Origin of the sequence: Streptomyces sp. DSM 41931 (assembly GCF_050271085.1) — a bacterium.
In the GTDB taxonomy this organism is placed as follows: domain Bacteria; phylum Actinomycetota; class Actinomycetes; order Streptomycetales; family Streptomycetaceae; genus Streptomyces; species Streptomyces albogriseolus.
On sequence record NZ_CP189902.1, the window covers coordinates 1944254 to 2000746 of the forward strand.

A 56493-nucleotide genomic window follows, 5' to 3' on the forward strand; every position below is an offset into this window, starting at 1 on the left:
TCCATGCTCGACCACCAACTGCGGTCCCTGGGACTGCGGGTGACGGTCCGCCGCTTCGACGAGCCCTACTCCACGGACGGCTACGACCTCGTGGTGATGGGGCCCGGCCCGGGCGATCCGCGCGACGTCGAGCACCCGAAGATCGCCCACCTGCGTGCCACGGTGCGCACCCTGCTCGACGAGCGGCGTCCGTTCCTCGCCGTCTGCCTCAGCCACCAGACGCTGTGCACGCTGCTCGGTTTCCCGCTGGTGCGCCGGGCGGTGCCCAACCAGGGCGTGCAGCGGGAGATCGACCTGTTCGGGGCCCGGGAACGGGTCGGGTTCTACAACACGTTCGCCGCCCGCGCCGAGGAGGACAAGGCCGAGTGCGAGGGGGTGGGCGTGGTGGAGGTCAGCCGCGATGCCGACACCGGTGAGGTGCACGCGCTGCGCGGCCCGCACTTCGCGTCGATGCAGTTCCACCCCGAGTCGGTGCTCACCCAGGACGGCGTGCGCATCGTCGGCGACCTCCTCAGGGAGGTCCTCCCCCACACGACGGGAAAGGAGCGCGGCACCGTTGAGCAGGTTGCGCTGGCTGACCGCGGGTGAGTCCCACGGCCCGGCACTCGTGGCGACGCTGGAGGGCCTCCCCGCCGGCGTGCCGGTCACCACGGACATGGTCGCGGACCATCTCGCGAGGCGGCGGCTGGGCCACGGTCGCGGTGCCCGGATGACGTTCGAACGCGACGAGGTCACCTTCCTCGGCGGCGTCCGGCACGGCCTCACGCTCGGCTCCCCGGTCGCGGTCATGGTGGGCAACACCGAGTGGCCCAAGTGGGAGCAGGTCATGGCGGCCGACCCGGTCGACCCCGACATCCTCCGGGGACTGGCCCGCAACGCCCCGCTGACCCGCCCGCGTCCCGGCCACGCCGACCTCGCCGGCATGCAGAAGTACGGCTTCGACGAGGCCCGCCCCGTCCTGGAGCGCGCCTCCGCCCGTGAGACGGCCGCCCGGGTGGCACTCGGCGCGGTGGCCCGCTCGTACCTGAGGGAGACCACCGGAGTCGAGATCGTCAGCCATGTCGTGGAGCTGGCCTCGGCCAAGGCGCCCGAGGGCGTGTACCCGACGCCGGCGGACGTGGAGCGGCTGGACGCGGATCCCGTGCGCTGTCTGGACGCGGACGCGTCGAAGGCGATGGTCGCCGAGATCGACCAGGCCCACAAGGACGGCGACACCCTCGGGGGTGTGGTGGAGATCCTGGCCTACGGCGTGCCCGTCGGCCTCGGCTCGCACGTGCACTGGGACCGCAGGCTCGACGCCCGGCTCGCCGGCGCGTTGATGGGCATCCAGGCCGTCAAGGGCGTCGAGGTGGGAGACGGTTTCGCGTTGGCGCGGGTGCCGGGTTCCGAGGCGCACGACGAGATCCTCCCGACCGGGGAGGGCGTCGGACGGGCCTCGGGCCGCTCCGGCGGCACGGAGGGCGGTCTGTCCACCGGTGAACTGCTGCGGGTGCGGGCCGCGATGAAGCCGATCGCGACCGTGCCCCGGGCGCTGCGGACGGTGGACGTCTCCACGGGCGAGGCCGCCCAGGCGCACCACCAGCGCTCGGACGTGTGCGCGGTCCCGGCGGCCGGAATCGTGGCCGAGGCGATGGTGGCGCTGGTGCTGGCGGACGCGGTGGCGGAGAAGTTCGGCGGCGACAGCGTCGCCGAGACCCGCCGCAACGTCGCCTCGTACCTCGACCACCTCGTCGTCCGATGAGCGGGCCGCTGGTCGTGCTGGTCGGCCCGATGGGCGTGGGCAAGTCCACCGTCGGGCGCCTGCTGGCCGAGCGGCTCGGCGTCGCCTACCGGGACACCGACGAGGACATCGTCGCCGAACAGGGCCGGACCATCGCCGAGATCTTCGCCGACGACGGCGAGTGCGCCTTCCGGGCGATCGAGGCGCGGGCGGTGGCCCGGGCCCTGGCCGGGCACGACGGTGTGCTCGCGCTGGGCGGCGGGGCGGTCCTCGATCCGCGGACCCGGGCCCTGCTGTCCGGGCGGCCGGTGGTCTTCCTCGACGCCGACGCCGGCGAGGCGGTGCGGCGGATCGGCCGGGACCCCGGCCGGCCGCTGCTGGCGGGTGATCCGCACCGGCGGTGGCGTGCGCTGGCCGCGGCACGCCGTCCGCTCTACACGGAGGTCGCCCGGGCGGTCGTCGACACCGGCGGGCGCACCCCGGAGGGGGTCGTGGAGGCCGTGCTGGCGGCGCTGGCCCCGCGGGAGGCGAAGGCCTGAAGTCCTCACAGGAGAGCTCCCCGCCCTGAGGGCGGGGAGCTCTCCTGCGGTGGGGGGCCGTCACCCCCGGGCGGCGAGGAAGTCGTGCAGCAGCCGTTCTTCCTCGGCGGTGAGCGGCAGCCCGAACGTGGTGCGCACGGCGTCGACGGTCTCGTGCGGGCGCAGGAGGCGCACGCGCTGCTCGCCGCCGCGGTACTCGGTCATGAACTCGTTGTTCTTGAGCCGGTACCGCTCCTCGTCGTTGGCCCGCTGCACCACGAGCTGCCCGACGAAGGGCGAGCCGGGGCGGGTGGAGCTGACGTAGTGGGCGGCCTGGAAGTCGACGGCGTACTGGGGTTCGGTGCGGAAGGCGTAGATGTCGAACCAGCCTTCGGGCCGCCGGTACTGCAGGAGCCAGTGGCCGTCCTCGGTCGTCAGCCGCCATGACCAGCCGGCGACGGTGCTCTCCGCTTCGGGCCGCAGGGCGATGGGTTCGATGAGCGCGGCGTAGCCGTAGCCGGGGTCGGCCAGCCACACGGCGTCGTCCGCCCGCACCAGCAGGGCCGTGTGGGAGCGGAACCGGCGCTTGCCGCTGCCCTCGCGGATGCGGACCAGGAGCCGCGTGACGGGGAAGCCGAAGCGGTCCAGCGCGGCGGCGAACAGCAGGTTCGTCTCGTAGCAGTATCCGCCGCGGCCCGCCTGGACGATCTTGCGCTGGACGGCGTCGATGTCGAGGGAGACCGTGCGCCCCAGGGCGATGTCGACGTTCTCGAAGCAGACGGAGTCCCGATGGGCGCGGTGCAGGGCGCGGAGCGCCGCGAGGGAGGTCTCGCGCGGCCCCCGGTAGCCGATGCGGGCGAGATAGGCGTCGAGGTCGAGCCGTTCGCTGCCCCACTCCGGGGAGTCGTCGACCACGAGGGGCAGGCCTGAGGTGTCCATGAGCGTCCTTCCGCCGGTGCGAGAGGGGGGTCGGATCGCACGGCGGTGCGGCGCGCGGCCCGTCCGGGTGCCGCGCGCCGCACGCCGCGCCGGTGGGAGTGTCACCACTCCACGCGGACGTCGTACTCCTTCACCCACGCGTCGAACTCGACCAGGCGCTCCATCACGGCCCGCATGCCCCACAGGCCGCCGAGGCCGGCGTAGGACTCGACGGGCTTGTCCAGCAGCTTGCGGATGCCCTCGGCCGGCACGAGGCCGAGCACGGGGGAGCCGTCGAGCAGGGCCTCGACCTTGGCGCGCAGGGCCCGCACGTACTCCACGTCCTGGGTGGACGGGTAGGGGCTCTTCTTGCGCTCCAGCACCGACTCGGGCAGGACGTGGCTCGCGGCGGCGCGCAGCAGGCTCTTCTCACGGCCGTCGAAGGTCTTCATGGCCCACGGCACGTTGAAGACGTACTCCACCAGCCGGTGGTCCGTGAACGGCACCCGCACCTCCAGGCTCGCGGCCATGCTGATGCGGTCCTTGCGGTCCAGCAGGAAGTTCTCCCAGCGGCTGATGTTGAGGTACGACAGCTCCCGCATCCGCGCCTCGTCGGCGGACTCGCCCTCCAGGCGCGGCACTTCGGCGAGCGCCTCGGCGTACCGCTTGGCGACGTACTCGTCGAGGCCGAGCCGGTCCCAGAGGCCGATCTCCTTCATGGTGTCCAGGCCGCCGAGCCGGCGCCAGGCGTCGTACCAGGGGAAGGTGTCGCCCTCCACGGCCTCCTTGTCGAAGAACCAGTTGTAGCCGCCGAAGAGTTCGTCCGCGGTCTCGCCGGACAGGGCGACCGTCACCTGCTCCTTGAGGGCCTTGCACAGGTGGTAGAGGGAGTGCTCCATGTCGCCGGTGGAGATGGGCAGGTCCTGGGCGCGCAGGACCCGCATGCGCACGTCCTCGTCGAGGACGTGGTGGTTCTCCAGCTCGACGATGACGTGCTCGGCGCCGGAGCGGCGGGCGACGTCCACGGCGTACGGCGTGTCCGGGTCCATCCAGATGCCGTTGCCGCGGAAGTTCTCCTCGTTGTTCTTGAAGTCGATGGAGAAGGCCTTGATGCGCTCCTGCTTGCCCTGGTCGCGGAAGACCTTCGCGGCGAGCGCGGTGATGGCGCTGGAGTCGAGGCCGCCGGAGAGCAGGGTGCCCACCTTGACGTCGGCGACGAGCTGGCGTTCGACGATGTCCTCGAGGAGTTCGCGGATCCGCGTGATGGTGGTGTCGAGGTCGTCGGTGTGCGGGCGGGCCTCGAGCTGCCAGTAGGTGCGGGTGGTGTGGCCGCCGCGGTGGAAGCGCACGACGGTGCCGGGCACCACCTCGTGCATGCCCTTGAAGACGGCGTGGCCGGGGGTGTTGATGATGGCGAAGATCTCCGCCAGGCCCTCGCGGTCGACGACCGCCTCCGCGTCGGGGTGCGCCAGGATGGCCTTGGCCTCGGAGCCGAACAGCACGCCGTCGGGCGTCGGGTAGTAGAAGAGGGGCTTGACGCCCATGCGGTCGCGGACGAGGAGGAGTTCCTCGGTGCGCGGGTCCCACAGGGCGAGGGCGTACATGCCGTTGAGGCGTTCGGCGAAGTGCTCGCCCCACTCCAGGTAGGCGTGCAGGACGACCTCCGTGTCGCTGGAGGTGCGGAAGTCGTGGCCGAGACCGACGAGTTCCTCCTTCAGCTCGCGGTAGTTGTACACCTCGCCGGTGTAGACGAGGACGGGGAGCCCGTCGCCCTCACCGGTGACGTGCATGGGCTGGCGGCCGCCCTCCAGGTCGATGATGGAGAGCCGGCGATGCCCGAGGACCGCGTGCGGTGAGATCCACACCCCGCGGTCGTCCGGGCCCCGGCACGCCAGCGTCTCCGTCATGGCCGACGCCGTCCCGCCGTGTACCGACAGATCGTGGTCGTAGGCGACCCAGCCTGCGAGTCCGCACATCGAAGTCCCAGTCCTTTCGTTTCCTTATGTGGTCGGGGCGGGGGATGGAGTGGTGCTCAGGGCCGCGGCACCCAGCCGGCCCGGTCCCAGTAGGTCAGGTGGGGCCGGGCCGACACCGTGCCGACCCGCGCCACCCGCTCGCCGCCGAGGACCATCACGGTGGGCCGGTCCGGGCTGAACACCGGCCAGGCGGGGGCGTGTGCGCTGCTCGGTGTCCCGCCGCGGGCGAAGGCCGCCACCAGGTCGATCAGCGTGTCCGAGATCCGCCGCTCCAGTGGTCCGTCCCCGTAGGCGGGTGCGTTGACCGGCAGCGCGAACGTGCCGAAGAGGAACTTCGCGACGGCCTCGTGCGGGGTGGTGCCGGCGTACGGCGGCCTGAGCGGGTGGGCGAACTCCATCAGGTACTGCGGCGAGGCGGCGGGGTCGCGTTCGCGGGCGTGCCGTTCAGCCAGCCGCACGATCTGGTAACGGAACAGCCCGTCGCCCCACACCTGTGTCCACACCGACACCGGGTCCCGGGGCAGGCCCTCCTCCTCGGACGCCCGCCGGTAGTGGGCGACGCAGTCGTCCACCTGCTCGTCGGTGACCTTGACGGCGCCCTTCTCGAGGACCTCCCGGACGGCGGCGCGCAGTCCGGTGTCGTCGGCCGGGTGCGGGCCGGGGTAGGGGTATCCGGGGCCGGTGGTGAAGAAGGAGCCCTCGGTGCGGCAGTAGATGGGCATCATCGGGATGCGCGGGGTGGGCAGGGCGTGGTCGTAGCCGCGCATCCACCGCCCGTCGACGACCGGGCCGCGGTATTCGCGTGCGCCCTGCACGAACCGCTCGGTGGGGCTGCCCGCGTACACCTCGTCGAAGGCGTCCCGCAGTGCGGCGGCCGGTACGGCGCGCAGGCCCGGCACGGTGGTGCCGAAGCGGCGCGCCAGATGCCGGTAGACCTCGCGGGCCTCGCTGGACGTGGTGGAACTGGCCGGTTCCCACACGTGCTTGACGCTGATCGGGATGATCCGCTTGATGACGCCCCGCAGCTCGGGCAGCAGGGCGAGCTGCCAGGTGCTGGAGCCGCCCGCCGAGGTGCCGCAGACGGTGATGTTGTCCGGGTCGCCGCCGAACGCGGCGGCGTTGTCGCGGACCCAGCGCACCAGCGCGGCCTGGTCCTGCAGGCCCCAGTTGGCGCAGGAGCCCGTACCCGGATCGGTGAGGTCCTCGTGCAGGCCCCAGCCGAACACGCCGAGGCGGTAGTTGAAGTTGACGACGACCATGCGGCCGTGGACGGCGGTGCGGGCGCCGTCGTAGTCGGGCTCGCTGCCCGCGCCGAGCATCCAGCCGCCGCCGTGGATGTAGACGAGGACCGGCAGACGGCCCGCCACGTCCGGGGTCCACACGTTGGCGTAGAGGCTGTCCTCGCTGCTGTCGGGCAGGTAGTCGCCCTGCAGGGAGGGGGCCGCGAAGGCGGTGGCGTCCCGTACGCCCTGCCACGGCTCGGGCGGCCGGGGCGAGGAGAACCGCAGCGGGCCCACCGGCGGGGCCGCGTAGGGCACGCCCCGGAAGACGGTCAGTCCGTCGGCCCGCTCTCCGGCCACTCGTCCCGCCGTCGTCCGGACGACCACTGTGCGACTGGGCATCGGGTGAACCTCATTTCCCGCCTCGGCGTTGTCGGGGGCGGCGCGGCGCGCACCATGGGGCCACAGTGATCGTCGCCCCGGTGCCGGGCCGGCCGCCAACCTCCGGTCACTACTCCGTCAAGTCAGGCCGCGTCCGCCGCGCGGTGCGGGGGCGGCGGGCCGCCGGGGCCCGGTGCGGACAGCAACAGGTCGGGCGGGGCGGTCAGTTCGCGGCCGGTGAGGGCGCGCAGGGTGCGATAGGCGGTGGCGTCGCCGGCGAGCACACCACCGCGCAGGACCCGCCCCTCGGGGTCGAGGACGAGCTTGGCGTAGGTGCCGGCCGTGTCGTCGCGCAGGACGTACTCCAGGGCTCCCTCGGTCTCGGCGTGGGCGTCGCCGAAGCTGGCCACGTCGACGCCGAGGAGTTTGAGCTTGGCGGCCGTGTCGGGGTCGGCGAAGGGGACCGTGGGGCGGTCGAGCAGCCGGTCGGCGACGAGTTCGGCCATCCGGTAGCCGGGGGCGACAAGACCGTAGGTGCGGCCCCGGACGGCCGCGCACTCGCCGACGGCCCAGATGTGCGGGTCCTCGGTGCGGCACAGGTCGTCGACGAGGAAGCCGCCGCGTCCTCCCGTGGCGAGTCCGGCGGGTCCGGCCAGTTCGTCGCGGGGGCGCACGCCCGCGGAGAACACCACCAGCCGGGCGTCGAGCGCGGTGCCGTCGGTGAGGGTGACCCCGCCGACCCGGCCGTCGGCGGCCGGGTGGATCTCACGGACGGCGGTGCCGCAGTGCACCCGCAGTCCGAGACCGGTGACGAGCCGGGTGAGCACACGTGCTCCCCCGTCGTCGAGCTGCACCGGCATCAGACGCGGCGCGAGTTCCACGACGTGGGGGCGGACGCCGAGCAGCCGCAGCGCGTTGGCGGCCTCCAGGCCGAGCAGGCCCCCGCCGACCACGACACCGGGGAGGCCCTCGCGTGCCGCCTCGCGCAGTGCGTCGAGGTCGTCGAAGGTGCGGTAGACGAAGCAGCCGGGCAGGTCGCGCCCCGGGACGGGCGGCACGAACGGCCGGGATCCGGTGGCCAGTACGAGGGCGTCGTAGCGGGTGACGGTGCCGTCGGCGGTGGTGACCGTGCGGGCCCGCCGGTCGATGCCGGTCACCGGGGCGGCCGTGCGCAGCTCCACCAGGGGGTCGGTGAGGAAGGCGCGGTCCGCGAGGGTGAGGTCGGCGGCGCTCCTGCCCTCCAGGTAGGACGACAGGGCGACCCGGTTGTAGGCGGGGCGGGGCTCCTCGGCCAGGACGACGGCACGCCAGGCGCCGTGCCGGTCGTGGGCCCTCAGGTGCTCGACGAGGCGGTGGCCGGTCATGCCGTGTCCGACGACCACCAGGGTGCGCGGGGTGCGGGTCATGGGGCGCTGTTCCCTCCGGTCGCCGAGGCGAGGACCCTGCGCACGTCGTCCGCGCAGCCTCCGCAGCCGGTGGTGGCGCGGGTCGCGGCGGCGATCCCCGTCAGGTCGCGGGCACCGGCGCGCCAGGCGCGCAGCAGGTCGGCCTTGGTGACGTGGTTGCAGTGGCAGAGCACCGCCGCGTCCGGCAGTTCGACGCGGGCGGGGGTGGCGCCGGCCGCGGCGCCCAGCAGCAGAGCGAACCGGTCGGACGGCACCGGCAGGTCGCGCGCGTACAGCTGGGCGAGCGCGGCGGCGGCGCGCGGCAGGCCGATGAGGACCGCGCCCGCGACGCGGTCCCCGTCGAGGGCGAGCGCCGCGTGGCGGCCCCGGGCCGGGTCGGACAGGGTGATGCGCCGGGTGGCGCCCGGCGGGTCGGGCGGGCCGAGGCAGGCCAGGTCGAGGCCGGGCGCCCGCAGCCGCAGCGCGGGCCGGCCGGCGCGGTGGTGCGTGTCGTGACCGGCGAGGATCCGGGCGAGGCTCTCCGCCTGTTCCCAGGCGGTGCCGACGTGTCCGGGCACCTCGCCGCCGGACTCCGCGCAGTCGCCCAGGGCGTGGATCCGCGGATCGGTGGTGCGCAGGTGCCGGTCGACGACGATGCCCGTGCGGACGGCCAGTCCGGCGCGCCGGGCGAGCGCGGTCTCGGGTTCGACGCCGGTGCACAGCGCGAGCGCGTCGGCCCGCAGGACCTCGCCGTCGTCGAGGACCAGCTTGCCGGGCCGGTACTCCACGGCGGCGCGCCCCGTGCGCAGGCGGGCGCCGGCGGAGCGCAGCCGGCTCGCGAGCAGGGCGCCGGCCGTGTCGTCGAGCCGGTCGTGCATCGGGTGCGGCCCGGGGTGCACGAGGGTGACGTCGCGGCCGGCGCGCAGCAGCGCGAGGGTGGTCTCGGTGCCGAGCACACCGCCGCCGAGCACCACCACGGGCCCGTCCGCGAGCCGTTCGGCGTCGTCGGCGGTGCGCAGGGTGGTGACGCCCTCGGTGAGCCGGCCGTCCGCGGTGCGTACGCCGGTCAGCCGCGGGATCCTCGGCCGGGCGCCCGTGGCGAGCACCAGCCGGTCGTAGCGGAAGGTCTCGCCGCTGTCGGTGCGCACCAGGCGGCGGGCGCGGTCGACGGCGGTGGCGGTGACGCCGGACCTGACGCGCACGCCGTCGGGCGGGGCGGGCAGTTCCAGGTCCCCGGCGGTGAGGGTGCCGTCGAGGACGGAGGTGAGCAGCACCCGGTTGTAGGCCGGCCGCGGCTCCGCTCCGAGGACGGTGACCGGGCCGCGGTGTCCGTGCGCCCGCAGCCGCTCGACGAGCCGGTGCGCCGCGGGTCCGTGGCCGACGACGAGGACGTGGTGCGTGGCGGTCATGGCGGGCCTCACGGTGCGTCGGAGCCGGGTTCGATCCGCACGGCGCAGACCTTGAACTCGGGCATCCTGCTGCGGGGGTCGAGGGCGGTGCCGGTGATCAGGTTGGCCCGGCCGGCGCCGGGGTGGTGGAACGGCAGGAACACCGTGTCCGTGCGCATGCTGCCGACCAGCCTGACCCGCGCGACCGTGGTGCCGCGGGCCGAGGTGACGCGGGCCGTGCCGCCCTCGCGCAGACCCGCGCGTGCGGCGGTGTCGGGGTGGATCTCGACGTACGGCTCGGGGACGGCGTCGTTCAGCTCGGGCACGCGGCGGGTCTGCGCGCCGGACTGGTAGTGGGCGAGGACCCGGCCGGTGGTGGCGTACAGGGGGTGGTCGGCGTCGGGCGTCTCGGCCGGGTCGCGGTGGTCGACCTCGGCGAACCGGGCGCGGCCGTCCGGGGTGGCGAAGCCGTCGAGGAAGAGGCGGGGCGTGCCGGGGTGCGGCTGCCCGCCGGGGCGTTCGGGGCAGGGCCAGTACAGGGCCTCCCCCGCGTCCAGCCGCTCGTAGGTGATGCCGGAGTAGTCGGCCGTGCCGCCGCGGGAGGCGCGCCGCAGTTCGTCGAAGACCTGGCGGGGCGACGTCGGGTAGCGGTGGGCCGGTTCGCCGAGCCGGACCGCGAGGCCGTGCAGGACCTCCAGGTCGGTGCGCACGCCCTCCGGCGGGGGCAGCAGCCGGCGGCGGCGCAGCACCCTGCCCTCCAGGTTCGTCAGGCTGCCCTCCTCCTCGGCCCACTGCGCGACCGGGAGGACGACGTCGGCGGTCCGCGCGGTCTCCGAGGGCACGAAGTCGGCCACCACCAGCAGGTCGAGGGCGGCCAGCCGGTCGGCGACATGGGCGGAGTGGGGCGCGGACACCAGGGGGTTGGAGCCGAACACCAGCAGGGCGCGCGGGCCGCCCTCGGTGCCGAGCGCGTCGAGCAGTTCGTAGGCGCTGCGGCCGGGGCCGGGCAGGGCGTCCGGTGTGGTGCCCCAGACCCGGGCGACGTGGGCCCGCGCCTCCGGGTCGGTGATCATGCGGTAGCCGGGGAGCTGGTCGGCCTTCTGCCCGTGCTCGCGGCCGCCCTGGCCGTTGCCCTGTCCGGTCAGGCAGCCGTAGCCGCTGCCGGCGACGCCGGGCAGGCCCAGGGCGAGGGCGAGGTTGATGAAGGCCGCGGCGGTGTCGGCGCCCTTGCTGTGCTGCTCGGCGCCCCGTCCGGTCAGCACGTACGCCCGGCGCGCCTCGCCCAGCAGTTCCACGGCGGCGCGCTGTTCGGCGACGGGGACGCCGGTGACCTGTTCGACGCGCTCGGGCCACCAGGTGACGGCGCGCCGCCAGGCCGCGTCGAAGCCGGTGGTGCGCTCCTGGACGTACTCCTTGTCGCACCAGCCGTCGCTCACGGCGATGTGCAGCAGCCCCAGCGCCAGCGCGAGGTCGGTGCCGGGCACCGGCTGCAGGTGCAGGGCGGCCCGTTCGGCGGTCTTGGTGCGGCGCGGGTCGATGACGATCAGGTCCGCCTTGCGCAGGTGCCGCATCAGCGGGGGCATGGTCTCGGCGGGGTTGGCGCCGGCGAGCAGGATCGTGTCCGCCGCGCCGAGGTCGGCGACGGGGAACGGCAGTCCGCGGTCCAGGCCGAAGGCGGCGTTGCCGGCCGCGGCGGCCGAGGACATGCAGAACCGGCCGTTGTAGTCGATCTGGCTGGTGCCGAGGGCGAGCCGGGCGAACTTGCCCAGCAGGTAGGCCTTCTCGTTGGTGAGGCCGCCCCCGCCGAACACGGCGAGCGCGTCCGGGCCGTGCTCGTCGCGGATGCGCCGCAGCCGTGTGGCGACCGTGTCCAGGGCGGTGTCCCAGCCGGCCGGGGCGAGACGGCCGTCCGGGCCCCGCAGCAGCGGCCGGCGCAGCCGGTCCGGGACGTCGAGCACCGCGGGCGCGGTCCAGCCCTTCTGGCACAGACTGCCGTCGTTGACGGGGAAGTCGGAGGGTTCCACCACGGTTCCCGAGGCGCCGTGGCCGAGGCGGGTGCCGCACTGCAGGGCGCAGTACGGGCAGTGCGTGGCCACGCTCGTGCGCGGCGCGCGGTCAGGCACGGGTGACCTCCGAGGACTCGGCGGCCCCGTGTCCGGCCGGCCGCGCCCGCCGCACGTCGTCCGCCGGGGCGCCGTGCGGGGTGCGCAGGTAGACCAGCAGCGTGACGGCCACGCACACCGCGTAGAAGGCGAGGAAGAACCAGAAGGCCGGCTCGCCCGTGCCGCGGCTGCCGTAGGACGCCCGGAAGGCCAGGTTGACGACGACGCCGCCGAGCGCGCCGACGGCGCCCGCGATGCCGATGACCGCGCCCGTCAGGCGGCGGGCCCGGGCGAAGGCCTCGGTCGCGTCGTGTCCCGCGGTGACGGCGGCCTCCGCCTGCCCGGCGAAGACGACCGGGATCAGCTTGTACGTGGAGCCGTTGCCCAGGCCGCTGAGCACGAACAGCACCGTGAAGACGGCGACGAACAGCGACTGCGACCGCTGGGCCGAGGCCACCAGCAGCCCGAGCGTGCCGGCGCCCATGGCCAGGAAGTTCACCAAGGTGACCCGGGCGCCTCCCCAGCGGTCGGCGAGCCGGCCGCCGAGCGGGCGGGACAGCGAGCCGAGCAGCGGCCCGAGGAAGGTGAGCCCGGCGGCCTCCAGCGGTGTCGCGCCGAACTGGTTCTGCAGCACGAGCCCGAAGGCGAAGCCGTACCCGATGAACGAGCCGAACGTGCCCAGGTACAGCAGCGAGATCCACCAGGTGTGCGGGTTGCCCACCGCCTCGCGCAGCGCGCCCGTCGAGGCCGGGCCGGTGTCGACGTTGTCCATGCCGAGCGCCGCCAGCACGGCGGCCAGGGCGATCAGCGGCAGGTAGGCGGCGATCACATAGGCGGGGTGGGTGTCGCCCGCGGTGGCGATGACCAGCAGGCCGACGAGCTGGACGACGGCGACGCCCAGGTTGCCGCCGCCGGCGTTGAGGCCGAGCGCCCAGCCCTGGTGACGCCGGGGGAAGAAGTGGGCGATGTTGGTGGTCGAGGAGGCGAAGTTGCCGCCGCCGACGCCCGCGGTCGCGGCGATGAGCAGGAACACCCACAGGGGTGTGCCGGGCCGCTGGACGAAGTACAGCGCCGGCAGCGCGGGCACGAACAGCAGGACCGAGCTGAACACGGTCCAGTTGCGCCCGCCGAAGCGGGTCACGGCGTAGCTGTAGGGCAGTCGCAGCAGCGCCCCCACCAGGGTGGGGGTGACCACCAGCAGGAACTTCTCGCTCGGGGCGAAGCCCAGGCCGATGGCCGGGGACATGAACAGCACCAGGACCGACCACATGCTCCAGATCGAGAACCCGATGTGCTCGGAGAGGACGGACAGGACGAGGTTGCGTCGGGCGACGTGCTTGCCGGTGCGCTCCCAGAACTCCTCGTCCTCCGGATCCCAGTGCTCGATCCGGCGTCGGGAGGCGCGCAGTGCCGTCATCGGGGGCAACTCCTCGGCTGGGGACGGCGGCCCGGAGGGTGGCGCCGGGCCGCCGTGCGGGGGGTGGCGTGGGCGCGGGCCCGCAGGGGGGACGGGCCCGCGCCCCGAAGAGGCGGCGGTGCGGGACGCGGGCGCTACGCGTCCGTCCGTTCCGCCTTGAGCAGCCGGGCCAGCTCCAGCCGCTTGATCTTGGTGGTGGCGGTCTGCGGCAGGTCGTCGAGCTTCCACTGCACGGGCTCCGCCATCGCGGGCAGACCGGCCACCGCGGACTTCCAGGCCGCCAGGTCGAGCGGCTTGTCGTCGCGGGTGCACACCACGGGCAGGGGCCTGCCGTCCTCGTCCGGGACGATGATGACCTCGACGAGCTCGGGTATCCGGGCGAAGAGGGTGTCCTCGATCTCCAGGGTGCTGTCGACGCCCTCGATCTCGTCGACCTCCCGGTCGAGCAGGTGCAGGCAGCCCCACTTGGTGCGGTAGCCCAGGTCGCCCATGCGCCACCACTCGCCGTCGGCCTGCTTCTCCCAGCGCTCGTGCTCGCCCAGGTAGGTGACGATCCGTCCGTCGGACCGCACCTCGATGTAGCCGGGGTTGGACTTGGTGGGCCGCTTGCCGTCCCGGCTGACCACCCGGACGCCCGTCATGCCGGGGAACGGGGAGCCCACGCAGCGGCCGTCGGCGTCCGCGCCGCGCTTCTTGGAGTAGGTGCGCCCGGCGATCGGGCCGACCTCGCTCTGCCCGTACATCTGCACGAACTGCGGCGACTCGCGTCGTGACGCCTTGAGCATCAGGTGCACGGTGCGCGGGTGGATGGCGTCGAAGGTGCTGCTGAAGTACTTCACGTTCGCCAGCGGCCGGCGCGGGTCGTCGACCAGCACCTCCCAGCGCAGGAACGTGTTGGGGTGCGCCTCTATCAGGCCCGGCGGGGCCTGGCGGAACACCTCGGCCACGACCTCCGGGTCGTCGTCCCGGAGGATGATCATGGGGTGTCCCTGGAGGATCGTGATGGGCATCGCGGTGAACATCCGCGAGTGCACGAACGACACGTGGATGGCCACCGGTTCGCTGCGGCCCACCAGGGAGGCCACCGTGCCCTGCGGGCGGTAACGGGCCTGGAAGGTGCGCCCGGTGTGCACCGCCAGCTTGGGCGTTCCGGTGGTGCCGGAGGTGTGGGTGACCAGCGTCGGGTGGTCCGGGGGCATGGTCACCGGCGCGACCCGGGCCGAGCCGGCCAGCGAGGCGAACGTGACGGCCTCGGCGTGGCTACCGGAGGCCAGGAGCACCCGCCGGGCCAGCCCGAAGATCTCGGCGGGCAGGTGGTGGTCCAGCTTGTCCTGGTCGGTCACCAGGTAGGGCCGGTCCACGCGGCGCACCAACTCGCACACGGTGGCGCCGTCGAGCTTCGGGGACAGCAGGACCGGGACGGCGCCGATCCTGGCCGTGGAGCAGGCCAGGAGCGTGATGTCGAACCCGTCGGTCTTGTGGACGACCACGCGCTCACCGGGCCGGACGCCGGCCGCCCACAGCCGGGAGGCCAGATCGTCGACGAGGTCGGCGACCTCCGTGAGCGTCATGCGGCGCCCGCGTTCCGGAGCGACGTCGAGATCATGGTCGAGAATCACGGGATTCGCCGGATGCCGGGCCGCGGCCCGGTCGAAGAGCGTGCCCAGCCGAATTCCCTTGTTTCCGATGCGCTGGAGAAACATCTGCCCACCCTCTCCTCCGCCGTGACTGTTCCGCAGCCGTGCGGCGGGCCGTTTGAATTCGGGCTCCCGTACGGATCAACGGGAATTTGTCACCGCTTTTCGATGACGTCCTTGATGCGCTTCAGCGTCGCGTCGAGGTCCTGCTCGAGCTTGGCGGTCCAGTCGGCCACGAAGCGCTTGCGGTCGTCCTCGTCGAGGTCGGCGACGATCTTGTGGATGCCGGCGGTGGCCCGGCCCATGCGGAAGTGGTGGGTGAGCACGCACCCGTCCTCGGCGGGCGCCATGTCGAAGCCCCAGATGCTCTCCTGGTCCTCGCGGGCGTGGGTGAGCATCATCCACTGGAAGGTGCGGCCGGGCTCGGCGGCGGTGATGCGGCACTCGGTGTGCCAGACGCCGCGCACCAGGGGCGCCCAGGCGACGACGTCCTCGCTGCGGAGGTTCTCGCCGCGGAAGACGGCGCCGACGGTGGACGGTTCGCCGGAGACCCACGTGCCGCCCCGGCATTCGGGGCTCCATTCGGCACTGCGCGGCAGATCGCTGACGACGGAGTAGACCTCGAGCGGGGTCGCGGAAATGTGAATGTCGGCCTTGAGCTCGAAGAGCGGCGAGGTGTCGATGATTGACTGAGTCATGTGCAGAATTCTGTCGGGGCTGCCCGGCGCCGGTCAAAGAGCGGCTTTCTCATTTGTCAGGTCCGAATTCCCGCATTTCACCGGCGCCGCGCGCCCCGCCCGGCTCAGGCCCCGTCGGCGACGCTCAGCACGAGTTTTCCGTGCACCTTGCCCTCCTCCAGCCGGCGGTGGGCCTCGGCGGCGTCGCTCAGGTGCAGCCGCTCGATCGCCCGGGGCCTCAGACGGCCGTCGGCGACCAGCCGGTTGACGGCGCTGGCGGCCTCGGCGAGCTCCTCGGCGGTGGCGTGCGAGATGGCGAAGCCGTGGATCGAGCGGTCCCTCAGGTACAGCGGCCCCACCGGCAGCACCGGCCGGGAGCGCAGTCCGGCGAGCAGCACGATCCGCCCCCGCCCGGCGAGCAGGTCCACCGCGGTCTCCAGGTCGTTGGTGCCGGCGGCGTCGAGGTAGAGGTCGGCGCCCGCCGGGGCGGCGGCGCGGATGCGCCCGGGCACGTCGGGGTCCCGGTAGTCGACGACGTGGTCGGCGCCGAGTCCGCGGCAGTACCCGGCGTCCCGCGCGGAGGCGACGGCCACGACCCGGGCGCCCGCCGCGGCGGCCATCACCACCAGGGCGCTCCCGACGTTCCCGCCCGCGCCGACCACGACGACGGTCTCGCCGGAGCGGAGCCGCCCGTGGGTGAACAGGCCGAGATAGGCGGTCGCGGCCGGATGGGCCAGCGCGACGGTCTCGAACGGGTCGGCGCCCTCCGGCAGGCGGTAGAGCCGGTCGACGGGCACCACCACCCGCTCGGCGGCGGCCCCCTGACGGCCGTCGTGGCCGAGGCTGTTGCACCACACCCGGTCGCCGGGCCGGAACCGGTGGACTCCGGTGCCGACCGCGGCGACGGTGCCGGTGAGGTCCCGGCCTATGACGAAGGGGAAGGTGAGCGGGGTGCGCCAGGCGCCCGAGCGCACGAAGGTGTCGACGTGGTTGACCGAGACGGCCGTGACGTCCACCAGGACGTCGGTCGGCCCCGGTTCCGGCGTGGGCTGATCACCGTAACGGATGACGTCCGGAGATCCGAGCTGTTCAATGTAGGCAGCACGCATCATGGTCACGGATTCTGGCAAAGAGGACCCGGCCTCGTCCGCGAGCGGCCCGGACGCCGTCGCGGATCTGTCAGATCGGAACCATCTCTGTCAGATCCGCCCCTTCAGACCAGGTTGAGACGGGCCAGTTCCCGCCGGGAGCCGACGCCCAGCTTGGGATAGGCCTTGTACAGATGGTGCTCGACGGTCCTGCGGCTGAGGAACAGCTGCGCGGCGATCTCCCGGCTGCTGTTGCCGTCCGCCGCCAGCCGGACCACCTGGAGCTCCTGCGGGGTCAGCCGGTCGAGGACGTTCTCCGCGGTGGCCTTGGCGCTCGTCGTCGCGTCACCCGCCGCCCGCAGCTCCGCACGCGCGCGTTCCGCCCAGGGCACGGCGCGCAGCCCTTCGAAGTCCTCCAGGGCGGACCGGAGCGTGTCACGGGCCTCGCTGCGGCGCCGGGCCCTGCGCAGCCACTCCCCGTACAGCAGCGCGGTACGGGCCCGCTCGAAGGGCCGCCGGCCCTGTCCGTGCAGCCGGACCGCCTCCCGGTAGTCCTCCTCGCGCCCGTCGACCAGCGCCCGGCACCGGTGGGCCACCGCCAGCGCCCACGGCTGCCGGCCGGCCCGCGCCCAGGCCTCGAAGGCGCGCATCGGCCGCTCGGCCCGCCCGGACTGCCCGAGCCGTACCGCGGCCTCCACCTGATCGGCGACGGTGGCCATGGCCATCGCCATGTGGCGCTGCGGCCCCGGACCGGCGGCGGTCTCCAGCCGGCCGAGGGCCGCCTCGTAGTCGCCGCGCGCCAGTTCCAGCAGGCTCAGGGCGCTCTCGCCGGCCACCCGGCCGACGTCGGGGACGTCCCGCACGAGGTCGCGGCAGCGCCGCTCGTCGCCCTCGATCGCCGCGATCCGGGCGGGAACGCCGCCCAGCCAGGCGACGCGCTCGCGCAGCCCGGTGTCGCGGGCGATCTCCACGGCCTCGGCCACCGACGCCTCGGCGTCCCGGTGGGCCCCGGCCAGCACCTGGCGTTCCGCCAGCAGGTGCAGGGCCTGGGGCAGGGCCCCGATGAGGCCCTGCGCGCGGCAGCGGGCCACCTCGGCCGCGGCCAGTTCCATGGCCGCGGCGTCGTCGCCGAGCAGGATCGCGCTGTGCAGGGCGCGCGTGCGCGCCGCGTCCGAGCCGTCCTGGCCGGCGGCGACGGCGCGCTCCAGCAGGGGCAGTCCGCGGGCGTAGTCGTCGTCGACGAGGTGGGCCATGCCCTCCACCATCGGGTCGGCCTCCCCGAGGGACGCCAGCCGCTCGGCGGCCTCCCGCACGGAGTCCGCGTCGCCGGCGAACCAGCCGTACGTGGCGCCGGTGCGGAGGATGGCGGGGCCGAGGCCGGGGCCGGCCGCGTGGGTCCGCAGCAGCAGGCGGGCGGCCTCCCGCCGCTCCCCCGACTCGAACATCACGGCGGCCCGTACGGGGGCGAGCCGGGCCAGGTCCTCCGGTTCGGGACTGGACCGCTCGGCCTGCTCGGCCAGGTCCCGGGCCTGGCCGGCGTGCCCGGCGTTCAGCGCGCAGGTCGCGGCGTCGGTGAGCCGGCGGACCTGGGCGCGGCGGTCGGGGGTGAGCCGGGCGGCCTGCTGGTGCAGGAGCGAGGCGGCGGCGTAGGCGCTGCGGTCGGCGGCCCGCTCGGCGGCGGCGACCAGTTCGGAGGCGACCTCGTCGTCCGGTGAGGTCGTGGCCAGCGGCAGATGGCGGGCCCGGCAGTCGGGGTCGTCCGCGGCGTCGGCCAGCGCCTGGTGGACGGCGATCCGCCGGGCCAGTACGGCTCCCTGGTAGGCGGCGGTCCCGATCAGCGGGTGGCGGAACACGACGGTGCTCTCGGTCACCTGGATCAGCCCCGCCCGCTCCGCGTCCTCCAGGTCCTCCAGACCCACGCCGAGCGTGCGGGCCGCCTTCATCTGCAGCGGCAGGTCGCCCCGCCCCTCGGCCGCGGCGAACAGCAGCGCCAGCCGCGTCTTCTCGGGGAGCGCGGCGATCTGGGTACGGTACGACGACAGCACCCGGTCGGCGACGGTCACGGGCGTGAAGCTGCCGGGGTCGTCACGGCGGGCGGCGCCGAACTCGATGAGCGCCAGCGGGTTCCCGGCGGACTCGGCGATGACCTGGTCCCGCAGGGCGGGCGGCAGTCCCAGGTCGGCGAGGAGACTCACCGCGTCGCCGGTGTCCAGCCGGGAGGGGCGCAGTTCGGTGAGCCCGGGGGCGGCGAACCCCTCGTCCCGGGTGGCGAACACCATGGCCACCTGCTCGGCGGCGAGCCGGCGGGCGGCGAAGAGGAGCGCGTCGGACGTGGCCTGATCCAGCCACTGGGCGTCGTCCACCAGGCACAGCAGCGGCCCCTGCTCGGCCAGGTCCGCCAGGAGCGTGAGCACGGCGAGACCGGTCAGGAACCTGTCCCGCGTCGGGGGGCGCGTCGCCCCGAGGACCGCCCGCAGGGCGTCCGCCTGGGGTTCGGGTAACCCGTCCAGCCGGTCCTGCACCGGCCACAGCAGCTGCACCAGCCCGCCGAAGGCCAGGTCAGCCTCAGGCTCGACCCCGGTGACCCGCAGGACCCGCATGCCCGACGCCGACGCCGACTGCGCCGTCCGGTCGAGCAGGGCCGTCTTCCCGATGCCCGCCTCACCGCGCAGGACCAGGGCACCGCTGCGTCCCTCGCGGGCCCCGGCGGTCAGTTCGTCGAGCGCCGCGAGCTCGGTGGACCTGCCGTACAGCACGTAGGTGCCCCCACTCCCGTGATGCGGCCCACCGGTAGGCGAGCCGTGCCGAGATACGTATCCGGTTTCAGAAATATTACTGATTCGGCCTGACCTCCCCCCTTCCTACGGTGTGGAACAAGCCGGTTCCCCGATGGAGGAGATCGTGAGTCACTTCTTCGAACCGCTGCCCCTGGGCAAGCTGACGCTGCCCAACCGGCTCGTCATGGCGCCGATGACGCGCAGCCGGGCCAAGGGCGGCGTACAGACCCCGCTGGCGGCCGAGTACTACGGACAGCGCGCCGGAGCGGGCCTCATCATCACCGAGGGCACGCAGCCCTGTGTGATCGGGCAGGGTTACATCGACACACCGGGCGTGCACACGCCCGAGCAGGTGGAGGCATGGCGTCGGGTGACCGACGCGGTGCACGAGCGGCAGGGCCGGATCTTCGTGCAGATCATGCACTCCGGCCGGATCGGGCACCCCAGCCTCTACCCCGACGGCGCACTGCCGCTGGCCCCCTCGGCGGTGGCCTCGGGCGGCCGGATGTACACGCCGGAGGGCATGCTGGACCACCCCACGCCCAAGGCCATGGACCTGGAGGACATCGCCCGGGCGGTGGAGGACCACATCGCGGCCGCCAAGTACGCGATGGAGGCCGGGTTCGACGGTGTGGAGCTGCACGGAGCCAACGGCTACCTGATCCACCAGTTCCTCGCCGACAACACCAACCTGCGCACCGACGCCTACGGCGGCAGCGTCGACAACCGCATCCGCTTCGCCGTCGAGGTCGCCCAGGCGGTCAGCGACGCGATCGGCCCGGAGCGGGTCGGCATCCGCCTCTCCCCCGCCAACACCACCAACGGCATCGAGGAGAGCGACTCCGCCGCGCTGTACGAGGCCCTGATCCGCGCCCTGGCGCCGCTCAGCCTCGCCTACGTCCACCTGATGGAGTTCGGCGGCCGTGACATCACGAAGCTGATCCGGCGCGAGTGGCCGGGCGTCCTGATCCTCAACCCGCACGCCACGGGCGAGGAGGCCGCGGTGACGCCCGAGGCCGCCGAGGCGGTCCTGGCGGAGGGCCTGTGCGACGCGGTGAGCATCGGCTCGCTGTGGCTCGCCAACCCCGACCTGCCCGCGCGGATCAAGGCCGGCGGCCCCTACAACACGCCCGACCCGGAGACCTTCTACGGAGGCGACCACCGGGGCTACACCGACTACCCGACGCTGGACGGCTGATCCCCCGGGCAGGCGGCAGCGGGGCTCCCGGTCGGCGCCCGGCCCGGCCCGCCCCGCCCCGCTCGCCTCCTGCCCCGATCCCCGACTCCCTGGCCCGGCCGGCGCCTTCTCCCCCGAAGGGCTGCACGCCGGACCGGGCCAGGGTGGTCCAGCGACGACCGACCGCTCAGGGAGCACCGATGAGCAACTCACTCGCCGAGTCCGGCGCCCAGGGTCCCGCCGCGCCGGGCAGGAAACCTCACGCAAGCGACACCCGCGGCCCGTTCCACGGACCCGCGGCCCTCTGGCTGGCCCTGATGGCCGGCCCCCTGTCCTTCGGTATCGCGGGCCCGGCCCTGGTCCTGGACGACGCCGCGCGGGACCTCGACGTCTCCACCGGCGCCGCCACCTGGACGGTGACCGCGTTCGGCTGGGGCATAGCCGTCGGGACGCCGCTGCTGGCCGGGCTGCTCGACCGCCGGGGAGCCCGGACCGCCCTCACCACGTGCGGTCTGCTCGTCCTGCTGGGGGCGGGCCTGGTGGCCGGCGTCCCCGTCCTGCCGGTGCTCGTCCTGGGCACCGCCCTGATGGGCCTCGGCACGGCCGGCCTCACGGCGACGGCCATGAGCCTGGCCGGCTCGCCCCGCGCCATGGGACTGGTCACCGCCTCGCTCGCCGTGGTGGGTTCGACGGCCCCGCTGGCCGGTTCCCTCGTCAACGACCTGCTGTCCTGGCAGGCCACCCTCGCGCTGCCCGTGCTGAGCGCCGTGGCCGTGCCGTTCGCCGTGGCCCGGTGCGCGCACGGCGCCCCGGTCACCCGGGAGCCGTTCGACCCGCTGGGCGCGGTGCTGCTGACCGCGCTGGTCACCGCGCTGGTGTTCGTACCCCACCAGCCCCTGGCCGCCGGGGTCTGCTCCGTCCTCGCCGCGGGGCTGCTCGCGGCCCAGGTGCGCGCACGGCCGCGGGGTTTCGTCCCCGCCGTCCTGCTCCGCAACCCGGGCTTCCTGGTCGCGGCCGGTCTCGCGCTGTGCCTGGCGGTGGTCAACTTCGGCATGATGTACGCGATTCCGGAGCGGCTGGAGGACCACACGTCGTGGTCCACCAGTGAGATCGGCGTCGCCATGGTGTGGCCGCTGCTGCTGGGCGGCGCCCTGTCCTGGTTCGTCGTGGCGGTCTCGGCGGCACGGGCGGGACGCCGGGTCGTGATCACCGCGCTGGTGGGTCTGGCCCTCGCGGGAGCGGTGCTGGCGGCCGTCGGCACCTCCCCCGCGGTCCTGCTGGCCGCTCAGGCCCTGACGTCGATCGCGGCCGCCTCGGGCCAGGGCGCGTTCGCGGTGCACGCCACCTCGGCCGTCCCCGACGCCGAACGCCCCCCGGCCATCGGCCTGTTCAACCTCGCGTATCTCCTCGGTGCCGCCTTCGGCCCCGCCATCGTCTCGCTCCTGTCGCTCTGACCTTCGACGGCCTCGATCCGGGCGTGCCGTCACACCCCTCGGGTGTGACGGCACGCACCCGTTTTCCGGAGTCTCACCGCATACGGCAACTGGCATACTCTCGAAGGGAATTCGCGGGGGTCAGCGGACCGTAGGCCCCCAGGCAACCTCACGGGGGAGAGGCTGTGGCTCTCGGTGCGCGGGCGCGGCTCGCGGAATGCACGCGGGTGGTGTCCTGTTGCACCCGGGGAGCTGTGGCCCGTGCGACTCGGCCTCGTGCACCGTCACTGCCAGCGCTGGGGAATCGAGACACCGGAGGACCTCGTGTCGGGGACGAAGGACGAAGCGGTGGCGGCTGTGCTGGCCCTGCTGGACCTCCTGGCCGGTGAAGGGTCGGCGAACCGGTTCGAAGCCGTGGTCGAGGAGGCGCGAAGACAGGGCGTGACCGGCGCCGACCTGCACACGGTGGAGCGCATCAAACGGCTGGCGCTGAACATCCAGGCCCGGCTCGAGCGCCGGCAGCAGCGGAGCGCCGCCCTCGCCACGCTCGTCGACACCGCCTCCGATCTGGCGAGCCCGCACACGGTCGAGGACACCCTCAAGATCATCACCCGCCGGGCGCGGCTGCTGCTCGGCGTCGACGTCTCGTGGGTCACCCTGCCCGCCGCCGAGGACGACGGGGCGTTACGGCTGCACTCGCTCGACGGTCACGTCACGATGCTCAACACGCAGCTCCGATTACCGGAGGGAGCCGGTCTCGCGGCCGCGGTACTGGCACACCGCGCGCCGCTGTGGACCTCCGACTACCTGACGGACGACAGTTTCCGGCACGCCGCCGAGCTCGATCAGTGGATCGACGCCGAGGGACTGCACGCCGTGCTCGCCGTGCCGTTGAGCCGCGGCACCGCCTTCGCCGGCTCGCTGCACGTGGCGGACCGCAGCGTGCGCCACTTCTCCGCGGACGAGATCGCGCTGACGAACATGCTCGCCGAGATCGGCGGTGTGGCGCTGTCACGGGCCGTGTACCTGGACGAGACGCTCGCGGAGATGTCGGCGCTGCGGGACCGGCTGTCGCGCGCCGAGGCGGACCTGGCCGACGCACGCGGGCTCACCGAGGCCCAAGGGGCGTTGCTCGCCCTGGTGCTCGACGGCTGTGCCCCGCAGCTGCTGGTGGAGGAGTGCCACGTCAGACTGGGGGCGCCGGTGCTGCTGTGCGGCCCGCAGGGTACGACGATCGCCGTGTCCGGTGATCTGTCCGGGCGCGGCGAGGAGTTCGCCCGCGCCGAGAAGGCCGCCGGTGTCCTGCTGGATCCCGCCCCCGTCCTCCTCCAGGACGGCATCTGGTCCGTGCCGGTCCTCGCCGGCAGTCACCACCTGGGCGCCTTGTACGTCCAGGCCGGTCCGGCCCTGACCGCCGGCGCCGCGGCACTGCTGCGGTACGCGGCGCGCGTCGTCGCGGTGCTGCTGTCCCTCCAGGAAGGCCAGGGCCCGGTGGACGGGCACGTCCGGGACGAACTGCTCGAAGACCTGCTGATCAGTGTGGTCCGCCCCCGGGAACTGCTGGAGCGGCGCGCCCGCCGGCTGGGCATCGGGCTCGACCAGCCGCACGTCGTCGTGATCGCCCGCGTCGAAGAGGGCGCGCGGGCACACGCGGTGAGCCGGGCATCGGCCTGCGCACGCCGTCTGAACGGGCTCCGGGCGACACACGAGAGCGACATCGTGCTGCTGCTGCCGGGCACCGACCCGGGCGCGGCCGCCCGGACGGTGCACGACGAGCTGTCGTCCCTGCCCGGCGGTCCGCCCACGGTCAGCGCTTCCGGACCCGTGTCGGACCCCGGAGCGGTCCTCCACGGGTACCGGGAAGCGGCACGCTGCCTGGACGCGATGACCGCCCTGGGCGCCGCGGGAACCTCCGCCTCGACCCACCAGCTGGGGTTCCTGGGGCTTCTGCTGTCGGATCACGTGGACGCCGACCGGTTCATCCAGAGCACCATAGGAGCCGTGCTCGACTACGACGAGCAGCGGCTGACGGAGCTGATCCGCACGCTGGACGCCTACTTCGACACCGGCGGCAGTCCCACGTACGCGGCCGAGCAACTCCACGTGCACCCCAACACCGTGGCCCGCCGGCTGGAGCGCATCGGTGAGCTGATCGGCCCGGACTGGCAGAAGCCGGAACGCGCCCTGGAGGTCCAGCTCGCGCTCCGCATGTCACGGATACGGCGTGTGCTGCGGGAACGCGACGAGTCGGCCGGGGATCAGGACGCATAACCCAGTTCGGCGTCGTCGGCGTCGCCCAGGGCCGCCAGGACGTGCGCGGCGGACGCGAGGGTGACGTGGCGGTGCCAGCCGCGGTAGGAGCGTCCGGCGAAGTCGCGGATCCCCACCTGGTCGGCTCCGTGGGCGAGGTCCTGGTCGACCCGGGAGAGCATTCCCCGCAACCGCATCAGGAACGCGGGCGGAACCGACGTCAGGTCGGTCAGCCACACCTCCCGCGGCCGGCGCCGGTCGTTGTTCCCCAGCCCCAGCAGCAGCAGGTCACCGTCCCCGCGGCCGGCCCGCCGGCCCGCGGCGGCGGGCAGCGCCACCCGTACCGCGGTGACGAGCCCGGAACACCTGACCGCCCCGTCGCCCGGCCACACCACCGGCCGTTGCAGGCCCCGGCTGGCGCTCATGATCTGGTGCACGGGCCTGGGGGTGGTGTCGAAGCCCTTCAGCGCGGGGTCCCGCACCGACAGCCGCAGGGAGTCGTCCACCCTGAGCATCATCTGCGTCCCCCGGTCGAGGAGTTGCGACACCGTCGAGGTGATGTCACCGCCGCGGGCGTCCATCACCAGAGGGCGGGACGGCAGTCGCCAGGCCGCCGTCTCCAGATAGGCCCGCAGCGAGCACTCACCGAGGGTCTCCGCCGACGCGTCGTCCGGTATGGACGCGCGGCGCCGACGGTCCTCGGCCAGCCAGGCCGGGGAGAGCTGGAGCCGCCAGTTGACCGGCACGCTCGCCTCCTCACCGACCGCCCATACGCCCACGGCCTGCTGGGCGTTGAGCATCTGCCCGTGCTCCGGGAAGAAGCGCCGCTCCACTCCGACGGAGTGCCGTCCCGCCTTGGGGATGACCATGGGCCGCACCACCCACGCCTGTGGCGGGACCACACTCACCGTGTACCAGGCCAGGGCCCGGCGCACCGGACCCCATTCCCAGCTCGAATCGCTGATGAAGTGGTGCAGGCTCTGCTCCGTCGCCTGTCCCCCGACAAGCGCGGCGATGTTGCGTATCGACTTGCGTCCCCTCACCTCCAGCAAACCACGTATGTAGTCCATGCCCTTGCGACGTTGATCGCTGCGGGGCAGGGAGGCGAACAGCCGTGAACACATCTCCGGCAGCGATACGTTGCACGGAGGTGCGTACGACAGCTCGTGCCTGGTCGGACTCTGCGCTTGGTCAGGGCTCAGTGCGACCACACTCATGGAACGGACTCTCCATCGGGAGTAGACGAAGACGGTCCGAAGGGCTGCCCGTCCACTGTGCGGCAGGCGGGGTTCCCGTCCCAGGTACACCGAGCACAGGACTTGTGACGGACGGCGGTGGCCGGGCCACCACCGCCTCCCTCTCCTCCGCGCGTCCCTGTCCCGGACGCACGGTCCGGACGGTGTCCGGACCACCGTCCCGGCCGGCCGGCATCTCCGCGGAGCCCGGCACCGGGCGACCTGACGAAGTAGCACCGGCATCGGGCGCCGGGCGCCGCACGCGCGTCACCATGGGATTTCCACGACGCGGCACACCTCGGGGACCCCGGTGTGGTCCCGCTACCAAGGAGGACACCATGAGCGCTGCCCCTGAACCCCGGCCCGTCACCGTCTGGTCGGATCTGGGGTGCCCCTGGGCCACCCTCGCCCTGCACACGCTGCGCACCGCGGCCCGGGAACGGGAGCAGGATCTCCTGATCGACCACCGGGCCTTCCCGCTGGAGTTGTTCAACCACCAGCCCACGCCCAAGTTCATCGTGGAGCCCGAGATCGTGGTGATCTCCGGGCACCGCCCCGACCTCGGCTGGCGTCCGTGGGCCGGGCGGGAGTACGACTACCCCTCGACGATGCTGCCCGCGATGGAAGCCGTCCAGGCCGCGAAGGACCCGTCCGTGGGCGGCCTGCGCGGCAGCGACGAACTGGACGCCGGACTGCGGCACGCGTTCTACGTCGAGAGCCGGTGCGTCAGCATTCCCTCCGAGATCCTCGACGTCGCCGCCGGGTGTGAGCACGTCGACGAAGAGGCCCTGGCCCGCGCTCTCGAACGCGGCGCCGGCCGCGCGGAGATCTACGCGCAGTTCCGCGTCGCCCAGGGGCCCGGCATCCAGGGCAGCCCTCACCTGTTCGCGCCCGGCGGGTACGCGGTCCACAACCCCGGTGCGCACGTCCGGTGGACGGGCGATCCCGGCAAGGGGGGCATGCCCCGCCTCGACCGCTACGACCCGTCGTGGGCGGAGGAACTGCTCGACCTGCTGGCCGAGGGGAGGCAGCCGGCCGATGCCTGAACGGGACCTCCGCGTCTCGACCGCCACGTACGACCGCTTGGCGGCGGCGGCCGCGGCGGAGGGCGTGACGGTGCGGGCCTACCTCGAGAGGCTGACGGAGTGGATCGCGCCCGGACGGCCCGGGCACCATGTGTCCGCAGCGAGGCCCGAAGCCGACCTGCGGCTGCTGTCGCTGGGCGTCGACGCACCGGGTGCGGACGGACGTCCCGATGCCCCGTCTACAGCGGCACACCGTTGGCGCGCAGCACCTCGCGCACGTCCAGAATGAGGGCGAAGACCTCGTGGTTGCGGTCCTCGCCCTGTTCGTCCCACGCCCGTTGCTCGGCCTCGACGGCCATGCGGTCCTCGGCGAACACCCGCTCGGTGAAGCGTCTGATGAGCGGCCAGGCGAGGTGCAGCGCGCCCGGGATCCCGGGCTTCTCGATCATGAGGAGGCCGTACGCGCGACACCGCCGCTGCTCGGCGTCCTCGGGCACGTACGCGGTCCACAGGCGGAAGGCCGGGCGTTCAGCGTTCTCCGGGAGCAGGTCGAGCGTCTGGTACGGGTAGTCCGTGCGGATGGTCATCAGGTCGGCGGAGTCGCCGCCCCCGAGGCCCTCGCCCGCCAGCAGGCCGGCACCGCGGTTCCGCTTGCCTCCGGCGTGGGTGAACAGGTACCTGGCCTCCACCGACCGCTCGCCGGTGCGGTACTCCAGCAGCTCGGGGTGGAGCCTGCCGACGACACCCCGGTGGAGGAACTGGTGGTTCATGTCGAGCAGGTTCTCGTGCATGAACGAGTAGTGGCAGCGCACCGTCCGGGAGAAGGTCATGGTCCGGTACGCGGGCGAGCCGAACGCCGGCAGCTCCGGCAGGGGGGTGACCGCCGCCTTCTGCGGATCGCCCGGGAAGACGAACACCAGGCCGTACGCCTCCCGGACGGGGTAGCCCCGCACGCCGCGCGGCGGCCGGGCGTCGCCTGGGGCGAGGTACGGGATCTGTGAGATCCGGCCGTCGCCGCGGTAGGCCCAGGCGTGATAGCAGCAGCGGAGCGTCTCGCCCTCCACGACCCCCATGCTCAACGGCACCTGCCGGTGGGCGCACCGGTCCTCCAGCGCGTGGACGGCACCGCTGCGCCCGCGGTAGAGCGCGATCCGCTCACCGGCGAACGCGGCGCCGATCACCTGGCCCCTGCGCACCTTCCTGGACCGCGTGACCGGATACCAGAAGTCGGGATGCACTCCCACACGCCTCAGGTCCACCACGCCGGAACCGCGATCGCCGCGCCGCACGGGCCGGCCGTTCCCGGACACGTCGAAGTCGGTCTCGGCCATATCTCTCCCTCGGAGGTGGGACAGCACGCTCCATGCTGGCGGCCACCCGCCGCCACGCCCACTCATCGGGTCCGAACGGGTGGCGCCCTCGGCGTGCGGATCCTCGGCCGACCACTGGCCCCGCCGCGGTGCGCCCCGGCACCACGGGCCGCTCCTGCGTCCGTCGTCAGCGCGGAGACCCCCTCCGGCCTGGGCCGGAAGGGGTGCGACAGGACGAGCCGGGCTGTACGCCGGGTTCTGTTCCCCGGTTCCCTCGCGGGAGCCGGGGCGACGGCCATCCATCTAGGACCGGTGTTGCCACCGGCCTCGTGCGGTCCACCCGCGGACTCGGGCGGGCAGCCCTCGAACGTCCGCGCAGAAGCACCGGGGTGCTTCCTTTTGACCTTGCTCCGGGTGGGGTTTACCTAGCCGCCTGAGTCACCTCAGGCGCTGGTGGTCTCTTACACCACCGTTTCACCCTTACCCGGCGCCGGAGCGCCGGGCGGTCTGCTTTCTGTGGCACTGTCCCGCGGGTCACCCCGGGTGGCCGTTAGCCACCACCCTGCCCTGTGGAGCCCGGACGTTCCTCGGGAAGCCCCCTCACGGGGACTCCACGCGGCCGTCCGCCCGGCTCGTCTGCCGTGTCGACCATGGTACCCGCCGCCCGGCCGGCTTCCGCTCCCGCGCGTTGGCCAGCACCGATCCGGTGAGGATCAGGACGAAGGCGGCCACCACCGTCGCGGTCAGGGCCTCGTCCAGGAAGAGCGCGCCGGCCGCCACCGCGATCGCCGGATTGACGTACGTGATCACCGAGGCGCGGATCGGGCCCGCCTCCTTGATCAGCTCCAGGAAGGCGACGAACGCCACCGCCGTGCAGACGACGCCGAGGGCGGCCAGCGCGGCCAGGGTCTCCGGGGCGGGGAGGGCCGCCGGGCGGCTCGCGATCGCGGCGGGGGCGTAGACCAGGGCGGCCAGGGCCAGGCAGGGCGTGATCAGGTGCAGCGTGGGGACGTCCTTGAGGTGGCGGTCGGCGATCAGCGGCGCCGTCGCGTAGCCGACGACCGTGACCAGGACCTCCGCGAGGGAGAGGGCGTCGCCGCCGGTCAGGTGGGGAATGGTGAGGACTCCTACGCCGCCGAGCCCGAGGGCCAGGCCCGCGGTCCGGCGGGGGCCCAGGGACTCCGCCCGGCCGAAGGCGCGGGACAGCAGGACGCCGACGATCGGGACGCCCGCGATCAGCAGGCCGGCCGTGGAGCTGGAGAGGTGGCGTTCGGCGTCGGTCAGGGTGTACCAGGGGCCGACGATCTCGATGACCGCGAACGCCAGCATCGGCTTCCAGTGCGCCCGCAGGGTGCGGACGAGGCCCGCCTGGCGCAGGGCGAAGGGGAGCAGGAGGAGCGCCCCGACGGCGCAGCGGGCGAAGACCACGCCCGACGGGGACACCTCGTCCACCGCCACTTTGATCATCAGATAGGGGATGCCCCAGACCACTCCCATCAGGGAGAACAGGAACCAGCCGCGTGCAGTCATGCGGGGAGTGTCCGCCGGTTCAGCGCCCGGCGTCTTGAACGCTGTTGCGGTACGCCGCCGGGGTCACCCCGAGGACGCGGCGGAACCACCGGGTGAGGTGCGCCTGGTCGGCGAAGCCGACGAGGGCGGCCGCCTCCGCGGGCCGCACCCCCGCGTCCAGCAGGGCGCGGGCCCGGGTCACCCGGTACTGGGCGAGCCACGCGTACGGCGGCACGCCCATCGCCGTACGGAACGCGCGGAGCAGCTGGTAGCGGGAGAGGCCGAGGTCGGCGGCGAGGTCTCCCAGGGAGGGCGGGGCGAGGAGCTCGTCGGCGAGGCGGTCGCGGACGGTGAGCGCGACGGACCGGGCGCCGGGGACGGCGCCGTCCTCGGCACGGGACGTGGAGTGGCGGCGGGCCAGCGCGGCGAGCAGCCAGGGCAGGCGTGACTCGGCCTCCAGCGGGTCCGGGTGGGCGCTGAGGTCGGTGTGCGCACGGCGCAGGGCGGCGGCCAGCTCCGGGTCGTGCAGGACGGGCACCGGGAAGTACGGCAGGGCGGTGCCGAGGGTGCCGTCGCCGAGCAGGGCGGGGGCGGCGTAGAGCGCGCGGTACGCGTAGCCCTCGGGGGCGGCGGGGCCGCCGGTGTGCATCTCGCCGGGCTCCAGGACGACGATCGAGCCGGGCCCGGACACGATGCGCCCGCCGCGGTAGGCGATCGTCTCGAGCCCGCCGACGGTGACCCCGACCGTGTACTCGTCGTGCACGTGCGGCGCGTACTCGTGCCGGTCGAACCGCGCGGTCAGCAGATCCAGCGCGGGCCCGCCCCGCCCCAGCCGCGCCCTGGTCCACCTGGCCTGTTCCCGCACGTTCCCCACGATGTCGCACCCCCGCCCCTCAGGGGATCAGAGGAAGTCGGCGGTGTCCAGGTCGAATTCGAAGGGTTCGGGGAGGGTGAGGGGCTTGCCCAGGGGCCGGGTGCGGTGCTCCCGGTACTCGTCGCCCTCCGGGTCGCCGTCGTCGCCCTGTACGCCGCCTCCGCCGTACGGCCGCACGTCGTCGGGCCCGACAGGCTGCGGGTCCGCCGGGCCGTCCGCGTCGACCTGCGGATACCGCGGGAGCTGATCACGTCCGTGCGGCGTGAGCTGCGGATGACGCACGAACCGGCGGACGGGGAGCTGAACCTCGCCGTCGGCTCGCGGACGACCGTGACGGTGGAGCTCGCGGAGCCGGTCGCGCACCGGTCGTTCCTCGGCCGCACCCGGGACGTGCGCGTGGTCCGCTTCCACGCCGACGACGCCGACGGCCTGGTCCGGGCGCTCGCCGCCGCCCCGCAGGGGTCCGCGGGCCACGCCGTACCCTGACAGGCGAGCTCGACCGAAGGAGTACCTGTGCTTGTCCTGCTGCCGCCGTCCGAAGGCAAGGCCGCTTCCGGCCGCGGTGCCCCGCTGCGGACGGAGTCCCTGTCGCTGCCGGGACTGACCGCCGCGCGGGAGGAGGTCCTCACCGAGCTGGTCGACCTCTGCTCCGGCGACGAGGACAAGGCGCGCGAGGTGCTCGGGCTGAGCGAGGGCCTGCGGGGCGAGGTCGCGAAGAACCGCGAGCTGCGCACCGCCGGAGCCCGCCCGGCCGGGGAGATCTACACCGGCGTGCTGTACGACGCGCTCGGCCTGGCCTCGCTCGACGCGGCGGCGAAGCGGCGGGCCGCGAGATCGCTGCTGGTGTTCTCCGGGCTGTGGGGCGCGGTCCGGGTGACCGACCGCATCCCCTCCTACCGCTGCTCGATGGGCGTCAGGCTGCCCGGCCTGGGCGCGCTGGGCGCGTACTGGCGGGCGCCGATGGCTCAGGTGCTGCCGGAAGCGGCGGGGTCGGGGCTGGTCCTCGACCTGCGCTCGGCGGCGTACGCGGCGGCGTGGAAGCCGAAGGGCGAGGTGGCCGGGCGGACGGCGACGGTCCGTGTGCTGCACGCGCCGACGCGGAAGGTGGTCAGCCACTTCAACAAGGCGACCAAGGGCCGGATGGTACGGAGTCTGCTGACGGCGGGGGCCGTGCCGAAGGATCCGGCGGAGCTGGTGGAGGCGCTGCGGGACCTCGGGTACGTGGTGGAGGCCGCCGCGCCGGCCCGTGCGGGGACGGCGTGGGCGCTGGACGTGCTGGTGGACGAGGTGCACTGAGCACCTCCGTTGCATGATGCGCAACGGCCTTTGCGCAGGGTGCGTGCCGACGGCAGGATGAGCGCCATGAACGCTCCCCTGCCGTCGTCCCGCGCGCCCGGCGCCTCCTTCTCGGTGCTCGGGCTCGCCCCCGTGGTCCCCGTGGTCGTGGTCGAGGACGCCGCCGACGCCGTGCCGCTGGCGCGGGCGCTGGTGGCGGGCGGGCTGCCCGCGATCGAGGTGACCCTGCGGACCCCGGCCGCGCCGGACGCGATCCGGGCGATCGCCGCCGAGGTGCCGGGGGCCGTGGTCGGCGCCGGGACGGTGCTCACACCGGACCAGGTGACGGACGCGGTGGCGGCGGGGGCGCGGTTCTTGGTCAGCCCGGGGTGCACGGACACGCTGCTGGCGGCGATGCGGGCGGCGGACGTGCCGTTCCTGCCGGGGGTGTCCACGGCGTCGGAGGCGATGGCGCTGCTGGAGCGCGGGGTGCGGGAGATGAAGTTCTTCCCGGCGCGGGCGGCCGGCGGCACGGCGTATCTGAAGTCCCTGGCGGGTCCGCTGCCGCAGGTCCGCTTCTGCCCCACCGGGGGGATCGGGCCGGACACCGCCCCGGAGTACCTGGCGCTGCCCAACGTGGGCTGCGTCGGCGGAAGCTGGATGCTGCCGGAGGACGCGGTGGCCGCCCGCGACTGGGACCGGGTGGAACGGCTCGCGCGGGAGGCGGCGGCGCTGCGGTGACCCGGCGGGCGGGGCCCGCGGGGCGCTACCGCAGGTGGGACGTGTCGTTGAACAGCCGGACGCTGGCGTTGCCGTCGGCGTAGTACGCCACGGCGGACAGCGAGGCGGCGGACAGCTCCATGCGGAACAGCGCCTCGGGCGGGGCGCCCAGGGCGAGCCGGATCAGGGTCTTGACCGGGGTCACGTGCGTGACCAGCAGGACCGTGCGGCCCCGGTACTCCGCGAGGAGCTTGTCGCGGGCCTCCCCGACCCGGGCGGCGGTGGCCGCGAAACTCTCGCCGCCGCCGGTGGGCCGGGCGTCCGGGGACGCCAGCCAGGCGTCCAGGTCCTCGGGGTACCGCTCGCGCACCTCGCCGAAGGTGAGGCCTTCCCACGCGCCGAAGTCGGTCTCCCGCAGCCCGTCCTCGACGGCCACGTCGAGCCCGAGCCGGGCGGCGACGATGCGCGCGGTCTCCCGCGTACGGGCGAGGGGCGAGGCGACGACCGCCTGCACGGTGCCGCGCCGGGCGAGCGCGGCGGCGACCTTCTCGGCCTGCTCGCGCCCGATGTCCGAGAGGGAGGGATCGCTGCCCCCGCTGCCGGAGAACCGCTTCTGCGGGGTGAGCGGCGTCTCGCCGTGCCGCAGCAGCACGAAGGTGGCCGGCGTCCCCATGTCGGCGGGCGCCCACCCGGAGGAGGGGGTGGCCACGGCTTGCGCGGCCCGACGGTCGGCGTCGGCGGGGGCTCCCCCTGCCCGCCTGCTCGGCCCTCCGGCCGCGGGGCCCTCGCCCGATGCGCCCGCGGCTCGGACCCCCGTGGCGCGGGGCTCCGCCGCCCGGCGGCCAGGAGCCCGGTCCGTCGGTGCCGGACCGCCCGCTCCGCCGCGGCTTCCTTCGGCGGCGCGCCCGCCCGGAACGTCCGCGGCTTCCGGGTCGTCGGCCCTGGCGCCGGATTCCGTGTCCGGCCCTGCGCCGGAGGCGTCCTCCACGCTGCGGCCCCGGGCCGTCCCCGCCAGGTCCGCGCCACCGGTCACGGCGGCACCCCCGGCCGCGGGGCGCCGTTCCGGCCCCGGCTCACCGGGCGCGGCAGCGCCGCCCGCCGACGCCAGGGCCGCCCGCACCCGTGCCGCCCCCGCCGTCGCGTCGCCGGGCGGCCCCTCAGGGGCCGGTACGGCCGGGGTGGCCGGTGGGGTGTCCAGGTCGGCGCGGCTTGCCTCCGCCGACCACTGCTCGCCCCGCCTGCCGGCGTCCATCGCCTCGTTGGCGAGACGGTCCGCGTGGGCGTTGCGTTCGCGGGGGATCCACTCGTAGGTGACCCGGTCCTGCGGGAAGACCGTCGCGGCCTCCGCCGCGAGCGGCTTCATCGCCGGGTGCTTGATCTTCCAGCGGCCCGACATCTGCTCGATGACGAGCTTGGAGTCCATCCGGACGTGCACCCGGGCCTGCGGGTCCAGCTCCCGGGCGGCGCGCAGACCGGCCAGCAGGCCCCGGTACTCGGCGACGTTGTTGGTGGCGACGCCGATGTACTCGGCCGCCTCCGCCAGGGTCTCCCCCGTCGCCGCGTCGCTCACCACGGCCCCGTAACCGGCCGGTCCGGGGTTGCCCCGTGACCCGCCGTCCGCCTCGACGACGAACTCCCGCATCGGACTCGATCCCCTACCGGTGGTTCCCTACAGTCCCGACTCCGTCGTGCGGACCAGGATGCGGCGGCAGTTCTCGCAGCGCACCACGGTGTCCGGGGCGGCGGCGCGGATCTCGTTCAGCTCGGTGATGGCGAGCTCCTGACGGCACCCCTGGCAGGTGCGGGCGTACAGCTTGGCCGCGCCGATGCCGCCCTGCTGCCCGCGCAGCTTGTCGTACAGGCTGAGCAGCGCGGCCGGCACGGAGGCGGCGACGACCTCGCGCTCCTTCGTCACGGAGGCGGTCTCGCCGTCGATCTGCTCCAGCGCCGCGTCCCGGCGGGCGGTCGCGTCGTCGATCCGGCCCTGGACGGAGCCGACCCGCTCGGTGAGTTCGGCGACCCGCTCCTGGGCGGACTCGCGGCGCTCCATGACCTCGAGGACGACGTCCTCCAGGTCGCCCTGGCGCTTGGCGAGGGAGGCGATCTCGCGCTGGAGGTTCTCGAGGTCCTTGGGCGAGGAGACGGCGCCGGAGTCGAGGCGCTTCTGGTCGCGGGCGGCGCGCTGGCGCACCTGGTCGACGTCCTGCTCGGCCTTGGTCTGCTCGCGCGCGCAGTCGCTCTCCTCGGTCTGCGCGGCGACGAGCAGGTCGCGCAGCTGGGTGAGGTCCCGGTTCAGGGAGTCGATCTCGGCGTGCTCCGGGAGCGACTTCCGCTTGTGCGCGAGCTGCTGGAGGCGGACGTCGAGGTCCTGGACGTCGAGAAGTCGGATCTGGTCGGCGGGCTCGGCGTTCAGTTGGGGGCTCCAGATGAATCGGAATCGAGCGGGGCGCGCGCGGCGCTCCCCGGAAGGGTGGCGGTGGGTGACGGGTGGGCGCTGGACGACGCCATGTGGGCGGTCCAGGGGTCGGTGACCGTGCGCGAGACGTGGACCCGCAGGTCCCAGCCGTGACGGTCGGAGATCTCGTCGAGCTGGGCGGCGGCCAGCTCGCACCAGGGCCACTCGGTGGCCCAGTGCGCCGCGTCGAGCAGCGCGACAGGTCCGGGGGCGCGCACCGCGGTGAACTCCGACGCCGGGTGGTGGCGCAGGTCCGCGGTGAGGAAGGCGTCCACGCCGGCCGCCCTGACGTGGTCGAAGAGGCTGTCGCCGGAGCCGCCGCTGACGGCCACCGTCCGTACCGGTGCGTCCGGGTCGCCGGCGACGCGGATGCCCTGCGCGGTGGCGGGCAGCCGCTCGGCGGCGCGGGCGGCCAACTCGCGCACGGTGAGCGGGGCGTCGAGCTCGCACACACGGCCCAGTCCCCGCCGCCCCTCGGGGTCGGACGGGTCGGGCACCAGGGGCCGTACGACCCTGAGGCCGAGCGCGCCGGCGAGGGCGTCGGAGACTCCCGGGTCGGCGGTGTCGGCGTTGGTGTGGGCGACGTGCAGCGCGATGTCGTTCTTGATGAGCGTGTGCACCACGCGGCCCTTGAAGGTGGAGGCCGCGACGGTGGTCGTGCCGCGCAGATAGAGCGGGTGGTGGGTGACCAGCAGGCCGGCGCCGAGCTTCACCGCCTCGTCGACGGTCTCCTGGACCGGGTCGACGGCGAAGAGGACGCGCGTGACCTCCTGGTCCGGCTCGCCCACGACGGTGCCGACCGCGTCCCAGGACTCGGCCCGCTCGGCGGGCCACAGGTCGTCCAGCGCGGCGATGACTTCTGACAGACGGGGCACGCGGCCAAGGCTACCTGCCCCTTTCGCGCGGCAGTACCGGATCCGGTTCCCGCCGCGGTCCCCGCCGGGTCGCGCGGCGGACCCGTGGAGCACACTCCCGGCGCTTCCTCAGCAGAATCGTTCCTGGAGCACCCTTACGTGTGAAGCGCGCCCCTCCGCTCCGCCGCCTCCGTCCGCGAAAACTACCGTTCGTCACCGGAGGTGACCGAAAGATGACGGTCTGCGCCATCGAACCTGCGGCGGCACACGAGAACGGGGCGGGACGGGCGGGCTGCACCATCACGGCGGACGGCTGCTACGCCGCCCGCCTGGCCCTCGCCGGCGACTCCCTGTTCCCGGAGCGCTGGATCCTGGACGGCCCCGAGCCGTACGCGGTGCCGCTCCCCGGCAACCAGCCCGAGGAGCCCGGCACCGAGGTACAGCCACTCGCCGACGGCCGGGTCCTCATCCACCGGCCGGCGGACGGGCGGCACGCCTTCTCCCTGCTGTACCCGACCGGCCCCGGCACCGGCGAGCTGCCGCTCGGCACGGTCGACCGCCACGAGGGGACCCGGCTGCGGCTGCTCCCCCCGGCCCCGGACGGCCGCCGGGCGTACGCCCTCGCCGCCGGCCGGCACAGCGCGGCGGTGTGGCTCGTGGCGGGCGGCGCGTCCGGGCCCGAGCGGGTCGCGGAGATCCCCGGCGGCTGCTCGGGCGGGGCGTGGCTGGACCGCGAGGGCCGGATGCTCGCCCTGGACCGGGAGACGGGCGGACGCACCAAGTCGGTCGTGGTCGACCTCGGACGCGGCGGCGAGGTGTCCCCGCTGCTGCAGATCGCCCCCGGCAGCGACGACCGGGTGCTGCTCGCCGACCCGGACAGCGGTCTGCTGCTGATCCGCTCGGACGCTCCCTCCCCCGGGGAGGCACGGCTGGGCTGGGGCGTGCTGGGCAGCACCCTGCCCGTGCGGTTCCCGGCGTGCCTGCGGCTGCCGGACCGCACGGTCACGCCGTTCGCCGTGCAGCCGGGGCAGATGCTGACCCCGGAGGGCTGCGCGGTGGCGCTGCGCGTCGAGAGGGCGGACGGGGCCGGCTGGATCGGGCTGTGGCGTCCCGCCGAGCGGCGCGTCCACCATGTCCCGGCCCCGGCGGGCTGGCTGACCGGCACGGGGCTGTGGTCGGCGGACGGGGTGCTGCGGCTTCCGTACTCCACCGGCGCGGTGCCGTGCGGGGTGGCCACGCTGACGATGCCGCGTGAGGACCGGCGGGCGGAGGAGGACTCCCGGGACGCCGCGGCGGGCGCGGAGCCGCCGTCTCCGCACGAGGAACGGTTCAGCGGTCAACTACCGACCGGTGCAACGGAGATGACCGTCCATCACCTCAACTCCCTGGCCGACGCACCGCGTCCGGTGCCGCTTCAGCAAGCACCCCTCGGACGGCTTGTAACGAACTAGTGGCGGTTGGCGTGGCCGCCTGGATCCGGGGTGCGGTGGGCCGGTTAGACTCACCCGGCTGTAGGAAAGATCATGTTTACGGGGTGAAATCCTTCCGATGAGCGACGTCATCACACACGAGCCGCGGCCCGTCGAGCACCAGCAGGTCGCCGCGGGTCACGGCAAGCACCGGGGGCCGGTCTCCACGCAGGAGCCGGAGACGTCCCCGCGCGGCCGGCACCGCAAGCCGGCCCAGGAGAACGACCGCGGGGAGCCGGCCGCCTGACCCAGGTCAGCCGGCCTCACCCTCCGCGGGTGGAACGGAAAGCACGGCCCCGATCGTCGTCCGACGGTCGGGGCCGTGGCCGTCCCCCCGTGCTCACCTCACCCCGTGCTCACCCCTGGGTGAACTCCACCGTCGCGCCCGTCAGTACGGGCGCGTCCCCGCGTTCCACCGCCCCCACGGCCACCCGTACGGCGCCGTCCCCGCGCCACATCCGGATCCGCAGCGTCTCGCCCGGGTACGTCACCCCGGCGAACCGGGCGGTCCAGGAGCGGACGCGGGTGACGTCACCGTCGAGAAGCGTGTCGACGACCGCCTTGAGGGTCATGCCGTAGGTGCACAGCCCGTGCAGCACCGGGCGGTCGAAACCGGCGCGGCGCGCGAACTCGGGGTCGGCGTGCAGGGGGTTGAGGTCGCCGGTGAGGCGGTAGAGCAGCGCCTGGTCCTCCCGTACGGGGCGCTCGACGGTGCGGTCGGGGGCTCCCGGCTCCTCCGGTGCGCCCGCCGACGGCCCGCGGTCGCCGCCCCAGCCGCCCTCGCCGCGTACGTACACCTGCGCCTCGGCCGTCCACAGCGGGCCGTCCGCGTCGGCGGCGTCGCTGCGCAGGACCATCACCGCCGCCTTGCCCTTGTCGTGCACGGCGGTGATCCGGTCGGTGCGGGTGGCGGCGGCCCGCACGGGCAGGGGGCGGTGCACGCGGAGCGACTGGCCGCCGTGCAGCACGCGGGCGAGGTCCACGTCGACGCCGGGCATGGACAGGGCCGCGATCACCCCGGGCGGGCCGCCGCCCGCGACGGTGGCGAAGCTCGGCAGGACGTGCAGCCGGGACTCGAGGGTGTAGCGCAGTTCGCGGGGGTCGGTGGCGGGGACGCCCGCGCCGATGCCGAGGTGGTAGAGCTGGACGTCCTCGGGGGTCCAGGAGATCTCGGTCGTGCGGGGCGCGGCGGCGAGCGCGCGTTCGGTGTCGACGGGCATGTCGCTCCTGATCGCCGGGGGTGGTCCGGACCTGTATAGCCCGGAGTCAGGCGGCACGTCAGCCGGGGGGGACCCAGGACATCCGTACCGGTGCGGACCGTACGGACGGCTCTGTCGGGGGCGCCGGGCCGGGCCTACCGTCGACAGGGACCGCACCCGGCCGGGTGCGGCGGACCGGACGTACGACGACTGGACGTACGACGACGACGGGGGCGGAGACATGTCGAAGACCACCTGCGGGACGTCCACGGAGGCCCGCGGTCCGCGCGGGCCGGGGCTCGGCCACCCGCGGCTGCTGCCCTGGCTGCTGCTCGCGATGGGCGCGTTCTCCAACCTCTTCCAGGGCACCACGCCCGACCCGTGGGTCGGCGCGGCGGGGCTGCTGGCCTTCAACTCCGTCTACGTCTACCTGGCGTTCACCACGCACCCGTGCGGCGCCCGGGACGCGGCGGCGCGGCGGGTGGCGCTCGGTCTGCTGGCCGCGGTGACCTGCGCGCTCGCCGTCGCCTACGGCGGCGACTGGCTGCTGTACTTCCCGCTGCTGGGGCTGGCGACGGGCGTGGTGCTGCGCGGGCGGCCGCTTCTGGCCGTCGGCGGGGCGGTGACGGCGGTCGCGGGCGGGGTCTCCTGGTACCACGACGGCTGGGGCGGCCTCGACATCCTCTACGCGACCGCCGTCTCCGCGCTGGTGACGGCCACGATCGTGCGGCTGGCGGACACGGTGCAGGAGTTGCGGGAGGCGCGGCGGGAGCTGGCCCGGCGGGCCGTCGAGGAGGAGCGGCTGCGCTTCTCGCGCGACCTGCACGATCTGCTGGGACACACCATGTCGGTGATCGTGGTCAAGTCGGAGGCGGCAAGGCGGCTGGTGCCGCACGACCCCGAGGCCGCGCTGGCGCAGGTCACGGACATCGAGGCGGTCGGCCGGCAGGCGCTCACCGAGATCCGCGAGGCGGTGACGGGCTACCGGGAGGGCAGCCTGGACACCGAACTGGACCGGGCTCGCTCGGCCCTCGCGGCGGCCGGCGTCGTCCCCGTGGTGCGCCGCTCGGGCCCGGCCCCGGGAGCGCGTACCGAGGTGCTGCTGGGCTGGGTGGTCCGCGAGGCGGTCACCAACGTCGTACGGCACAGCGGGGCGCGGCGCTGCGCGATCGCGATCGAGACGGACGGGGAACGGGCCCGGCTGACCGTCACCGACGACGGCGACGGCGCCCGTGCGGACGCGGACGCGGCGGGCCCGGACGGCACGGGCCTGCGCGGGCTGGCCGAGCGGCTCGCGGCGGCGCACGGGACGCTGCGGACGGGTGAGGGCGCCGACGGGGGGTTCGAGGTGGTCGCGGAGCTGCCGGTGCACGCGGCGGCCCGGGAGCCGTCGTCGGCGGCGGCGGTCTGACCGGTCGTGACCCGGTCACCGCACGGGCGCGCAGGGCCTTCGGGGCCCTACGCTGCCGACGTGAACCAGATGCCGCGTGAGCACCGGCCCGGCCCGTCCGTCCGGGTGCTGCTCGCGGAGGACCAGGGCATGATGCGCGGCGCGCTCGCGCTGCTGCTCGGGATGGAACCCGACATCGAGGTGGTGGCGCAGGTCGGCGCCGGGGACGCGATCGTGGACGCGGTCCTCACCCACCGTCCCGACGTCGCCCTCCTCGACATCGAACTGCCCGGCATGAGCGGGCTGGACGCCGCGGCCGTACTGCGCGAGCGGGCGCCGGGTTGCCGGGTGCTGATCCTGACGACGTTCGGCCGGCCCGGTTATCTGCGGCGGGCCATGGACGCGGGAGCGGCGGGTTTCCTCGTGAAGGACGGCCCGGTGGAGGAACTGGCCTCGGCGGTCCGCCGGGTGCTGGCCGGGGAGACGGTGGTCGACCCCGGCCTTGCCGCGGCGGCGCTCAGCGCCGGCCCCAGCCCGCTCACCGCCCGCGAACGCGACGTGCTGCGGGAGTCGGCGGGCGGTTCGACCGTCGCCGACATCGCCGCCCGCCTCCACCTCTCCGAGTCGACGGTCCGCAACCACCTGTCCTCGGCCATCGGCAAGACGGACACCCGCAACCGCACGGAGGCACTGCACGAGGCGCGCCACCGGGGGTGGTTGTGACCTGGGGCGTGGCGCGCGACCCGCAGGCGACGGCCCGCCGGTTCAGCCCGTCCGTCCCGCCCGTGTGCGCGGCAGCCACGCCCACATCAGTACCGTGCCGAACGCCAGGACCGCGGTGCCGGTGGTGAAGACGAGGGCGTAGCCCTCGGTGAGGGCCTCAGGGGTGTCGGCGCCGTTCGTGCGGGCCGCCGCGAGCGTCGCCATCACCGCGAGGCCGAGGGAACCGCCCATCGTGCGGGAGGTGTTGACCAGGCCGGAGACCAGCCCCGCCTCCTCGGGGGCCGCTCCCGACGTGGCGAGGGAGGCCAGCGGGGTGCCGGCGAGGCCCGCGCCGAGCATCATCAGGACGCCCGGGATCATGATGGCGGTGAGGTAGTCGCCGTCCGCCGTCATCGTGGACTGCCAGGCGAAGCCGGCCAGCGCGACGAGCGTGCCGAGCACGGCCACCGCGCGCGGTCCCGTCGCCCGCATCAGGCGCGGGGCGGCCTTGGAGCCGACGATCACCGCGAGCGAGCTCGGCACCAGGGCGAGTCCGGCCTCCAGCGGGGTGTAGCCGAGCACGTTCTGCGCGTAGAGGGTCATGAAGAACCACATGCAGAACATCGCGGAACCGCTCAGGAACATCGCCACGTTCGCCGAGGCCACCGACCGCAGCCGCAGCAGTCCGAGCGGCATCAGCGGGGCCTTGGCCCGCGCCTCGACGAGGAGGAAGAGGGCGACGAGGGCGAGCCCGGCGCACAGCGGCACCACGGTGGCCGCCGCCGTCCAGCCCGCGGCCTCGGTCTGCGAGATGCCGTAGGCCAGGGTGGCGAGGCCGGCCGTCACCAAAACCGCGCCCGGCAGGTCGAGCCGCCGCCCGTCCCCCGCCCGGCTCTCGGTCAGCCACCGGGCGGCGCCGGCCAGCACCACCGCTCCGACGGGGACGTTGATCAGCAGGACCCACCGCCACGACAGGGCGTCGACCAGCACCCCGCCGACGAACCCGCCCGCCGCGCCGCCGCCCGCCCCGACGGCCGTCCAGGTCGCGATGGCCCGGGCACGGGCCGCGCCCTCCGGCACCGCCGAGGTGACGAGGGTGAGCGTGGAGGGCGCGAGGACGGCCGCCCCGAGCCCCTGCACGGCCCGTGCCACCAGCAGCTGCCATCCCTCCTGGGCGAGCCCGCCGGCCAGCGAGGCCAGGGTGAACAGCCCGAGCCCGACGAGGAACATGCGCTTGCGTCCGTAGAGGTCGCCTGCGCGTCCGCCGAGCAGCATGAAGCCCGCGAACGCGATGGAGTACGCGTTGACCACCCACTGCAGGCCCCGCTCGTCCAGCGCGAGACCGCCGCGCAGGGACGGCAGCGCGACGTTCACCACGGAGATGTCGAGGACGACGAGGAACTGGCCGGCACAGGCGAGCGCCACCACCAGCCACACGGGGGGAGCGGTACGGGCGGGGGCGCGGGTGGTGTCGGGGGTTTCGAGCATGTGCGTCATGTTCTCAACCGGCTCGCGGCCCCCGCATCGGCATTTCGTCCTGGTCCCCGGGTACCGAGGACCGCGGCGTCACTTGCCCTGGGTCGGGAGGGATCCTGCCGGGCAGACGCTCGAGGGCCGGGTGTTCTCCAGCCGGCCCCGCATCCAGGTGCCGAGGTCCCGCAGGCCGGCGAGCATCACGCCCACGTGGTCCACGCCGGGGTACGTCTTCGAGTCGACGACGTTCTCCTTGGCGCACAGTTCGCCGACCAGTTTCCTGGTGCCCTCCGGGGGCACGACCTTGTCGTCCTCGCCCTGCAGGAGGAGCACCGGGCCGGCCGACGTCCGCTGCGCCGGGTTCAGGGAGTCCAGCCACTCCCTGAGCGCCGGACTGTTCTTGTACCAGTCCGGCTTGAGGGTCCCGGCCGTCTCCTCGGGCGCGAAGAGGGAGAGGTACGCGTCGATCTGGTCCATGCAGAGGTTGTGCACGGCGGGCCGTGCCATCTCCTTGGCGACCTCGGGCGACAGCAGGGCGTCGTAGGGGAACGTCTCGGGGTCGAAGACGTGCGCGCCGGCGCCGATGTAGGCGAGCAGTCCGCGCAGTCCTTCGAGGGATCCGCCGTTCATCTGCTTGTCCATCGCGTCCCTCAGCGCGGTGGACAGGTGGGAGGAGGGAGCGAAGGCGGCGGTGCCGAGGAAGCGCATGCCCTTCGCCTCGGCCGCCTGTTCGCCGGCGCCCAGGGCGGCGTGACCGCCCTGGGAGAGGCCCACGGCGAACCACTTCTCGCTCACCGCCCTGCCCCCGGCGTTGCGCGCCGCAAGGGCGGCGTGGGCGACGGACAGGCCCTCCGCGCGCAGGTGGAGGAAGCCGTGGACCTGGCCCTCGGGGCCGAGGCCGGGGTAGTCGGCGGCGACGACCGCGAAGCCCTCCTGCAGCCACTTCACCAGCAGGGGGGTCATTCCGCCGAGGCTCTCGGTCCGCGAGGGCGCGCACATGGGCCCGAGGCCGGTCGTCCCGTGCGCCCAGGAGATCAGCGGCCAGCCGTCCTCGTTCCGGGGCGCCTTCTTGGGCAGCAGCAGGAAGCCCGTCGCCGCGACGGGTTCGCCGTGCTGGTCCGCGGTGCGGTACATGATGCGCTCCGCCCGGGAGACGGCGGATCCCAGCAGGGACGACGCCGGTGCCGGGATCGGTTGCGACCTGAGGATCTCGCCCGGCGCCGCCTTGGCGACGAGGGCCTGGTCGGGGTAGTCGTAGAAGGCGTCGTGTCCGGTCCCGGACCGCGCGGCGGCCTGCGGCCCCCGCTCGGCGCCGGCCTCGGACGGGCCGCTGACACCGCAGCCCGCGGCGGCCGCGGACAGGGCCAGCACACCGAGCACGGCTATCGCTCTCCTGCGCATCGGCAGGTACCTCACTCTCCGTCGGTTTCGGCCTGTGGGCGGGAGAGGGCATGCGTCCGCCGCAGGCGCGAGGGGAAGGCGTCCGCGGTGGGAACGCGTCCGCGAGGGGGACGCGACCTGGGACGGCTCGACCGTAGGTCCGGGGGCGGTCGCGCTGCCCGCCGGGGCGCTCATCCGGGTGACCGGCACCGGCCGGTCCGGCTCCCCGCTCCCGGGGCGGGCGGCGCGTGCCCTGCCGGCGTCAAGGAAAGGTCAAGACATCGTTAGAGTGCCGAAGCAACGGAATAGTTGCCTCGGTGTACGGGGTTCGAGTGGCACGTACCTGAGAGCACGGCCGGCCCCGGAGGCACCCTTCATGACGCAGACGACGCCCGACCGTCCCTCCGGAAGAGCGGGCGGGCCCGTGGTCCCGGTGCTCGCCTTCGCGGGCATCGTCGTCGCGGTGATGCAGACCCTGCTGGTCCCCGTCGTCAAGGACCTGCCGCGGCTGCTGGACAGCGCCCCCGCCGACGCCACCTGGGTGCTGACCTCGACCCTGCTGTCGGGCGCCGTGGCCACCCCGATCATGGGCCGCCTCGGCGACCTCTTCGGCAAGCGGCGGATGCTGGTCGTCAGCCTCGCGGTGATGGTGGTGGGCGCGCTGGTCAGCGCGTTCACCAGCGACCTGCTGCTGATGATCGCCGGCCGCACGCTCCAGGGCGTCGCGATGGGCGCCATCCCGCTCGGGATCGGACTGATGCGGGACATGCTGCCGCGCGAGCGGCTGGGCTCCGCGATGGCGCTGATGAGCTCTTCCATAGGCGTCGGCGGAGGTCTCGCCCTGCCCGCCGCCGCGCTGGTCGCCCAGCACTCCGACTGGCACGTCCTCTACCTGGGCGCGGCCGGCCTCGGTGTGCTCGCGATCGCTCTCACGCTGGTCCTCGTACCGGAATCCCCGGTGCGCGCCCGGGGCGCCTTCGACCTGCCGGGCGCGCTGGGCCTGTCCGCGGGGCTCGTGCTGCTCCTGCTCCCCGTCTCCAAGGGCAGCGACTGGGGCTGGACCTCGGGCACCACGCTGGGCCTGGCCGGCGCGGCGGCCGTGGTCCTGCTCCTGTGGGGCGTGATGGAACTGCGGGTGGCCGCGCCCCTGGTGGACCTGCGCACCACCGCCCGCCGCGAGGTGCTGCTCACCAACCTCGCCTCAATCATGATCGGCGTCTCCTTCTTCGTCGTCTCGCTGGTCCTCCCCCAGCTGCTCCAGCTGCCCGCCGAAACCGGCCACGGCCTCGGCCAGTCGATGGTGGTCGCCGGACTGTGCGTGGCCCCGCTCGGCCTGACGATGATGTTCACCGCCCCCCTCTACGCGCGTCTGTCCGCCCGGTACGGCCCGAGGACCACCCTCATCCTGGGCCTGCTGGTCATCGGGGCCGGGTACGGCGGCGGCCTCGGTCTGATGGACGCCGCCTGGCAGACCGTGGTGACGTCGGTGGTCCTCGGCGCGGGCATCGGCCTCGCCTACTCCTCCCTGCCCGCGCTGATCGTCGGCGCGGTCCCGGCCTCGGAGACCGGCGCGGCGAACGGCCTCAACACACTGATGCGGTCCATCGGCACGTCGGTGTCGAGCGCCGTCGTCGGCATGGTGCTGGCGAACACGGCGGACACCGCGGGCGGGGTGGCGGTCCCGACCATGCACGGCTTCCGCCTCTCCTTCCTGATCGCCGCGGCGGCGGTGGCCGTGGGCCTGGTGCTGGCCCTGGCCCTGCCCGCCCGCCGCCCCCCGGAGCGGCTCCGGCTGCGGGCGAGCAGCGAGGAGGAGGCGAACCTGGAGCGGGCGCGGCAGACGCTGCAAGGCTTCGGGGGCCGGGTCCTGGACGCGTCCGGTGCGCCGGTCGCCCGCGCCCGGGTCACCCTCCTCGACCGGCACGGGCGCCGCGCGGGCGCCACGGTCTCCGCGGCCGACGGCACCTACGCCCTCGCGGTCCCGGCGCCGGGGCCGTACGTCCTCGCCGCCCGCGCCCCCGGCCACGGTCCCCTCGCCTCCGCGGCGACCCACACGGGCGACGGCGACCGCGTCGACGTGGATCTGGCCCTGCCCCCGGAGACGGTCACGGCGTGACGGCGGGGTGTCTCCCGTGACGTACCACGGGCGGCACACGGTTACCTGCCGGTACCCCCCTTCACCGCCCCCGCCGGGGCTACGGCAGCATGGCCCCGTGGAACGATCTGTGACCTCCGGAGAGGCGGCCCCCATGGTGAAGGCGCCGGAGCCTGGGATTCTGGGCGCGTTCGAGGCGGCGAAGGGGTTCATGCCGCTGGACGAGGGGCTCGCCCTGTACGCCGCGGCGGCCGAGGCCGGGCGGCTCGGGCTGCCGCTGCTGGAGATCGGCACGTACTGCGGCCGCTCCACGATCCTGCTCGCCGACGCGGCCCGCGCGGCCGGCGTCACCGCGCTCACCGTGGACCACCACCGGGGCAGCGAGGAGCAGCAGCCGGGCTGGGAGTACCACGACCCGGAGACGGTCGACCCGGAGCTGGGCGTGATGGACACCCTGCCCACCTTCCGGCGGACGCTGCGCCGGGCCGGTCTTGAGGAGCACGTGGTGGCGCTCGTGGGCCGCTCGCCGCAGATCGCCGCCCTGTGGGGGCGCCCCCTGGGCCTGGTGTTCATCGACGGCGGCCACACCGACGAGCACGCGAGCGCCGACTACGAGGGCTGGGCCCCGCACGTCGCCGAGGGCGGGCTGCTCGTCATCCACGACGTCTTCCCCGACCCGGTGGACGAGTTCACCGGGCAGGCCCCGTACCGCGTGCACCAGCGGGCGCTGGCGTCCGGGGAGTTCACGGAGGTCTCCGCCACGGGTTCGCTGCGCGTCCTGCGCCGTACGGGTACGGCCGCCGCGCACCGTTAGGGTGGCTGCGTGTCGTACACAGGTCCCGACTTCGATCCGCCCCCGGAGCGGCGTTCCCGCCGTGGTCCGCTGACCGTGGCCCTCGCCGCGCTCGTCTGCGGCGGGCTGCTCGGCTGGGGCGTGTACGCGGCCACGGGCGGCACGGACGACAAGGGCGCGGGCGCCAAGGCCGAGGGCTCCCCCTCGGCCGCGCCCCGTACGCCGTCGCCCGCCGCCTCGTCCCCCGCCGGCAGCGCCTCGCCGTCCGCGGAGGACGGGACGTCCCCCGCCGCACGGACGCCCTCCGCGTCCGCGCCCGCCGCGGCCGGCCCGCTCAAGGGCAAGGTGGTCGTCATCGACCCGGGGCACAACCCGACGAACGCCGAGCACACCGCGGAGATCAACCGGCAGGTGGACGTCGGCACCCACCGCAAGGAGTGCGACACCACCGGCACGTCGACCGACGACGGTTACGCGGAGGCCGAGTTCACCCTGGACGTCGCCCACCGGATGCGTGCCCTCCTGCAACGGCAGGGCGCGACGGTGAAGCTGACGCAGGACCGGGACCGCCCGTTCGGGCCGTGCGTGGACGAGCGGGCCCGGATCGGCAACGCGGCGAAGGCCGACGCGGTCGTCTCGATCCACGCCGACGGCTCCGGCGCCGGCAACCGCGGCTTCCATGTGATCCTGCCCGGCCCGGTGAACGCCGGCGAGGCGGACACCCGCGCCATCGTGGGGCCTTCGCGCGCACTGGGGGAGCGCATCGCGGGCAACTTCGTGCGCGTGACCGGCACCGCGCCGTCCAACTACATCGGCGGCGGCACCGGACTCGTCACGCGGAAGGACCTGGGCGGTCTCAATCTGTCAACGGTTCCGAAGGTGTTCATCGAGTGCGGGAACATGCGCGATAGCAAGGACGCGGCGCTGCTGACCAGCGGCGCCTGGCGGCAGAAAGCGGCGCAAGGGATTTCCGAGGGAATCGTGAGTTTCCTGCGCGGGTAGGGATCAGCGCGCTGATCCGGGCGGACAGCCCGATCCGGCGGACGATAGTGTCGTCCGTACGATCAGGGGCCACCCCCGCGCTTCGCACCGGACCCTACGGGGCGACCTGGTGACAGCGACGCCTCTTCCGACGACGAGACGACCTACGAAGGACCTGAAGTGAATATCCGCTCCCTCACTCGAGGCGACGGCGTGGTGATCGGAGCAGCCGTACTGCTGTTCATCGCGTCGTTCCTCGATCTGTACTCGATCGAAGGCGCCTCGGACAGCGTGGACATCCCCAGCCTGTGGGCGAGCGGTCCGGTGCTGCTGAGCGTGGTGCTGGCGGGCCTCATCGCCGCGGCCCTGATCGTCGTCGCCCGGGGTCTGCCGCAGGCGCCCAAGGTCGCCGGTCTGGAACTGGCGCCGTTCGGTGTCGCCTTCGCGGTGTTCGCCGCCTGGAGCGCGCTGGGCAACGTCTTCGACCCCGCGGGCGGCGCCGACAACTTCGACGGCGCCGGCGACGGCCCCGACGCGGGCATCGGCCTGATCCTCGCGCTCGTCGCCACCCTGGTGATGGCGGCCGCCGCCGTGGCCACGCCGCTGGTGCCGGCGCTCAAGGGCGCGCTGCTCCCGGCCGCCCGCCCCGCCGCCCCGCAGCAGCCGTACGGCGCGCAGCCGCCCGGCGGTTACGGCTACCCGGGCGCCCAGCCGGCCTCCTTCGGCGGCGGCCAGCCGGGCCAGCCGTACGGCGGCGGTCAGCCGCAGCAGGGCCAGCCGGTCGCGCCGCCCGCCGCGGACTTCTCGCCGTTCTGGTTCGCCGTTCCGGTGCCGCGTCCGCTGTTCCCCGAGGACGGCTCGCCCACCCCGATCGCCGAACTCGCCCCGGGCACCTGGTACCTGGCGGTGGAGCAGCGCGGTCAGGCGCTGGTCGCACAGACGCAGGACGGCCGCCGCGGCGTCCTCCAGGACACGTCGGGCATCCAGCGCGGCTGATTCACCGTCCCGTCCTCGTCACGGCCCCTCGCCCTCACGGGCGGGGGGCCGCTGTCGTGTCAGCGGACGCGGAGGACGCCGTGCGCGCCCCGTTCCGCGTCGGTCATGACATGGGTGACGAAGGAGTAGTTGCCCGCCTCGGGCAGGGCCAGCTCGACGAAGCCGCCCGCCGCGGGGGCCAGATCGAGGACCTGCGCGCCGCCGCGCTCCGGGCCGCCGGGGCGCAGATCGTACGCGCCCTCACGGAACACCGTGTCGAACTGCCCGCCCACGACGTGGAAGGCGCTCGGCATGTTCGGCCCGGCCGCCAGCACCCAGATCCGAACGCGCTCGCCGGCCTTCGCCGTCAGCGGGTCGTGGTCGTACTGGTTGGCGTACCCGTTGAAGGCGGCCATGTCGGGTTCCTTGGCGTTCACCTTGGCGGGGTCGGCGGTGCCGTTCTGTTCGCCGAGGTAGTACTCCGACTGGACCAGCAGGTACTCGCGGTCGACGCGCGGCAGGCCGGGCGGGTCGATGACGACGGCGCCGAACATGCCGTTGGCGATGTGCAGGGACATCGGCATGGTGGAGCAGTGGTACATCCACACCCCGCTGCGGGTGGCCGTGAAGCGGTACGTCAGCGACTCGCCGGGCTGGATGGTGCGCATCGGCCTGTCCGGCGCCAGCGCCCCGGCGTGGAAGTCGACGGAGTGGCCGATGGTCCCGTCGTTGACGAGGGTGATCTCGAAGGTGTCCCCGACGCGGCCGCGCAGCACGGGCCCCGGGGCCGTTCCGTCGAAGGTCCACAGCGTCTGCCGCACCCCGGGGGCGACGTCGGCCTCCGCCTCCTTCACGGTGAGGGTCCGCCTGTGCGTCCGGGGACCTGATCCTCCGGCGGCGGGCGGCAGTCGGGCGTCACGGGCGGTGAAGCCGTCGGCCGGTACGGCCATCGGGTCGAAGGCGTCCGCGGCGGATTCGCCCGTGCCCTCGGCCGCCGTCCCGCCGTGGTCGTGAGCGGTTCCCCCGCCGGTGACGCGCACCCCGAACACCATGCCCATCTGCCGGTGTCCCACCACCGAGCACCATCCGTCGAGGTTCCGGCCGACGACGCCCGCGTCCAGCGTGGCCCGCTCCCCCGGGGCGATCCGGTCGGTGCGGGCGCCGGTCTCCAGCACCAGGTCGTGGGTGTCGGTACCGGTGTTGTGCAGCTCGATCACCAGGCGGTCGCCCGCGGGCACGTCGACGGCGGCCGGGGCGAAGCGCATGTTCCGTACCGTCACCTCGACCGTGGTGGTGCGGCCGGTCGGCGTCACCTCCCCGCCGTCCGCGCTCGTCGCCGTGGACCGTTCCAGGACCGGCAGCGACCGCACGTCCGCCGCGCCGCCGCCCGCGACGGCCAGCATCACCACGGCGAGGCCGAGGGCCACGCCCCCGAGCACCCGGTGCGCGGGAGCGGAAGCGGGCGCCCGCGCAGGTACCGGCTCGGCCCCCGCGTTCCGCCGGTTCCGCAGGCTCCGTACGACGGTGAGCAGCAGCAGGACGAGGAAGTACAGCAGCATCGCCAGCAGCAGCACCGAGCAGACCACCCGGACCACGGACGGCACCGGGAGGACGCAGAGCAGCAGCGCGGCGTTGGTGATGGTCAGGCGGGCGGGCCAGGCCCGTTCGAGTCCGGCGGTGGCCGCGCGCACGGCCAGGGGGCCGCCGCCCAGGACCACCGGCACGAGGAAGCTCAGGGCGCCGAGCAGCACCTGGGCGATCCAGCCGGCGGCGAGCGGCGCGGTGAGCAGCGCCGTGCGCTCCCCCACCGTGACCCAGGACGTGGTGGAGAGGAGGATGCCGGCCAGGAGCAGCAGGGACCCGGCGAGCCAGAGGCTGCCCGCGGCCACCGACCAGGCGGCGAAGGAACGGGGAGCCTTGGTCCGCGCCTCGCGCACCCAGGGGACACCGGCGATCACCAGCCCGGCGGCGTGGACGACAACACCGGGAGCGGCCAGCGGTGGGGGTGCGAGCAGCGCGGCGGCGACGGCCGCGCCGAGGCCGGCGAGCAGCACGGGCAGGGCCCGGCGGCCGGCCCGTTCCGCGCCGTCCGCCACGCGGGTGCGCAGCATCGTCGGCCACAGGGTGATCAGGGTTCCGGCCACGGTGAGGCCGACCCAGCCGAGCAGGTTGATCATCTCGTGGGCGAGCAGCAGCCGTTCCGGCAGGTCACCGCCGAGGTCGCCGCGGGCCATGAGGACGCCCAGCGCGGCGCCCGCGGGCAGCAGGGCGGCGGCGGCGATGTAGTAGCGCACGGTCATGGAGAACCGTCCGGGCAGCGCCCGGCGCAGGAGCCGCACCAGCCACACAGCGTGGGCGGTGACGGCGGCCGCGACCAGACCTCCGCCGACGAGCACGGCGGGCCATCGGTCGAGGAACATGCCCCCGATCACGGCGACGGCCCCCGCGTTCAGACAGGCGAGACGCAGGGCCGCGGGCGTGCCCCGGTTGGCCTCCGGCAGCCGCAGCACGGACGCGGCGAAGTGCCCCGACCAGATGACGACGGCGTTGGTGACCGCCCCGAGCAGCAGGGTGTGGACGAGCAGCCAGGAGGCGTGCGGCAGGAAGTGATGGGCGCTGCCGGCCACCGCGAACAGGGCGAGCCAGGCCACCACGATCGCGTTGACGCCGAGGTGCCACAGGGCACGCGGGGAGCGGCCGGGGGGCTTCGGGGCGGGTCCCTTCGCCGTGGGGGAGGACAGGTGCGCGGTCACCGGTCGTTCCTCGGGTCGGCGGGCACGGGGACGGGGCCGGCGTCGGGACCGGGCGGCGTCGTGGTGGAGACGGCGGCCGCACGCCGGGTCGCGGTCACCGACGAGGTCGCCGCCGTCAGCACGAAGAGCAGTACCGCGGCGATGTTGAGCGCCCCGCCGAGCTGCCACGCCCCTCGTATCTCCCGCAGGTCACCGACGACCACGCGCAGGATCAGGGAGCCGTGCAGCAGCCAGGCCGCCACCGCGAGCCCGGGGTGGTACGGGAGCGGGCGGCGCAGGACGGCGGGCAGGATCACCGGGGCGTGCGCCATGATCATCGACATCACGAAGCCGAGGAACACGGCGTGCACGACGGCGTCGTAAACGGCTCCCCTCGGCGACCGGGCCGCCCAGCAGCCACAGGGCGCCGGCCAGGCCCAGCCACGCGTATCCGGCGAGCAGGCACGCGGCGGAGAAACGGGGCAGTCCCGTGGAGCGCAGCAGCCGGCGGGCGACGTCGTGCACGACGAGCCACGCGACCAGCGCGAGCAGGGCGGCGCCGAGGAGCAGCGTGCCCGCGGCCGGCCACAACAGGGTGGTGACGACGCCGGTGACGACGGCGCCGACGCACGCCAGGAAGGCCGGCTCCGCGCGCGGCGCGAGGAGGGCCACCCGGGCGAGTTCCAGCCGCTCGCCCGCGATGGTCAGGACGAGGAAGGCGACCAGCCAGGGCAGCAGGCGCGGGACGTCGAGGCCGCCCAGCCACAGGAGTGCCGCGCCGAGCGCCGACACGGCGCCCGCTCCCTGGGCGATCAGGGCGGGGCCGGGCTGCCGCTGCCAGAACCGCGTGTACAGCACGGTCAGGACGGTGGCCCCGGCGACGAGCAGCAGCCGCGGGACGGCCAGGTCCACGGGGGTGAGCAGCAGCAGGCCCCCGCCGCCGAGCGCGGCGGGGGCGAGGTGGGGCCAGCGGCCGCCCAGGGCGACCGCGCGTTCCAGTGCGACCAGCGTGCCGGCGAAACCGAGGACCAGCAGCACCCCGTGGACCTGCGGCAGACGGTCGCCGGTGACCGGGGCCGGCAGCCCGAGCAGGACGAGGGCGGCGTCCAGACCGGCGAGCAGGCAGACACCGGCGGCCAGCAGCAGAGGCGCCCGGCGGGCGCCCGCGCGGCGGGCGGCCGGGCCGGCGGGGGTCATGAGGCCTCCCCCGGCTCGCCGCCGCCCGGACGCGGGCGCCCGCCCGCCACCGTGCCGGTGTCCAGGTGGAGGCGGCAGGCGCCTGGTTCGGCGAAGGGGAGGAGTTCGATCTCCTGGGGGTTCTCGCTCAGGGCGGCGAGGGCGGCGCGGGCCAGCCCTTCGTGGACGCCGCAGACGACGCCGGGATGCTCGCGGGCCGTCTCGACGAACGGGCAGCGCGGCAGCCGGACGCGGCGCGCCTCCGCGTCCGCCTCCGGTGCGAAGCCGATCTCGCCGAGGAGGTCCAGCAGCCGCCCGCGCGCCTGACGCGGGTCCGCCGACGGCTCCTGCCCGGCGGTCAGGACGCGTCCCCAGTCCTCCCCCGCGGCCAGCGCGTCCGCGCGCGGATCGGCGCTGGTGCGGGCGATGCGCGCGGCCAGTACGGCGGCGAGTCCGGCGTACTCCCGGGCCGGGGACTCCTGCGGCGGGCGGGCCCGGTAGCGCCACGCGGGCCTGCCGCGTCCGGCGGGGGCGGACCGCTCGCGGGCCGCCAGACCGTCCTCCACCAGGGCGTCCAGGTGCTCGCGGACGGTGTTGACGTGCAGCGCGCACACCTGGGCGAGGGCGGTGGCGGTGACGGGACCGGACTGGCCGCGCAGGTACTGCAGGACGGCGGCGCGCTGCCGGGACAGCGGGACGCGCCGTGCTCCGCTGCCGGGAAACGGTCCGTTATTTTCCACGGTCATGTCCGTACTATATTGCAGGTACCGGCCCGGTCCGATCGGACGGGTCGTCGACGGCTGGAAGGAACGGCCCCCTGATGAGCACTCTCACCCTCGCATCGGACCCCGAGGACGCGGCGGCCGTCGAAGCCGTCGAGGCCCATCACGCGCAGCTGGCGGGTGAGCTCGCCGGACGGGTGGCGATGCTGGTCGCCGCGGCGGACCGCGACCCGGCCGAGGCCGAGGAGGTCCGCACCGGACTGGTCGCCTTCTGCGACCGGGATCTGCTCCCGCACGCGGTCGCCGAGGAGAGCACGCTGTACGCCGCCGCCCGCGACCTGCCCGAGGCCCGTCTCCTCATCGACGGCATGCTCGCCGAGCACCGCAGGCTGGCCGCCCTGGTCGACGCGTTGCGCGGGACCGGATCCGCGGTGCGCGCGGCGGCCGACGGCCGGGCCCTCCAGGTGCTGTTCGAGGAGCACCTGGACAAGGAGAACGACCTCGTCCTGCCGCTCCTGGCCGGAGCCCCGGACATCTCACTGGCCGACCTGCTGGGCGGCATGCACGAACTGCTCGGCGGCGGCGAGGAGGCCGGGGGCGAGGGCGAGCCGTCGGGCGGCGGCTGCGGCGGGTCGTGCGGCTGCGGTGGCTCGGACGACGCCGACGTGCCCGAACTCGACGTACGGGAGGTGCCGCACGCGCTGCGTCACGCGACGGTCTTCGGCGCGCTGGGCGCCGTGCCGGCCGGGCGGGCCATGCTGCTCGTGGCGCCGCACGACCCGCTGCCGCTGCTGCGGCAGATCGAGGAGCGGCACCCCGGTGTCTTCTCGGTGGAGTACCAGCAGCGCGGCCCGGAGGCCTGGCGGCTGCTGCTCACCCACCGGTGAGCCGGGCCACCGCCGAACTTCCGTACGGGTCCCGGGCGTTCCTGGTTTCAAGCGGGCGTTCGGGGCCAGACGGACACCATGTCCCCTCGATATCGCTCTGGTTCCACCTCCGCGGGGACGGTCATCGCGGTGATCGCGGACGTGATGGCCGTCATCCTCGGACTGTGGATTCTGATGTACCTGTTGGACGCCAACCGGGCCAACGACCTGGTGCGGTTCGTCCATGACGCGGCCAACTGGCTGGCGGCCTGGTCGCGTGACCTGTTCACCTTCGACGAGGAGTGGGCGCGGGTCGTCTTCGGCTACGGACTCGCCGCCGTGGTCTACCTGTTCATCGGCCACGCCATCGCCGGCCGCCTCCGCCGCCACTGACCCGGGCGGTCCCGGGCCGGGCGGGTCAGGCGTCCGGGCAGCAGTCCGGGTCCATGCCCTTCGGCAGCTGCTCCCCGCCGAAGACCGCGCAGGTCGGCTCGTGACCGCCGAGGGCGGCGACGGCCAGCAGCAGCGACCCCGCGGTCCAGGTGGTCAGCTCGCGGGGCCATATGGCGTCGTCGTCGAAGACGTAGCCCGTCCAGTAGAGGCCGCTCTCCGCATCGCGCAGGTGCTGGATCGACTGGAGCACCTCCAGCGCGCGGTCGGACTCGCCCGTCGCCCACAGGGCCAGGGCGAGTTCGGCCGACTCGCCGCCCGTCACCCACGGGTTGGGCACCACGCAGCGCACCCCGAGGCCGGGGACCACGAACCGCTCCCAGCCCTCGTCGATGCGCTCCCTCGCCTCGGCGCCGGTCAGCGCGCCGCCGAGCACCGGGTAGTACCAGTCCATCGAGTAGCGGTCCTTGTCCAGGAACCGCTCGGGGTGGCGCCGGATGGCGTGCCGCAGCGCGCCCACGGCCAGCTCCCAGTCCGGCTGGGGCTCCTCGCGCTGCTCGGCGATCGCGAGAGCGCAGCGCAAGGCGTGGTGCACGGAGGAGGAGCCAGTGAGCAGCGCGTCCGTGGCGGGCGTGCCGTCGTCGTCGCGCCGCCAGCCGATCTGCCCCCCGGGCTGCTGGAGCCTCAGCACGAACTCCACGGCCGCGCACACGGCGGGCCACATGCGGTCCAGGAAGGTGTCGTCGCCGGTGGCGAGGTAGTGGTGCCACACGCCGACCGCGATGTAGGCGACGAAGTTGGTCTCCCGGCCCCGGTCGGTGACGTCGTCCGGGTCCCCGTCGGCGTAGGCCGCGTACCAGGAGCCGTCGTCGAGCTGGTGCCGGGCCAGCCACAGGTAGGCCCGCTCGGCCGCCTCGTGCTCGCCCGCCGTGTCCAGCGCCATCGCGGCCTCGACGTGGTCCCACGGGTCGAGGTGGTGACCCCGGAACCACGGGATGGCGCCGTCCTCCCGCTGCACGGCGAGGATGCCGGCGACGGTCTGCGCCGCCTGCCCGGGCGTCAGCACGCCCGTGAGGACGAGGTGTTCGAAGCTGGGGGTGCGGGGGTCGCCGGCCGGCCGGGAGGTCGTCACGTGGCGTCCGCCTCGGCGCGCGGCAGGTGCGGCTTGGTCGCGTAGGCCACGAAGCTCTTGCCGATCACCGGGTTCAGCGCCCGCTCGGCGACCCGGGTGGCCAGCGGCTTCTTCATGATGTCCCAGACCAGCAGCTTGTGGTACGCGCGCACCGGCAGCGCCTTGTCGTTGTCGACGCCGAACGCGCACTTCAGCCACCAGTACGGCGAGTGCAGGGCGTGGGCGTGGTGGGTGCCGTAAGGGCGCAGGCCCGCCTCGCGGATCTTGGCGAGGAGTTCGTCCGCCTTGTAGATGCGGATGTGGCCGCCCTCGACCTCGTGGTAGGCGTCGGACAGGGTCCAGCAGACCTTCTCCGGGCCGTAGCGCGGGACGGTGATCGCGATGCGGCCGCCCGGCTTGAGCACGCGCACCATCTCGGCGAGCACGCCCTTGTCGTCGGGGATGTGCTCCATCACCTCGGAGATGATGACGACGTCGAAGGACTCGTCGGGGAAGGGCAGGGCGAGGGCGTCGCCCTCCATGGCGGTGGCGGTGGCCCCGGCGGGCGCCTCGCCGGCCTCCTTCATCGCCGCGAACCACTTGGCGACCTCGCGGATCTCCTCGCCGTTCTGGTCCAGCGCGACGACCCGCGCGCCGCGCCGGTAGCACTCGAAGGCGTGCCGTCCGGCGCCGCAGCCGAGGTCCAGCACGCGGTCGCCCGGGGCGAGCGGGAACCGGGAGAAGTCGACGGTCAGCACGTGGCCCTGCTTTCACGGTCGGAGGTGTCGGCCGCGGTCACGGGTACGCCGCCCGTGTCCGCGAGAGCGTCGGGGATGAGGCCGGGGCCCGCGGGCGCCGGGGCCTGCGGGGCCGGGGTCGTCACGCGCGGGGCCGTGCCCCGGCCGGCGCGGGCGGTCTCGATGGCCTCGCGGTAGCGGGCGACGGTGCCCTCGGCGGCGCGCGCCCAGGTGAAGTTGGCCAGCACCCGGTCGCGTCCGGCGGCGCCGAGGCGGGCGCGCAGACCGTCGTCGCCGAGCAGCCGGGTGAGGGCGGCGGCCAGGGCGCCCGCGTCGCCGGGCGGGACGGCCAGGCAGGTCTCCCCGTCGCGTCCCGCGACCTCGGGGATGGCGCCGCCGGTGGTGGCGACGAGCGGGGTGCCGGTGGCCATGGCCTCGGCGGCCGGGAGGGAGAAGCCCTCGTAGAGCGACGGCACGCAGGCGACCTGCGCGGAGCGCACCAGGTCGACGAGTTCGGCGTCGGAGATGCCCTTGACGAAGTCGACGGCGCCTTCGAGGCCGTAGCGCTCGATCGCCTGGGCCACGGGCCCTTCGGCGGGGCGCTTGCCGACCACGACGAGGTGGGCGCCGGGCTGTTCGGCACGCACCTTGGCGAGCGCCTCGACGAGGAAGACGAGGCCCTTCAGCGGCACGTCGGCGCTGGAGGTGGTGACGATCCGGCCCGGGACGACCGCGACGGACGGGTCCGGGGAGAACAGGTCGGTGTCGGCGCCGATGTGGACGACGTGGACGCGGTCGGGCCGTACGCCGAGGTCCTCGACGATCTCGGCGCGGGAGCTGCCGGAGACGGTGAGCACGGACGGCAGCCGGCGCGCGACGCGCTTCTGCATGCGGGTGAAGGCGTACCAGCGGCGCACCGACAGACGGCGCTTCCAGTCGGCGGCGGCGTCCAGTTCGAGACGGCGGTCGACGGTGATGGGG

Annotated in this window: 46 protein-coding genes, 1 other RNA gene and 2 pseudogenes (2 of these 49 only partly in view); 20 read left to right on the forward strand and 29 right to left on the reverse strand. The window is 74.3% G+C overall.

The window, feature by feature from the left end; all coding sequences use genetic code 11:
* The 3 genes in view from ACP7TJ_RS09150 to ACP7TJ_RS09160 are tightly spaced (each overlapping or abutting the next) and all read left to right on the forward strand, a layout consistent with a single transcriptional unit that may run on beyond the window.
* A protein-coding gene (locus tag ACP7TJ_RS09150; protein WP_427762741.1) for an anthranilate synthase family protein crosses the window boundary here: on the forward strand, positions 1-588 show its 3' end. The gene continues 1356 nt to the left of window position 1, outside the view; only the last 588 of its 1944 coding nucleotides appear in the window; the start codon falls outside the window, past its left edge; it ends in the stop codon at positions 586-588.
* Entirely contained in the window at positions 557-1741 is a 1185-nt protein-coding gene (gene aroC, locus ACP7TJ_RS09155; protein ID WP_189910223.1) for a chorismate synthase, read from the forward strand. The genes ACP7TJ_RS09150 and aroC overlap by 32 nt, the downstream gene beginning before the upstream one ends.
* Positions 1738-2259: a shikimate kinase gene (locus tag ACP7TJ_RS09160; protein WP_093767834.1), complete on the forward strand. Its 522-nt coding sequence runs from the start codon at positions 1738-1740 to the stop codon at positions 2257-2259. Before aroC ends, ACP7TJ_RS09160 begins: the two co-directional genes overlap by 4 nt.
* A 60-nt stretch (positions 2260-2319) precedes the next feature.
* Here the strand turns inward: ACP7TJ_RS09160 and ACP7TJ_RS09165 are convergent, their stop codons facing one another.
* The 11 genes from ACP7TJ_RS09165 to ACP7TJ_RS09215 all read right to left on the reverse strand — a co-directional run bounded on the left by ACP7TJ_RS09165 (position 2320) and on the right by ACP7TJ_RS09215 (position 19183).
* Positions 2320-3177, reverse strand: a complete 858-nt coding sequence (locus ACP7TJ_RS09165) for an arylamine N-acetyltransferase family protein (RefSeq protein ID WP_093767833.1) — start codon at positions 3175-3177, stop codon at positions 2320-2322.
* Positions 3178-3278: 101 nt separating this feature from the next.
* Positions 3279-5132: an asparagine synthase (glutamine-hydrolyzing) gene (gene asnB, locus ACP7TJ_RS09170; RefSeq protein ID WP_093767832.1), complete on the reverse strand. Its 1854-nt coding sequence runs from the start codon at positions 5130-5132 to the stop codon at positions 3279-3281.
* Positions 5133-5188: 56 nt separating this feature from the next.
* A complete protein-coding gene (locus tag ACP7TJ_RS09175) occupies positions 5189-6754 on the reverse strand; it encodes a carboxylesterase/lipase family protein (RefSeq protein WP_189910221.1) in 1566 nt (521 codons plus the stop codon).
* 122 nt (positions 6755-6876) lie between these two features.
* Positions 6877-8139 (reverse strand): FAD-dependent oxidoreductase, encoded by a 1263-nt coding sequence (locus ACP7TJ_RS09180; RefSeq protein WP_404715078.1) that lies wholly within the window; start codon positions 8137-8139, stop codon positions 6877-6879.
* Complete coding sequence (locus ACP7TJ_RS09185; RefSeq protein WP_427762745.1) at positions 8136-9527, reverse strand: FAD-dependent oxidoreductase; 1392 nt, start codon at positions 9525-9527, stop codon at positions 8136-8138. Before ACP7TJ_RS09185 ends, ACP7TJ_RS09180 begins: the two co-directional genes overlap by 4 nt.
* An 8-nt stretch (positions 9528-9535) precedes the next feature.
* Positions 9536-11629: a molybdopterin oxidoreductase family protein gene (locus ACP7TJ_RS09190; protein ID WP_427762747.1), complete on the reverse strand. Its 2094-nt coding sequence runs from the start codon at positions 11627-11629 to the stop codon at positions 9536-9538.
* Complete coding sequence (locus ACP7TJ_RS09195) at positions 11622-13025, reverse strand: nitrate/nitrite transporter (protein WP_367461246.1); 1404 nt, start codon at positions 13023-13025, stop codon at positions 11622-11624. The genes ACP7TJ_RS09190 and ACP7TJ_RS09195 overlap by 8 nt, the downstream gene beginning before the upstream one ends.
* A 134-nt stretch (positions 13026-13159) precedes the next feature.
* Positions 13160-14728, reverse strand: coding sequence for a class I adenylate-forming enzyme family protein (locus ACP7TJ_RS09200; protein ID WP_367546981.1), 1569 nt, complete (start codon positions 14726-14728; stop codon positions 13160-13162).
* Positions 14729-14817: 89 nt separating this feature from the next.
* Complete coding sequence (locus ACP7TJ_RS09205; RefSeq protein WP_093767825.1) at positions 14818-15360, reverse strand: SRPBCC family protein; 543 nt, start codon at positions 15358-15360, stop codon at positions 14818-14820.
* Between the two features lie 104 nt (positions 15361-15464).
* Complete coding sequence (locus tag ACP7TJ_RS09210; RefSeq protein ID WP_093768013.1) at positions 15465-16448, reverse strand: NADPH:quinone reductase; 984 nt, start codon at positions 16446-16448, stop codon at positions 15465-15467.
* Between the two features lie 104 nt (positions 16449-16552).
* Entirely contained in the window at positions 16553-19183 is a 2631-nt protein-coding gene (locus ACP7TJ_RS09215; protein ID WP_193457537.1) for an ATP-binding protein, read from the reverse strand.
* Positions 19184-19316: 133 nt separating this feature from the next.
* Here ACP7TJ_RS09215 and ACP7TJ_RS09220 point away from each other — a divergent pair, with 133 nt between their 5' ends.
* From ACP7TJ_RS09220 to ACP7TJ_RS09230, 3 genes are all read left to right on the forward strand, one after another.
* Complete coding sequence (locus tag ACP7TJ_RS09220; protein WP_093767823.1) at positions 19317-20402, forward strand: alkene reductase; 1086 nt, start codon at positions 19317-19319, stop codon at positions 20400-20402.
* A gap of 179 nt (positions 20403-20581) precedes the next feature.
* Positions 20582-21835, forward strand: coding sequence for an MFS transporter (locus tag ACP7TJ_RS09225; protein ID WP_167742932.1), 1254 nt, complete (start codon positions 20582-20584; stop codon positions 21833-21835).
* Positions 21836-22075: 240 nt separating this feature from the next.
* Entirely contained in the window at positions 22076-24085 is a 2010-nt protein-coding gene (locus ACP7TJ_RS09230; protein ID WP_208840256.1) for a helix-turn-helix domain-containing protein, read from the forward strand.
* On the opposite strand, the gene ACP7TJ_RS09235 is transcribed toward ACP7TJ_RS09230, so the two are convergent.
* The gene (locus ACP7TJ_RS09235; protein WP_266396591.1) at positions 24073-25281 is read right to left on the reverse strand and encodes an IS701 family transposase; all 1209 of its coding nucleotides are present in this window, start codon (positions 25279-25281) and stop codon (positions 24073-24075) included. The two genes, ACP7TJ_RS09230 and ACP7TJ_RS09235, sit on opposite strands and share 13 nt — an antisense overlap.
* A gap of 356 nt (positions 25282-25637) precedes the next feature.
* Between ACP7TJ_RS09235 and ACP7TJ_RS09240 the strand changes: the two genes are divergently transcribed.
* Positions 25638-26345 carry a DsbA family oxidoreductase gene (locus ACP7TJ_RS09240; protein WP_093767820.1) on the forward strand — a complete coding sequence of 236 codons (708 nt, stop codon included), beginning with the start codon at positions 25638-25640 and terminating at the stop codon, positions 26343-26345.
* Positions 26346-26563: 218 nt separating this feature from the next.
* On the opposite strand, the gene ACP7TJ_RS09245 is transcribed toward ACP7TJ_RS09240, so the two are convergent.
* The 4 genes and pseudogenes from ACP7TJ_RS09245 to ACP7TJ_RS09260 form a co-directional block, all read right to left on the reverse strand.
* A complete protein-coding gene (locus ACP7TJ_RS09245) occupies positions 26564-27655 on the reverse strand; it encodes an aromatic ring-hydroxylating oxygenase subunit alpha (protein WP_266396593.1) in 1092 nt (363 codons plus the stop codon).
* Between the two features lie 210 nt (positions 27656-27865).
* Positions 27866-28269, reverse strand: an RNA gene (gene rnpB, locus ACP7TJ_RS09250) — RNase P RNA component class A.
* Between the two features lie 115 nt (positions 28270-28384).
* Positions 28385-29164: pseudogene (locus ACP7TJ_RS09255) on the reverse strand (DMT family transporter); the annotation flags it as partial.
* A gap of 19 nt (positions 29165-29183) precedes the next feature.
* The gene (locus ACP7TJ_RS09260) at positions 29184-30017 is read right to left on the reverse strand and encodes an AraC family transcriptional regulator (protein WP_266545778.1); all 834 of its coding nucleotides are present in this window, start codon (positions 30015-30017) and stop codon (positions 29184-29186) included.
* A 132-nt stretch (positions 30018-30149) separates the two neighbouring features.
* On the opposite strand from ACP7TJ_RS09260, the pseudogene ACP7TJ_RS09265 reads away from it, so the two are divergent.
* From ACP7TJ_RS09265 to eda, 3 genes and pseudogenes are all read left to right on the forward strand, one after another.
* Positions 30150-30503, forward strand: a pseudogene (locus tag ACP7TJ_RS09265) (hypothetical protein); the annotation flags it as partial.
* A gap of 27 nt (positions 30504-30530) precedes the next feature.
* Positions 30531-31313, forward strand: a complete 783-nt coding sequence (yaaA, locus tag ACP7TJ_RS09270) for a peroxide stress protein YaaA (protein ID WP_167742937.1) — start codon at positions 30531-30533, stop codon at positions 31311-31313.
* A 66-nt stretch (positions 31314-31379) separates the two neighbouring features.
* The gene (gene eda / locus ACP7TJ_RS09275) at positions 31380-32033 is read left to right on the forward strand and encodes a bifunctional 4-hydroxy-2-oxoglutarate aldolase/2-dehydro-3-deoxy-phosphogluconate aldolase (RefSeq protein WP_427762754.1); all 654 of its coding nucleotides are present in this window, start codon (positions 31380-31382) and stop codon (positions 32031-32033) included.
* A gap of 25 nt (positions 32034-32058) precedes the next feature.
* Here the strand turns inward: eda and ACP7TJ_RS09280 are convergent, their stop codons facing one another.
* Genes ACP7TJ_RS09280 through ACP7TJ_RS09290 form a run of 3 tightly spaced genes read right to left on the reverse strand, consistent with a single transcriptional unit; the run spans position 32059 to position 35342 of the window.
* Positions 32059-33654, reverse strand: coding sequence for a bifunctional RNase H/acid phosphatase (locus ACP7TJ_RS09280; RefSeq protein ID WP_427762756.1), 1596 nt, complete (start codon positions 33652-33654; stop codon positions 32059-32061).
* A 27-nt stretch (positions 33655-33681) separates the two neighbouring features.
* Entirely contained in the window at positions 33682-34425 is a 744-nt protein-coding gene (locus ACP7TJ_RS09285) for a zinc ribbon domain-containing protein (protein ID WP_401408636.1), read from the reverse strand.
* Positions 34422-35342 (reverse strand): Nif3-like dinuclear metal center hexameric protein, encoded by a 921-nt coding sequence (locus ACP7TJ_RS09290; protein ID WP_093767812.1) that lies wholly within the window; start codon positions 35340-35342, stop codon positions 34422-34424. The genes ACP7TJ_RS09285 and ACP7TJ_RS09290 overlap by 4 nt, the downstream gene beginning before the upstream one ends.
* Before the next feature lie 212 nt (positions 35343-35554).
* Here ACP7TJ_RS09290 and ACP7TJ_RS09295 point away from each other — a divergent pair, with 212 nt between their 5' ends.
* Both ACP7TJ_RS09295 and ACP7TJ_RS09300 read left to right on the forward strand, forming a co-directional pair.
* Positions 35555-36772 (forward strand): hypothetical protein, encoded by a 1218-nt coding sequence (locus ACP7TJ_RS09295; protein ID WP_387579521.1) that lies wholly within the window; start codon positions 35555-35557, stop codon positions 36770-36772.
* A 97-nt stretch (positions 36773-36869) separates the two neighbouring features.
* Complete coding sequence (locus ACP7TJ_RS09300; RefSeq protein ID WP_427762758.1) at positions 36870-37037, forward strand: hypothetical protein; 168 nt, start codon at positions 36870-36872, stop codon at positions 37035-37037.
* Between the two features lie 109 nt (positions 37038-37146).
* Here ACP7TJ_RS09300 and ACP7TJ_RS09305 read toward each other — a convergent pair whose 3' ends face one another.
* Positions 37147-38010 carry a MaoC/PaaZ C-terminal domain-containing protein gene (locus ACP7TJ_RS09305; protein WP_189910208.1) on the reverse strand — a complete coding sequence of 288 codons (864 nt, stop codon included), beginning with the start codon at positions 38008-38010 and terminating at the stop codon, positions 37147-37149.
* A gap of 220 nt (positions 38011-38230) precedes the next feature.
* On the opposite strand from ACP7TJ_RS09305, the gene ACP7TJ_RS09310 reads away from it, so the two are divergent.
* Together ACP7TJ_RS09310 and ACP7TJ_RS09315 are read left to right on the forward strand one after the other, a co-directional pair.
* Positions 38231-39400: a sensor histidine kinase gene (locus tag ACP7TJ_RS09310; RefSeq protein WP_427762760.1), complete on the forward strand. Its 1170-nt coding sequence runs from the start codon at positions 38231-38233 to the stop codon at positions 39398-39400.
* Between the two features lie 69 nt (positions 39401-39469).
* Positions 39470-40102, forward strand: a complete 633-nt coding sequence (locus ACP7TJ_RS09315; protein ID WP_427767312.1) for a response regulator transcription factor — start codon at positions 39470-39472, stop codon at positions 40100-40102.
* Positions 40103-40144: 42 nt separating this feature from the next.
* On the opposite strand, the gene ACP7TJ_RS09320 is transcribed toward ACP7TJ_RS09315, so the two are convergent.
* Together ACP7TJ_RS09320 and ACP7TJ_RS09325 are read right to left on the reverse strand one after the other, a co-directional pair.
* Complete coding sequence (locus ACP7TJ_RS09320) at positions 40145-41578, reverse strand: MFS transporter (protein ID WP_189910206.1); 1434 nt, start codon at positions 41576-41578, stop codon at positions 40145-40147.
* Positions 41579-41647: 69 nt separating this feature from the next.
* Positions 41648-42955: an alpha/beta hydrolase family protein gene (locus tag ACP7TJ_RS09325; RefSeq protein WP_427762762.1), complete on the reverse strand. Its 1308-nt coding sequence runs from the start codon at positions 42953-42955 to the stop codon at positions 41648-41650.
* Positions 42956-43310: 355 nt separating this feature from the next.
* Between ACP7TJ_RS09325 and ACP7TJ_RS09330 the strand changes: the two genes are divergently transcribed.
* From ACP7TJ_RS09330 to ACP7TJ_RS09345, 4 genes are all read left to right on the forward strand, one after another.
* Entirely contained in the window at positions 43311-45050 is a 1740-nt protein-coding gene (locus ACP7TJ_RS09330) for an MFS transporter (protein WP_390921585.1), read from the forward strand.
* Between the two features lie 133 nt (positions 45051-45183).
* A complete protein-coding gene (locus ACP7TJ_RS09335; RefSeq protein ID WP_093767805.1) occupies positions 45184-45843 on the forward strand; it encodes a class I SAM-dependent methyltransferase in 660 nt (219 codons plus the stop codon).
* A 9-nt stretch (positions 45844-45852) separates the two neighbouring features.
* Positions 45853-46824: an N-acetylmuramoyl-L-alanine amidase gene (locus tag ACP7TJ_RS09340; RefSeq protein ID WP_093767804.1), complete on the forward strand. Its 972-nt coding sequence runs from the start codon at positions 45853-45855 to the stop codon at positions 46822-46824.
* Positions 46825-46983: 159 nt separating this feature from the next.
* The gene (locus ACP7TJ_RS09345) at positions 46984-47799 is read left to right on the forward strand and encodes a DUF5336 domain-containing protein (protein ID WP_093767803.1); all 816 of its coding nucleotides are present in this window, start codon (positions 46984-46986) and stop codon (positions 47797-47799) included.
* A 59-nt stretch (positions 47800-47858) separates the two neighbouring features.
* On the opposite strand, the gene ACP7TJ_RS09350 is transcribed toward ACP7TJ_RS09345, so the two are convergent.
* Genes ACP7TJ_RS09350 through ACP7TJ_RS09365 form a run of 4 tightly spaced genes read right to left on the reverse strand, consistent with a single transcriptional unit; the run spans position 47859 to position 52432 of the window.
* Positions 47859-50531, reverse strand: a complete 2673-nt coding sequence (locus tag ACP7TJ_RS09350; RefSeq protein WP_427762765.1) for a multicopper oxidase domain-containing protein — start codon at positions 50529-50531, stop codon at positions 47859-47861.
* Positions 50528-50773, reverse strand: coding sequence for a hypothetical protein (locus tag ACP7TJ_RS09355; protein WP_427762767.1), 246 nt, complete (start codon positions 50771-50773; stop codon positions 50528-50530). Before ACP7TJ_RS09355 ends, ACP7TJ_RS09350 begins: the two co-directional genes overlap by 4 nt.
* Positions 50721-51707, reverse strand: a complete 987-nt coding sequence (locus ACP7TJ_RS09360; protein ID WP_427762769.1) for a hypothetical protein — start codon at positions 51705-51707, stop codon at positions 50721-50723. The genes ACP7TJ_RS09355 and ACP7TJ_RS09360 overlap by 53 nt, the downstream gene beginning before the upstream one ends.
* Positions 51704-52432 (reverse strand): helix-turn-helix transcriptional regulator, encoded by a 729-nt coding sequence (locus tag ACP7TJ_RS09365; protein WP_167742947.1) that lies wholly within the window; start codon positions 52430-52432, stop codon positions 51704-51706. The genes ACP7TJ_RS09360 and ACP7TJ_RS09365 overlap by 4 nt, the downstream gene beginning before the upstream one ends.
* A gap of 74 nt (positions 52433-52506) precedes the next feature.
* On the opposite strand from ACP7TJ_RS09365, the gene ACP7TJ_RS09370 reads away from it, so the two are divergent.
* Positions 52507-53295: a DUF2249 domain-containing protein gene (locus ACP7TJ_RS09370; protein WP_367495102.1), complete on the forward strand. Its 789-nt coding sequence runs from the start codon at positions 52507-52509 to the stop codon at positions 53293-53295.
* A gap of 78 nt (positions 53296-53373) precedes the next feature.
* Positions 53374-53667 (forward strand): hypothetical protein, encoded by a 294-nt coding sequence (locus tag ACP7TJ_RS09375; RefSeq protein ID WP_048457677.1) that lies wholly within the window; start codon positions 53374-53376, stop codon positions 53665-53667.
* Between the two features lie 25 nt (positions 53668-53692).
* Here ACP7TJ_RS09375 and ACP7TJ_RS09380 read toward each other — a convergent pair whose 3' ends face one another.
* The 3 genes in view from ACP7TJ_RS09380 to ACP7TJ_RS09390 are tightly spaced (each overlapping or abutting the next) and all read right to left on the reverse strand, a layout consistent with a single transcriptional unit that may run on beyond the window.
* A complete protein-coding gene (locus tag ACP7TJ_RS09380; protein ID WP_093767800.1) occupies positions 53693-54796 on the reverse strand; it encodes a prenyltransferase in 1104 nt (367 codons plus the stop codon).
* Positions 54793-55533, reverse strand: a complete 741-nt coding sequence (locus ACP7TJ_RS09385; RefSeq protein WP_019522471.1) for a class I SAM-dependent methyltransferase — start codon at positions 55531-55533, stop codon at positions 54793-54795. The genes ACP7TJ_RS09380 and ACP7TJ_RS09385 overlap by 4 nt, the downstream gene beginning before the upstream one ends.
* A protein-coding gene (locus ACP7TJ_RS09390) for a glycosyltransferase family 4 protein (protein ID WP_427762772.1) crosses the window boundary here: on the reverse strand, positions 55527-56493 show its 3' portion. The gene runs 491 nt beyond the window's last position; 967 of the gene's 1458 nt are visible here — the last part of the coding sequence; the start codon falls outside the window, past its right edge; it ends in the stop codon at positions 55527-55529. The genes ACP7TJ_RS09385 and ACP7TJ_RS09390 overlap by 7 nt, the downstream gene beginning before the upstream one ends.

Excerpts from the sequence above, each read along its gene's own strand:
- ACP7TJ_RS09160 (WP_093767834.1), top strand. The coding sequence starts at position 1,738 with ATGAGCGGGCCGCTGGTCGTGCTGGTCGGCCCGATGGGCGTGGGCAAG.
- ACP7TJ_RS09165 (WP_093767833.1), bottom strand. The coding sequence starts at position 3,177 with ATGGACACCTCAGGCCTGCCCCTCGTGGTCGACGACTCCCCGGAGTGG.
- asnB (WP_093767832.1), bottom strand. The coding sequence starts at position 5,132 with ATGTGCGGACTCGCAGGCTGGGTCGCCTACGACCACGATCTGTCGGTA.
- ACP7TJ_RS09175 (WP_189910221.1), bottom strand. The coding sequence starts at position 6,754 with ATGCCCAGTCGCACAGTGGTCGTCCGGACGACGGCGGGACGAGTGGCC.
- ACP7TJ_RS09180 (WP_404715078.1), bottom strand. The coding sequence starts at position 8,139 with ATGACCCGCACCCCGCGCACCCTGGTGGTCGTCGGACACGGCATGACC.
- ACP7TJ_RS09185 (WP_427762745.1), bottom strand. The coding sequence starts at position 9,527 with ATGACCGCCACGCACCACGTCCTCGTCGTCGGCCACGGACCCGCGGCG.
- ACP7TJ_RS09195 (WP_367461246.1), bottom strand. The coding sequence starts at position 13,025 with ATGACGGCACTGCGCGCCTCCCGACGCCGGATCGAGCACTGGGATCCG.
- ACP7TJ_RS09200 (WP_367546981.1), bottom strand. The coding sequence starts at position 14,728 with ATGTTTCTCCAGCGCATCGGAAACAAGGGAATTCGGCTGGGCACGCTC.
- ACP7TJ_RS09205 (WP_093767825.1), bottom strand. The coding sequence starts at position 15,360 with ATGACTCAGTCAATCATCGACACCTCGCCGCTCTTCGAGCTCAAGGCC.
- ACP7TJ_RS09210 (WP_093768013.1), bottom strand. The coding sequence starts at position 16,448 with ATGCGTGCTGCCTACATTGAACAGCTCGGATCTCCGGACGTCATCCGT.
- ACP7TJ_RS09220 (WP_093767823.1), top strand. The coding sequence starts at position 19,317 with ATGGAGGAGATCGTGAGTCACTTCTTCGAACCGCTGCCCCTGGGCAAG.
- ACP7TJ_RS09225 (WP_167742932.1), top strand. The coding sequence starts at position 20,582 with ATGAGCAACTCACTCGCCGAGTCCGGCGCCCAGGGTCCCGCCGCGCCG.
- ACP7TJ_RS09235 (WP_266396591.1), bottom strand. The coding sequence starts at position 25,281 with ATGAGTGTGGTCGCACTGAGCCCTGACCAAGCGCAGAGTCCGACCAGG.
- ACP7TJ_RS09240 (WP_093767820.1), top strand. The coding sequence starts at position 25,638 with ATGAGCGCTGCCCCTGAACCCCGGCCCGTCACCGTCTGGTCGGATCTG.
- ACP7TJ_RS09245 (WP_266396593.1), bottom strand. The coding sequence starts at position 27,655 with ATGGCCGAGACCGACTTCGACGTGTCCGGGAACGGCCGGCCCGTGCGG.
- eda (WP_427762754.1), top strand. The coding sequence starts at position 31,380 with ATGAACGCTCCCCTGCCGTCGTCCCGCGCGCCCGGCGCCTCCTTCTCG.
- ACP7TJ_RS09280 (WP_427762756.1), bottom strand. The coding sequence starts at position 33,654 with ATGCGGGAGTTCGTCGTCGAGGCGGACGGCGGGTCACGGGGCAACCCC.
- ACP7TJ_RS09295 (WP_387579521.1), top strand. The coding sequence starts at position 35,555 with ATGACGGTCTGCGCCATCGAACCTGCGGCGGCACACGAGAACGGGGCG.
- ACP7TJ_RS09300 (WP_427762758.1), top strand. The coding sequence starts at position 36,870 with ATGAGCGACGTCATCACACACGAGCCGCGGCCCGTCGAGCACCAGCAG.
- ACP7TJ_RS09305 (WP_189910208.1), bottom strand. The coding sequence starts at position 38,010 with ATGCCCGTCGACACCGAACGCGCGCTCGCCGCCGCGCCCCGCACGACC.
- ACP7TJ_RS09310 (WP_427762760.1), top strand. The coding sequence starts at position 38,231 with ATGTCGAAGACCACCTGCGGGACGTCCACGGAGGCCCGCGGTCCGCGC.
- ACP7TJ_RS09315 (WP_427767312.1), top strand. The coding sequence starts at position 39,470 with ATGCCGCGTGAGCACCGGCCCGGCCCGTCCGTCCGGGTGCTGCTCGCG.
- ACP7TJ_RS09320 (WP_189910206.1), bottom strand. The coding sequence starts at position 41,578 with ATGACGCACATGCTCGAAACCCCCGACACCACCCGCGCCCCCGCCCGT.
- ACP7TJ_RS09325 (WP_427762762.1), bottom strand. The coding sequence starts at position 42,955 with ATGCGCAGGAGAGCGATAGCCGTGCTCGGTGTGCTGGCCCTGTCCGCG.
- ACP7TJ_RS09330 (WP_390921585.1), top strand. The coding sequence starts at position 43,311 with ATGACGCAGACGACGCCCGACCGTCCCTCCGGAAGAGCGGGCGGGCCC.
- ACP7TJ_RS09335 (WP_093767805.1), top strand. The coding sequence starts at position 45,184 with ATGGTGAAGGCGCCGGAGCCTGGGATTCTGGGCGCGTTCGAGGCGGCG.
- ACP7TJ_RS09360 (WP_427762769.1), bottom strand. The coding sequence starts at position 51,707 with ATGACCCCCGCCGGCCCGGCCGCCCGCCGCGCGGGCGCCCGCCGGGCG.
- ACP7TJ_RS09365 (WP_167742947.1), bottom strand. The coding sequence starts at position 52,432 with ATGACCGTGGAAAATAACGGACCGTTTCCCGGCAGCGGAGCACGGCGC.
- ACP7TJ_RS09370 (WP_367495102.1), top strand. The coding sequence starts at position 52,507 with ATGAGCACTCTCACCCTCGCATCGGACCCCGAGGACGCGGCGGCCGTC.
- ACP7TJ_RS09375 (WP_048457677.1), top strand. The coding sequence starts at position 53,374 with ATGTCCCCTCGATATCGCTCTGGTTCCACCTCCGCGGGGACGGTCATC.